Here is a 57671-nt window from a genome sequence, read left to right on the forward strand (position 1 = left end):
ATACACCGCCGACCGCCGCACCATCACCGGCCCCGTCCCGTACAGCCACGCCTCACCAGCGGCCGGCGCCACACCACCCGGGCCGACGCCGGTCGTCTGCGCGAACACGATCGGATCGCCCAGCGGGGCCACCAGCCGCGGACCCTCGATCCGTGACTGGCCCTTCTCCGAGAACCACCCGGCCGTCCACCGGGGAGCCCACAGCACACCCAGCACGCCGGCCCGGTCGCTGATGTGCGCCTCCAGCAGGCCCACGCCCGTCTCCAGCGGCACCGGTGCCGCGTCCGAGCCCGCCAGCACCTCGGTGTCGACCTCCGCCAGGTACGTCGCGTTCCCGGCCTCGCCGGTCCACACGTAGTGCTCCAGCGACTGCTGCTCGACCAGGCCCAGCGCCCGCCGCCCACGGTCCAGCAGATCCGGCCGGGCCGTCGACCGGCCGGTCAGCCCGCCGTACAGCCGGATGACGGCGGCCTGCACGCTCGGTACGCCGTCCGGCAGGACCATCGCCGCCCGGTTCGCGTCGGAGGCCGCCGCCAGGTTCGTCGGCGCCGGGGAGTCGACGCACTGCGGCTCCCACTCCACGCCGGCCTGAAACTCGCGCTGGTCGGCCGGGTCGACCACGGCCGCCGCCGAGAACAGCCCGTACCGGATCGGCGTCGTCGCCGGGGCTTCCACGTACACCAGGGGCTGCGTCACCCGTCACCTCCTCCGGGGAGGGGGCCGCGCCGCGCGGGCGCGGCCCCGTCGAACGGGTAGCTCAGACCGCGGAGCAGTCGAAGGCGACGGTCGACCCGGTGACGCCGGTCGGGCACAGCGGCACCGACACCTTGTACGACACAAAGCACCGCTTCACCAGAAGCGTCGCCTGCTCGGTGAACAGCGCGATGTACTCGTTGTCCTTGAGCTTCGTCGAGTCGTACACCGCCGACAGGTCGATGATCGGCTTGGAACCCGTCACCCACGTGCCCGGCGCGTAGATCAGCAGGTCCACGTTCGCCGGCCACTGGCCCGGGGCCCCCGTGCCACCGAAGCCGCTGCCGCCCACGTCGGCGTACCCGTCCTGCCAGTCGTAGACGAACTGCGGCCGCAAGTGCCGCCGGGTGAACCACGCCGTGACCTGCTCGTCGGTCACGTCGAGGTAGTTCACCCCGGCCCGGCGGCTCATGTCCGCCCGAATCCAGTCGATCAGCCACAGCGGCGCGACGCACTCGAGGAGCTGCCGGCGGCCCAGCCGGTACCGGTACCGGTAGTCCGTCGCCGCCAGGGACACCGCGCCGAGCAGCGCGGTGGTCGTCTCGTCGCCGTCGACGTCGCCGCCGAGGGTCAGCGCGAACTGCGTCGACTGGCCCGGGGCAGCGGCCATGCGCTGGATCAGCCGCGCGTTGATCTTGTGCTCGTGGGCGGTCAGCGCCCGCCGCACCACATCCCGGGTCAGCTCCGGCCACACCGCGTTCTGCACGATGTCCTGCTCGATCTGCACCCCGTCCACCTCGAGGCGCGTCTCGGCCCAGTTCACCGTCGGCACCCTGTAGGCGGGCTTGTCCGTGCCTGCGGTGCTGTCCGCCTCGGTCTGCACGAAGCCGACCGCCGAGTACAGGTCGCGGAAGTCCAGGTTCGACGGGACCTTGATACCGCCGCCGCGCGGGATCGTGATGCCCGGGAGGTCCAGCAGACCGTCGTTCGTCTCCAGGCCCTCGCACAGCTCCCACAGCGTTTCGGATGGGGCGCCCCAGCCGCCGGCCGCGACGAGGTTGCCTCCGGGCAGCCGCGACTCGGTGGCGGCCAGGTCGACCAGCTCCATGTCGGTCAGGCCCCTGCCCCCGGCAACGAGCGCCTGGTCGACGGGCAGCTCTACCCGCGCCACGTTCTGCTTGATGCGGGTCGCGACCCCCACCCCGCGCGGAAAGCCGGCGAACTTGTCGTCGAACGCCGACGCGACCTCCGACACAGAGGAAAACACGTGCCCGTGCGGCACGTTCGGCACGTCCGCAGCCGCCTTGATGACCGCCGACTTGCCGGCGCTGGTCACCTTCGGCTTCGGCTGCCGGCGGGCCGCCCGGCGGGCCAACGAAGCGACGACCGGCGTCGGCTGCGGTGCTGGCACGTCCGCGACCTGGTGCTCCTCCGCCGAAGGATCGTCGCCATCGTCGCCATCAACGTCGCTGTCGCTGTCAGCGTCGCTGTCGCTGTCAGCGTCGTCACCCTCGCTATCGGGGGCATCGGCGGCGCCGTGCACGGCCGCGTCCAGGTCGTCCAACTCGGAGGCCACCTGCAGCGCCGCCTGCTCAATCTGCTGCTGCTGGGTGCGCACCGACTGGACAAACGTGGCCAGCTCACGCAGCCGGGTCAGGCCGTTAGCGTCCAGGGCCGGGTTGTCGCGCAGGGTGTCGAACGCCGCCACGGCCTGCGTCTCCAGCTGGCTCAGCGCGTCGAGGTCGAGCCCGTCCAGGCTCCCAGGGATCTCGAATTCCACCGTCGGCTCCTCAGCACGGTAGGGATCTCAGTCCCGACCGGCCCGCAGCCAGCATCGGTGGTTCAGCGCACAGCGTATCTCAAGCAGGAAGCTTGCCGTCCCTTGACATTGCATCGCATCATTGGATGCATCGGGCTGAATGTACGGCCCGACCGCTATCGAGGTAGCCCTTCATCAGGAAGCCCTACCCCAGCGTGAAGCGCGAGGCGAGACGCGGATTTTGCCGTATTGGCCTGAGACGAAAGGCGGGGATCACATGAAACCCGATTCCATCAGGTAGGAGCGTCACGTGGGAGGAGCCGCAGCGTGGATCGCCGCGGTTGCTCCCCTAACGACCTTCGTGATCCTCCTGCTCGTGACCCTGCATTTGGTAGGGCGGGTCGAGAGAGCGGGCGGATACATCGAAGTGAGTTGGAAAACCGTCGCGTTCCACATCAAGTGTTCGTTTTCGCCGGAAGGGTCCGCTGATCCATCCGCTGGGCCGCAAGGTCCAGTACCAGGTTATGCGAACCCTGCGGGAAGTCCCGGCGACGTTGTTACAGGCACCGTCACCCCCACGACGGGGGGTGGCCCATGACGTAGATGCTGCGGGTGCGACGCCAACCGGCGTCGCACCCGGCCTACTTTTGCACCTGGCGGATCGTGCCGCCGCCGCCCCGCCGCACGTCGGCGATCTCCGCATCCGTCTTCGACCCGTACTCACCGCCCTGGCGGCCGTCCTCGTAGGACAACACGAACACAGTGCCGCCCCGACGCTTGCTGCCGCAGTTGCAGCCCATCGGCTCCTCCCCTCTACTTGCCGTGCACCGTGGCGGCCAGAGCCGCCACGAGGGTCGTTCGGTCCCGGCCAATCGACGCCGCGATCCGCTCGACGTTCGCCGCGGTGGCCAGCCGCTGCCGTTCGGCCTCGAAGCCTGCGGCCACCGCACGGCGGACCGCCGCGTCCAGCGTCTGCGGGGACAGCGGGTCGCGCTGCCGGCGCTGCGCCGACTCCGACGCCTTCCAGCCGGTCCAGCCGGAGGCGACCATCGCGTACGCCCGGCCACCCGACGAGCGGCCCCGCACCACGGGAAGCCGCCCACGTTGACGCACAGCGCCGCGACGAGCTGACGCGCACCGCCGATCCACCGCCAATCCCCCGACAACGGCGACCGACGCAGCAGCTGCACCTGCTCCGGCTTCGCCTCGGGCACCAGCGACCCGGCGACCCACGTGCCGTGGGCGTCCCGGCCGGCACGGACCACCGCCACCTGCGTGCCCGTGTCGTCGTAGTGCGCCACCGCGCTCGCCGCGCTGGCCGCCAGGTCGGCGTGCCCGGTCGACGCCGTGATGTGCCCGACCGCGATCAGCTCCCCCTCGGCCGTCTGGATCTCCGGCCGGTGGAACCAGTCGAAGCCGCCTTCCTCCGGCGGCATCACGCACTGCCCGCCGGTCAGGAACGACAAGTGGCAGTCCCGATCGGCCAGGTGCCCGAACACCCTCCCGTCGGCCGTCACCGTGATCGGCGTCAGCTCGCCCAGGCCCGGGTCGTCGAACCACACCTTCGGCGGGTACAGCGGCGCGACCTGCGACTTCTTCGCCGCCGCGCCGGCTGCGGTGACCGGCTCTTCCTCTTTCTCCACCTCTTCTGAGGGCTCGTCCTCGCCGTCGGCGGGCTCGTCGTCGACCAGCTCCAGCTTCGCCTCCATGAACGCCTGCGTGCCGACGAGGGTCACCGCCATGACCCGGCCCTTCGTCACCGTGATGTACGGCTCGTCGCCGGAGTCGATGAACGCCTCCCACTCCTCGTCGCTCATCTCCTCGATGGGCGTGCCCTTCGCGTCCGTGTAGACGAACTCGAAGTCGTCAAGGTCCACCGACGGGAACAGCACGCCGCTGCGCAGCAGCTCCAGCGCCTCCCCCAGCTCCGGCACGGCGTCCAGGAAGTCACCCGAGCCGGTCAGCTTCGACTTCTGCACCTCGCCGGCCGTGATCCGGCCGATCGTCACCGCGCCCTCGTGCCCGGGGGCGTCCGACCGCGCCCACCGCAGCGGGATCGGCAGGTCGCGGAACGACCACTCGCCGTCCGCCGCGAAGATCCGCCGGTCACCCGACCTGGCACCCAACGGCGCCAGCGTCCCCTTCCACGTCGCCATCTGCTTGCCACCCTTCGCGGCTCCCGCCGCTGTCACCGTGATGTCCAACCCGCTGGCCCGATCCAGGCGTGGCCAGGGATGCTCAGGGACCGCAGGCAGGGCCTCGCCGGCCTCCACCTCGATCATCGTGCAGCGGCAGTTCACGACCTGCCCGGCGGGCGCGGCCGGGTCGCCGGGGAAGCGCAGCGGCACCCCGCCGACCATGAACACGCCGTCCAGGGCGACCCGCTGCCCGTCCGCGTCGCGGTGGTCGTCGCGGGTCCGCTCGTCGTGCGTGGCCACCCACACCTTGTCCAGCTTCTCGTCGAGCGCCTGCTCGGCGGTCAGCCAGGCGGTCAGCGTGCCCGCGTTGTACGCGCCGATCGTCTCCGTCCGGGCGATCGTGACCGCCCGGTCCTCCCACGACAGCTCACCGAGGATCGCCTCGATCGCGTCGCGAATACGCGGGATGCTCGCGCCTTCGGCGGTGAGCTCCGCGACGACGGCGGTCACCTGCGTCCACGCGCTGTCTGGCACCCCGGAGAGCCGGTTCGGCAGCGTCGCCAGGTACTCGTCCTTCATCTGCGCCACGCGCAGCAGCTCCAGGTCGCCGCCCCCGTCGGCCACGCCGGCGAGGAACGTCGCGTCGACCTCGGGCAGCAGGTGCACCGTCATCGCCTCGAACCACGCCTGCCCGGCGCCGGCGAGCGCCGACGGGTCCGGCGGGAGCGCCGCCGCGGTGACCGGGAGGGTCACCGCCCGCGCCGAGCGCAGCCACGTGCTCAGCGCCGTCCGGGCAGCCCGCTCAACGCGCTTCTCGGCGGCGAGGACCCGCGCCTCGTGGTCGAGGCGCAGCGGCAGCCACAGGTCCGGCTCGGCCACGCTCACCCCTCCGGGGCGGGCGGCAGCACGGCGACCACGTTGATCGTCGAGCCCGTGACCTGCACACCGCCGTCGGGCAGGCACGCAGGCATCCCCGAGGAGGTGCGCGCCACCCGGTGGATCGTCAGCGCGCTCTCGCGCAGCTCCAGCTTCACGAAGTCGTCGTTGAGGTCGATGCTCAGCAGCGCGAACGCGTCGCGCAGCTGGGTCAGGGTCACGTTCGCCGGGTCAGCCACGGATCCTCCTGGTGTGCTCGTGCCGTGCCACGTCGGCCGGGTCGCAGACGTGAGCGCCGTCGGTCAGGGGCGGCTGGTCGCCGTCCCACAGGTCGCCCCACCACCCGCAGGTGCGGCACATCGTCCAGCGGAGGACCTCGCAGCCCTTGCCGCGCCCGGACCGGCGGCACGCGTGGCCGTGGCCCTGCACCAGGTCCGGGGTGGGCGCGGTCGGGGCCGTCATGCCGGCACCAGCTCCCCGCGCACCGTGCGGGTCAGGTGCTCGCGCAGATCCGCCGGGTCGTGCCGGGCGCCGGTGACCAGCAGCCCTCCGACGTACGTCGTCAGGGCGGCCGTCAGCTGCTCCGGGTCGACGTCGAGCCGGGTGGCGATCGCCGGCACCGCCGTGAACGCGCCCTCCAGCAGCCGGGGCACCGACGTCGGCGTGGACTGCCGCACCGTGTGGTACTCCCACGCCTTCAACCCGGCGTGCCGGTACCGCTCGCGGCCGACGACCCGCTTCCCGGCGATCTCCAACGCCCGCAGCGCCAGCACCTCGCAGGCGGCAACGAACGGCCCGCTCAGCGGCTGGGCGGCCGACGCCGCGATCGCGTTCTGCTCGGGCGGGCCGCGGTCCTCGGTGTCGCCGGGCGGCGGCTCCTCGGTCGTCGGCTCCTCCTCCTCGGGGGTCGGCTCGCCGGCCGGCAGCTCGGCCGGCTGCGGGGCCGGCTTCAACGCTTCCGGGTCGATCGGCACGCTAACCCCGGCGACCTCCAGTAGCCGCGTCACGAGCAGCGGCCCGGCCGCCGGCACCGCGCGGATGATCTCCAGCAGACGGCGCAGCTCCCGCTCTTCGTCGGTCGGCTTGTCGCCGTCGCCGAAGCCGGTCTCCCGGCGCAGCGCGTCGCCGGACAGCTCGCCAAGGCCGTACAGGTCCTTCGCGTCCGCGCCCTTGTCCGGGGTCTGCGTCAGCTCCGACGTGTCGTACCAGACGATCCACCGCTTCGCGTCGGCGACGCCGGGCGCACCCTCCAACGCCGGCCACAGCATCTGCTGGGTCAGCGCCGCGCAGAACAGCTCCAGCTTCGACTCGACGTGGTACTTGATCGTCGCCTCGTCGGTCATCCAGGCGCCCCAGTGGTTCGCCTGGGTCATGCCGAGCAGCATCTCCGGCGGGGCGTCCAGGCCGAGGGCCAGCCGCCGGATCGCGCCGTCCAGCATCGACGGCACGGTCGCCGACAGCTCGGTGGCGAAGCTGAGCAGCCGCGCCTTCTCCAGGTGCTCGGCTGGGCCCTGCACGACGATCGGGACGAGGGCGGCCACCGAGTCGCGGTCCTTCACCGCGGTGGTCATCGCCTCGGTCAGCGTCGCCAGGAACGACGCCACCCCGTCCTCGGCGTCCTCCTCCTGCTCGGCGGCGGCGAACGACAGCTCGTTCGGCAGCAGCAGGATGCCCGCCCCGGCCAACCGGGAGTCGATCTGCGACTGGACGTACTGCGTTAGCCGCTCGATGAGCCGCAGCACCCGCCGGTTGGCCTGCACCTGCGACTTCGGCAGGGCGTGTTTGCGCGGCGACGGTGCCCAGATCCGGACGATGACCGTCTCGTCGGCTTCCAGCTCGCGCGGCCCGTCGCCCTGGTCGAGCACGTACTTCCCGGCGCGCTCCTGCAGCTCCTCGTTGGAGGCGACGAACCACCGCTCCCGGTCGGTCGCGTTGCCGGCGTCGTCCTTCTCCGACTCGCCGATCAGGTAGCACTCGCCGGGCACGCCGAGCTGGATCCCGGCGTCGTGCAGCAGCTCGCCCTGCTGGCCAGGCCCGCCGAGGAACGTCTCGTTGACGCCGGCCGGCGCCTGGTCGGGTGTTTCGACCGGCCGGCCATGCTCGTCGATCTGCGTGATGTACAGCCGGGCGCGGCCCATCGCCTTGGCGATGAGGTCGACCAGGTACGCCAGCTCGCCGCACTGCTCGTAGTGCCGCCACGCCTCTTCCTGCCACTCCTGCTTGGTGACCTTCCGCAGGCTGCCGCTGGACTCGTAGCGCATCTTCGCCGCGGAGGCGACGACCGCGGTCGCCTTGCCGACCTCGCTGTCGACGTTGGGCTTCGTGCCCCACCACGCCATGCGCTACTCCTCGGGCTCGGCGCGCGCCAGCAGCCCTGTCGCGTAGGAGATGGCGAGGGCGATGCTCGGCACGTCGACCGACCAGTGCCCGGACCAGCGCGGCACGGCCGACATCGCCCACCAGCCGGCGGCTGCCGGGACGGCGATCCACACCGAAAGGCACCAGCGGCAGAACAGCAGGTACGCGATCGGGTTGCCGTCAGGGAGCCGCCGCACCGCTGCCTCACGGGCCTTGCGGGTGATCTCGTCGGCGGCGACCAGCCTCGTCACGCGAGCGACGACGAACAGCGCCACCAAGATCTCGATCAGCTCCGACATAGATATGAGCATAAGCCGTGGCATTGCGCCCCGATAGGCAGAGGGTGAAGCGCCGGCGCGACTTGGTGGAGAACCATGGCGAGGTAACGCAGCGCATCCGGCCACGCGCGCGCCTTGCGCGAAGAGGTCGGGATCAACTTGACCGGCCTTCATGAGCAGGCCAAAGAGGCACTGCCCTATGGCCCAGCCTTGGACGTCAACGCAGGGGTCCCCACAGCATCCGGGCCCCTGTTTGGATCCTGGGGCTAGCCTGTCGTCGTGTTCGAGGCGAAGATTGGCCATCTGCGACGGTCGGCCGTACTCGTTTGTGCGGTGGTCCTGACCGGCTGCAGCTCTTCGACTGCGGAACACCCTGCCGCACCCGTCATGTCCTCGGCTGTGGCCAGTGCAACACCCGCCTCGCCTCAGCCTTCGGCCATCGCTCCCGTCCCTCAGCCTTCGGCTATCACTCCCACCACTGCATGGGACCGGCTGTGGGCCGGGGGAGAACCGCACGACAAGCTCAGCGCCAAGGATGCAGGCCTACCTGACGCGTACCTTCCTGACCGAGGTGAGGACGCCTACGACAGGCCGCGGCAGCGCCGGGTCCGCCGCGATATGGCTGCCTTCTTGCTCCGGGTCCGCGCCGAGGACCCACAGCTCGCGGACCAGCTGGGCTGGCAGTTGCAAGCGGTGCCACCCGCCTGGTGCTCGATCGTGCTGCCGTCACGTACCCCGCAGCAGTTAGCCGCACAGGTCGCGGACGCCAACGCGAGGGGGCAGGAGCTCGCCCGCAGGCTCGGTGTCAAATGGGCGCCGCCGGTCGACCGGCGGAAGCAGCGGTTGTTGACCTTCGCCCGTGACGAAGCCGGCCGTCGGTTCTGCCTGCGGCAGGCCGCGTCGCCCGGCCGGCGCATACCTGACGGCGTTTCGACGGCGGCGCGTTTACCCGGTGGTGGCGACGGAGTCAATGTGCTCGACACGGCCCTGCCGATCTACTATTCGGCCGGGTTCGGGATCGGCGTCGGCACGCACTCCGTAGGTGGAGACGACCTGCGGTTGGCCTACGTGGGGATCCTCGTCGGATCGGCACAACTGAAGCAACGCAACTGGCCCACCGCCCTGGATTGCGACGTGGTCGAGGACCTGTTGCGGCCGGCGGAGGTGATCGAGTACGCCTCCCGGCTGCGAGAGGGGATGCAAGCAGGCTGGACGACGAAGCCCGAGGCAGTTGAGGCCGCGACGAGATTCGCCAGTGGCGGTTTCGACCTGATGGAGACACGCCTCCGCTGCCGAGAGTAAGGCCGACGTTCCAGGCGTGCGGGGCAGACCTGTCCGCCCACGATGTACCGCCGCTAGCCGCCTGAGAGGCCCGGCAGCCTCCCCCTTCGGCCAGTGCTCTGCCTGCCCGTGGCCTTGGCCTCGTCCCCGGGCCAAAGCGGGGTGCCATAGACGTAGCTGCGGGGGACACCGTCCGGATGGCGGTACCGCGTGGGTGCCGCAATCGCTAGGTTGCAGCGGTGCGAAGGTGCCCCTGGCATGCCCGGCGACTGATTGCGGGCTTGTTACTCACGGCGGGACTCGCTGTGACGTCGTGCTCGAGACTCGGCAGCCAGGCCGAGGAGTTCCCCCACATCTGGGTGGGAGCCGACGCAACAAGCGCCGTCATGGTCCAGATCACCCGGGAGGCGAACGCGCTGTCGGGAGCCCTGGACGAGATTCGCATGGCCCACGAGAGCGAGACCACGACGACGACGACGTCGCACGCCGCCTTCACAGGCACGTTGGACGGTAATGCCCTGACTCTCAGCTTCCCCCAGGGGTTCGGGCTCGTCCACAACGTCTCCGGCATCCTGTCGGGCTCCAGCATGAGCCTTCAGGTACCTCAGAACGACGGCGCAATCGCATCTGTCACCCTGATGCCGGGGTCGCTCAAGACGTACAACGATGCCGTGGATGCCGTAAAAGCGTCCGCTCAAGCCAAAGCCTCAGCGAATGAGGCGGCTGCGGCGAGTGCCGCAGCGGCGGCCTCAGTGCAAGAGAGCCAGCAGCGGATCGCCTCCGCGGCCGACGCCGTCATGAAGAAGATGCAGGCGGTTCAAGCCGGGCTCGCCACGCCGCCCTCCTTCTCGGACTTTGACAGTCACTTGTCCGCTGCTCGCGACCACCTCGCCGACGCGGAGGCCAGCGCTGCGGGTGCCGACAGGGAATCTGACCAGTCGGTTGCCTGCAGCGACGCCTACACCGCAGACAGCGACGCCTACACCGTGGAGAGCGACGCCTACAGCATCGACAGCGACATGGTCAGCCTGACGAGCGAGATCGGTTCCCTCAAGGACGACGGTGCCGACCTCGACCGAGCATTGACTGAGTATCAGCAGGCCGCCCCCGCACTGCCGGACTACACCCCGCCCCAGGCGCCAGACGCAAACCGAGTCAAGGACCTTCTCAATCAGGTATCGCTGAAGACGGAGGCCCGGCGCAAGAAGGGACGCGGCTACCAGAGCAAGGTTGCAGAGCTGCTGAAGCAGGCAAGGTCCGTCGCCGAACAGGCGAAGAAGGAGCACTGCTAACGAGCCGCACATTGCGCGGAAAGCTCGGCGACACACCAGGCGGTGCGGCGACGCCAGGTCGCTGCCCGTCATCAAAGAGGTTCGTCCCCGCCACCCAACCCTGACGGCCCGTCGGCCCGCCAGCACTCGTGTATACGAGCAGCGGGCATAGGCTGCTCGCAGACGCCGTCCGTACGGACTGGCTCCACGGGCTCGTAGGGAGAGCGATGGGCTACGACCAGCAGTCAGCAGTTGATCCGACGCCCCAGTCGCTAACCGAGGTACGGGAAATCTTCGGTGAGCGGTTCGTGGCGGCACGTGTCGAGGCGGAGTCGGATGCACGCGACCTACTCGACAAACTCGCCGGCTCCATGAGCGTCGACGAGGCATTGCAACTGGGGCGGCTGTTCAACCGGCATGAGAAGACCGGCCAGGTGCGCCTGGACCGGTTTTCGCCCGGCTTCGCCGGGGCCGTGATGAACAAGCTGACCGAGGACATCGACCGGTTCAACCGCGTCGTCGCGGAGCTGTGGACCTCTCCGGCCGACGAGGCGTTGGCGTTGCTCGGCCGCATGTTCGCCGACCGTTCGGTGCTGCCCGGTGCGGGCTCGTCGCTGCCAAGCATGCTGCTGTATCTACGCGATCCGGAGCGGTTCGCGGTGTGTATCAATGCCACGATGAAGGGCCTCGCTCACGTAACCGGGAGGACCTTCCGCGCGGACGGTCAGGTCGGCTATGAGCGCTTCTGTGAGGTCCTGCGGACGTGGCGTGAACAGTATGGTGTTGCGCCGCAAGAAGCGGACGCGCTGCTCACGAACATCATGCGGGCCGCCACCGCGCCAAGCGTCGCCGGACCCGTCGCCGAACCACCCACGGTTATCGACGTACAGTCTAGCGGGCGACTCACCGTCGAACAGGTGGCAGACCAGTGCTACCTGCCGGTGGAGCAGATCGACAAATGGGTTGCAGCGCTACACGGACCGATGCGTCAAGGGGTGTTCTTCGGGCCGCCCGGGACAGGGAAGACGTGGGTCGCCTTGAAGCTCGCCCACCGCCTCGCGACTTCCCCGGATCATGTCGAACTCGTCCAGTTCCACCCCGCATACTCCTACGAGGACTTTGTCGAAGGCCTGCGGCCCGACTTGGCGGACGGCGGCGCCCTGCGCTACACCCCGCGCGATGGGGTGTTCTTCAAGCTGTGCGAGCGGGCGCGCAAGGCCCCATCCGATGACGTGTTCGTCCTCGTCATCGACGAGATGAACCGAGCGGACCTTGCTGCCGTCTTCGGTGAGCTGCTCTTTCTGCTCGAGTACCGGGGTGTCAAACCAGCAGTCCTGCCATACTCACAGCGGCAGTTCTCGGTGCCGCCCAACATCATCATCCTCGGGACGATGAATACGGCAGACCGCAGCCTCGCACTCGTTGACTTCGCCCTGCGCCGCCGGTTCAACGCCTTCCACCTGCACCCCAGCGACGACGTGCTGGCCAAGTGGTCCAGCACCCGCTCCGACGTGGACGCTGATCTGCTGCTCGGCATGTTCCGGCTGATTCGCGACCGGGTCGGTCACCAATCACCCGTCAGCCCCGGCCACTCCTACTGGATGGTCGAGCAGATTGACGCCGCGACAGCCGAGGCCATCTGGTCCTACCAGCTGTACCCATATCTGGCAGAGCACTGGTTCGAGCGGCCAGAAGAGCTAGAACGCCTGGACGTGGATATCCGTGCGCTTATCGCCGAGCGAAGCTGAATGCTGCACCTACGCGAGTACGAGATCAGCCGTGTCGCGCTCACCGATCGGGAAGCAGGTGAGCTGGCACAGCTGACCCGCGGCTCGGCAGGCCGACGCGACAAACCCCGGGTCATCCAGCAGGTCCTGCCGTCTGGGAAGCCAGGGCTCTTCGACGTTCAACCCGGGCCCTACGTTGGACGATTCACGCTCGGATCGGGACGCACGGTCGACATCGCCAGTCGCTTTCCGTTCGCGGACTTCCGCGAGCTGCTGCGGCTGGCCGCACGCCAGCCCGTGCTGTTACGCGACACCGCAGCCGCGGGCAGCGGCAGCCGTGGCCTGGTCGATCTGATCGCTACAGCATTCGCTCGGGAAACTGAACGCCTCGTCGGATTCGGCTTGGCCAAGGAGTACCAGTCTCGAACCTTCACCCGGCCGCCCTACCCCGGCGCTCCCGATGTGACGGCGCACCTCGCCAAGTATCTCGGGCGCCCAGACCGCCTGGTAACCAAGGCAAAGCGCCTCACTCAGGACATCCTTCTCAATCAGACCATCGCCGCCGCGCACCGGGTGCTCATACAGCAGCATTACCCAGACCCGGCGCTGTCGGCACGGCTGCGAGCACTCGGCCCATGCTTCACGTCGATCTCGCGAGTCGCAGACCCTCAACGACTGATGCAGCGCCGCCCAACCTCCGTACCGCCGCGATACCGTGAGGCCTACGCGCTGGCATTGCTCGTCCTCGCCGGCCAAACCGTGCTTCCCTACGCCTCCGGGGCCTCCGGCGTCACGGTGCTGTTCAACATGACGAAGGTCTGGGAAACCTACGTGGGCCACTGGCTCGCGAAGCAACTACCAGCCGGACAGCGAATATCAGCACAGCATCCGGTCGTGCTCACCGACGACTCCCAGCCGATGGTGGCGAACGCGGACTTCGTCATCCTCGACGAACAGCACAAGCCCGTGGCGGTGTACGACGCCAAGTACCGCCACTGGCAGGCCAAGCCGAAGGCCGACGAGCTCTACCAGCTGAGCACCTACGCACATCGACTCCGTGTGCAGCGAGCAGCATTGCTCTACCCAGGCCACGACGGCCAGGACAGCCACGTCACCGTCGGCGACCTCCGGCTCGCCACGATAGGCGTGCCGGTTCTCAGCTCAACGCTGCCGGCGGCCCGGATTCACGCCGCAACTCCTGCGGAGACAAGTGTTCCTAGCCGACAGATCGGACCTTCCGAATCCGCGCATCATACCTAGGGAGGTTCGTGTGGCGGTTACTACAAGCACCAAGCCTGTGATCAGCGGTTGGTGCCGTCCTCCGTCGCGTCAATCATCACAACGCCCGCTAGATCCGACCATGGCTCAATGGTGCGATGTTCGCCAAGGAAGTACGCCTCCACCTCGCTTGGCGGCTGGGTGGCGGGTGGCGGACTGGGGTACTGCCGGTCGAAGGGGTTGTCGACCCGATCCCTAACCACCATTTCGGCTGCTCTCAGCCTTGAGAAGAGATGGTGTATGCCGGTGGTTAGGCCGGTGACAGGGTGATGGCAGACGAGGTGGTACCAGGGCATTCCGGCTGCCAGAACGGTCTCGCGATGGAGATCCTTCTCCAACGCTAACCGTAGGGCCGTATCAGCCAGCACGACCGTACATCCCCACTGGCCGATATCGACCGGCCCGTGCGGGCACGGGCCGGCTTCGGGTAGGTCGGATCGCCACGTTGGTCGGCCATCGCTGTAGATGCAGTAGAGGCCAGCGATGCGGTCAGCGAGACACCGCTCGACGAAGACCTCGATCTGATAGCCGGAGGATACGGACGGCGCCGCACGCTGGTCGAGTCCAATGCGGCCGGTCCTTGGATCGGCACGCTTCGCCTGGGTGCGGAATCCCACGTAGCCATGCAGGTCGCGGATCCACCACTCCCAGTCCGCGCCGGTCTCGGCTTCCCGTTTGGAAGCGAATCGCTGGATCGAAATGTGCGCGGGATGGCTGATCGCCAGATGAAGCAGGGCGTTATCCGTGAAAGTCGTCTCGCCGGGCACCAGCCCCACCGAGCGTCCCACCTGGGTGCGCCATATCACGTCAGTGGCAATCGACCGAAAGGTCGGGCACAGCGGCGGAATCCGAAGCGACCGCAGCAAGGCGGATTCCCGTGCTCCGCTGGGCGTCAAGGACCAGCTACCGTGGCCGGAAACCTCTGTCGGATGGAGCAAACCCTGCTCGACCAGGCGGTTCCGAGCGAAAGAGGCATTGTTCTTCCAGACGAGGTCCCGACCGCTCGGACGTGGAGCAAGGTCGTCGGCCCTCAGCCGGCTTCCGAGTAGCCGTTCCATGACACGGAGAATGTCGGCTCGTTGGGCGGTGCCGCCAAACTCACCCAGCGCAACCAAAATCCACCGAGCGAGTTCGTCAACGTCGATCACGTTGCATCCCGTGTTCTCGGCGCGCCTCGCGGTCACGCAATTGGCCGACGGGCGAGCCGCGACGCATGCAGCGAACGTCGGCTGAAGTCATTTCTTGGCGATGAAGGGCGGCCGCTCCGGGGATCAGGGCGTCAGGAGCCGCTATGAGTAGGTGATGCCGAAGATAGTCTCGGCCAGCCACTTTTTGAACTCCGGGTTATCCATGAACTGCCTGAAGAGCTCGGTGTCGTCTGCAATGAGGTTGAGGATGACCTTCTCGAGCGCCTTGTCGTGCTCAATGCGGGCGTTCTGCTTGTCGGAGTTGTTCTTGGCAGCCTGATACGCAGGGTCCGAGTTGACCTTTTCGGGGATGTCTTTGGTGATCAACTTCTGGATTCGGTCCTCGTCGGTCCAGGCGATGTTGCCGAACAGGTCGTTGAAGGTCTTGAGTATGTTCGACAGCTTGTCGAGTTCGGGCTCGGGCTTGTGCCCCGCACCACCGGCCGGAACAGGGTCGATCTCGGCATCAGCGTCCGGGAGCAGAAGGCGCACCGCGGCCTGCTTCTCGACACGGTAGCTGTCCATGTCGATCGCCTCGAGGATCCCCTTGGAGAGGTCGTCCTCCTTCGGCGCGGGGAGCTTCGGGACGAGGAAGTTGAGGAAGATCGACAGCTTCTCCCAGGCGGCGTTGGAGTACGGCAGGATCGACGCGAGGAAGTCGTAGGTGCGGGCGAAGCTCTTGGCGTCGCCCTTGAACTCGACCTGCGCGTCCTCGTCTAGGTCCGTGTTATACCGGGCGGCACAGACATCGAGGATCGGGTCGAGCTCGTCACGAGGCGCTCCGGTGAGATACTTCGTGACGAGGAAATCGATCTCGTCCTGGTCGTAGACCTGATGTCCGTCGAGGGTGGCCTTGAGGTCGTGGAGCTTGTTGGCGTCGGTCTCGTCCGAAAGGACGGTGGTCCGATAGAAGGACTCGAACGACTTGCGTATCCCCTCGACATCGTTCTGGAAGTCGAGTACGAATACGTCGTGCTTCTTCGGGTGCGCCCGGTTCAGACGCGACAACGTCTGGACTGCCTTGACGCCCGACAGCTTCTTGTCGACGTACATGCTGTGTAGTAGCGGCTCGTCGTAGCCCGTCTGGAACTTGTCGGCACAGACGAGGAAGCGGTACGGCTCCCTACGGATTCGCTCGGCGATCTCCCCAGACGGAAACCGGTTGAGCTTCGCCTCGTTCACCATCTCGCCGGCGTACTCGTGTTCCCCGGAGAACGCCACGATCGCCTTGTACTGGCTGCCAAGCTTCTCCAGGTACTCCCCGATCGCATTGAAGTACTCGATCGCCCGCATGATGTTGCCGGTGACGATCATTGCTCGGGCCTCGCCGCCGACCTTCTGCAGCGCGACGACCTGCTCGAGGAAGTGGTCGACCATGATCTGGGCCTTCTTCGCGACGGCCGTCTGGTTACCCTCGACGTAGGCCCGCAGCTTCTTCGTGGCACGCTTCGTGTCGAACTCCGGGTCGCCCGCCGCTGTCTTGACGAGCCGGTAATAGCTCTGGACGGGCGTGTAGCACTTGAGAACGTCGAGGATGAACCGCTCCTCGATCGCCTGCTTCATGGTGTAGGTGTGGAACGGCTTGTGCTTCGTCTTGCCGTCCTCGACGTAGGCATCGCCGAACATCTCGAGTGTTTTGTTCTTGGGCGTAGCGGTGAAGGCGAAGTAGGAGGCGTTCGGCAACATCTTTCGTGCCTCCATCGCCTCGTTGATGAGGTCTTGGACGGGGTCGTCGTCGCCTTCGCCGGACCCGTCGTCGTCCACCTTGGTCGCCAGCGCCTTCTTGGCCGCCAGAGCCTTCGACACCGCCGACGCGGTTCTGCCACCCTGGCTGGAGTGGGCCTCGTCGATGATGATGGCGAAGTTGCGCTCCCGGTGCTTGTCGCCGATCTCGGCGAGAATAAACGGGAACTTCTGGACCGTCGTGATAATGATCTTCTTGCCAGCCTCGATCATGTCCCGCAGGTCCGAGGAGTGCTCGGCGTGGCCGACAGTGGCGCCGACCTGAGCGAACTGCTTGATCGTGTCACGAATCTGCCGGTCGAGCACCCGCCGGTCGGTGACCACGATGATTGAGTCGAACACCGGCTTGATCTCAACCTTCGGGTCCTCGACGCGGATCAGCTGATGGGCGAGCCAGGCAATGGAGTTCGACTTGCCGCTGCCTGTTGAGTGCTGAATCAGGTAGCGGCGTCCAGCACCATTCTTCCCAGCGTCAGCGAGCAGCTTGCGGACGACGTCGAGCTGGTGGAAGCGAGGGAAGAGCTGCTTGATCGACTTCTTCCCGGTCGTCTCGTCAACCTCCTCGATCACCTGCGCGTACGCCTCAATGACCTTGGTGAGGCTCGCCGGGGCGAGGATCTCCTCCCACAGGTAGGCGGTCTTCAGACCGTTTGGATTCGGCGGGTTGCCGGCGCCGTCGTTGAACCCGCGGTTGAACGGCAGAAACCAGGGCGGCTTAGCGGCGAGATTCGTGCAGAACTCGACCTCGGCGTCATCGACGGCGAAGTGAGCGAGGGTTCGCTTGAACCCGAAGATGAGCTCCTTCGGATCGCGGTCGCGCTTGTACTGCTCGACGGCGTCGGCGACGGTCTGCTTGGTCAGGCTGTTCTTCAGCTCGAACGTGCTGAGGGGCAAGCCGTTGATGAACAGGCCGACGTCGAGGGCGAGCTTGGTCTCGTCCTCCGAGTAGTGCAGCTGTCGGGTGACGGTGAACCGGTTCTTTGCGAACAGCCCGGCACTCTTGACGTTCCCCTTCGACGGAGTGCCGTAGAAGAGGGTTATGTCGTGCGGGCCGTGCTGGATGCCGTTGCGCAGGACATCGATGACGCCGCGCTTGGTGATAGCGCCCTGGATACGCGATAGCGTCTTGAGCCCGGCGGGGCTGGACGGATCGAGGTCCAGCACAGCCGCCAGCGCAGGCTGGGTGTCCTTGAGGAAGCTACGGAGTTGGACCAGATCTAGGCCGAACGCCGGCGAGTAGTCGGCAGACTTTCCGTGCATCCATCCGTGGGCGCATAGGCCCTCGACGAGGATGGTCTCTAGCCCCTTCTCGGACGTGTCTGCCGGCATCCCCACTACTCCTCGTCGTCGTCTATATCATCGTCGTCAGTGGATGCTGCCGCGAGGACAGCGTCCAACTCCTCGGGGTCGACATCAGGTAACGACGCCGCCTGGGCCCACACGTCCCGACGGCCGGTGACGACGTCAGCAATGAGGCGCGCTCGATACTCTTGGAGAAGCTCGATCTCGCGCATGGTTGCGGCAATGGCAGCGTTGAGATCGCGCGTAGCGTCAGCGACGCGCACGACAATCTCCTGCTGCTCCTCTCCGGGCGGGCACACGATCGGGACGGTGAGGAAGCGGTCTGGGTAGAGCCGCAGGCGTGACGAGCGGATGCCGGTAGAGCGGCACGTGTACTCGTCGATATAGGGGCGCGTGCGAAGCAGGAGGTCGGCGTAGGCCGGGTGGAGAGAGCTGCCAGGTAGGGGCCGGTAAACGCCGTACGCCGGACTGATGATTCCAGTGTCGGCCGCCACACCGAGGGCGCCCATCCAGGCCCACATGGTGTTGATCACGAGATCGCCTGGCCGACAGAGCTTGTGGCCGGCGTATGACGCGGCCATAAACATGGTGACGTTCTTGGAGGCGCGCGGTGTCACGCCGGTGAGGTGGGAGACGGAAATGAGCTGCTCCTCGCCCCGCTGCGAGCGCTCATTCACCTCGCGGTAGAACCACTTCGCTGGCCGCACGTCCCAGTGCGCTGGAACCTCGCCCAGCCAGTCGACTCCGGAAGCGCGCCTTTCGCCGGGATTTCGAAGCCCCCGAGTGACCAGTTCCTGGCTTACGACCCGCCGTCGCTCGTCCAGAAGCTGAACTAGCTGGTGCTTCTTGTTGACCGCTCGTCCGACCCGAAGGTCGAGGTGGTCCAGGTACCGAGTCATCGCCTGCTGGGCGTCCAGCGGCGGGACCGGCACAAGCGCGGACTTGATGCCTTGCTGGGTCAGGCCGAACCTCGTAACGCCCTTCGCTGCCAGGTGCAGCTGCACTGCCACCTCTGGAACACGCAGTGCACGGGCAAGATATCCGGGCCACATTAGGTGCTGTCGGGCTCGCAGCATCGTCAGGTGGTAGCCGCAGACAAGATCATCCGCTTCGACCTTGACGATTGCCGGGACCCCGATGTCAGTCCACAGCTCGCTGTCCTTCGTGATCAGCACGTCGCCTCGGCGCAGCTTGAACTTTGCAACTTCCTCGGCCGTCGCAGTCGCGCGCATGAACTCGATACGACCGGTGATGAGGTCGTTGCGATAGACGTCGACGTAGTTGCACAGTCTGACTGGAACCTCGCCGGGGTGTGAGAGCTTGTCTACGTTGCTGTTGCGGACCTCTGCGACCCGACGCAGGGGCATGGTCGGCCACCGGATCTCGTGACTGCCTTTGATCGCCGCCATCTCAGGCATCCAGCGCTCGCTCGACGAGCCCGTCGCTCTCGACAAGGAGCTTGCGAATGTCGGCCTCGATCTCATTGAGAAGCCGCAGCGTGGCGGGCTTGTAGAAGTGGCGGGTGAAGGAGATCTCGTAGCCAATCTTGCTCTCGGACTTCTCGTCGACCCACGCGTCCGGCGCGTATGGCGTGACCTCCCTAGCGATGAAGGCAGCGACACCGCCTGGTTCGAGCAAGGGCACCTGTTCGAAGTCCAACAGCTCCGGGTCGGCCTCGTACTCCATCACTGTCGGCTTCCCCTCGACCTCCACCTCGAACTTGCCGTGAAGCGGGTCCGGGATCGCCTTGACTCCCTTCGACACCTTCTTGACGACCGGCGGCGCCTGCTCGTCTCGCCAAGAAAGGCCGCGGAGGAGGGTCTTCCTGTCTGCCGTGCCAAGCTTCTCGCCCCAGCCGGTCAGGGCGGCATTCACGCCCGAGGCAAACTCGTTATGGTCGTCGAACACCTCGGCCCCGAGCTCCTCGGCGAGTCGCTCGCCCAAGGCGTGGAGGCGCTTGTCGCGGGCCCAGCGCTTCTCGTCGAGCAGTCGCTTGCGCACCGCTGGCTTTACTCGCGGCTCGGCGTCCTCGTCCTCGTCGTCGCTGCCGCCATCCAGGTACTCCTCGACCAGCGTCTTGACCTTTGCGAAGTCGTCGAAGAGCTGGTCGCCGAACTGGTCGTACAGCTCGGCGCGCAGCGCCTGGTCACCTGAGGCGAACCGCAGCTGCTCGACGAGTTCCGGGGAGCATTGGCTGCGCAGCCGCAGGGGGCGCTCGACCCTCACCTTGCGGTAGCCGAAGTAGGCGTTGTCGAAGATCTTCGACTGCTCTGTCTCCTCGAACACGAGGAATGTCTCAACGATGCGCTCGATGTCGACGTCCGAGAGTTCGCAGTTCTTCTGGCCGAGGTTCCGTCGCAGCGGGGAGAACCATCCGCTGGCATCGATCAGCTGCACCTTGCCCCTGCGGTGCTCGGGCTTCCGATTGGACAGCACCCAGATGTAGGTGGCGATGCCGGTGTTATAGAACATGTTCAGCGGCAGCTGGATGATCGCCTCGAGCCAGTCATTCTCGAGGATCCAGCGCCGAACGTTTGACTCACCTTGGCCTGCGTCTCCGGTGAACAGCGACGACCCGGAATGGACCTCGGCGATACGGCTCCCGAGCGTGGAGTCGTGCTTCATCTTCGAGATCATGTTGGCGAGGAAGAGCATCTGACCGTCGTTGGAGCGGGTGACCAGCGAGAACTCCGCGTCGCCCGCGTGGTCGACGTTGAACCGCCGGTCCGTGATCCCGCCCTTGCCGCCCATGCGCTCAAGGTCCGTCTTCCATGACTTGCCGTAGGGCGGATTTGAAAGCATGAAGTCGAACTTCCGGCCCTTGAACGCGTCGTTCGAGAGCGTGGAGTGCTCAGGCCCGCCGATGATGTTGTCGGCGTTTTCGCCTTCGCCGGACAGGAGTAGGTCCGCCTTGCAGATGGCGTATGTCTCGGCGTTGATCTCTTGGCCGTACAGGTGGGTCGACACTCGCTTGCCGCGCTTCTCGGCCAACTCGGTGAAGGTGGCCTCGGCGACGGTGAGCATCCCACCGGTCCCTGCCGCTGCGTCGTAAAGCAGGTACGTGCCGTCGGTGATCTGGTCGGCGATCGGACGGAAGATGAGATTGGCCATGAGCTTCACAGCGTCTCGTGGGGTCCAGTGCTCGCCCGCCTCCTCGTTGTTCTCCTCGTTGAACTTGCGCACCAGCTCCTCGAATACCGACCCCATGGCGTGGTTGTCGAGGGAGCTCAGCTTCAGGTTCGGGTCGAGGAACTTCTCAATCAGCGTGCCGAGGGCGTCCGACTTGGACAGGCGGGGCACCTGATTGCGGAACTCGAAGCTCGTGAGGATGTCCTGGACGTTGCTGGAGAACCCGTCGAGGTAGTCCTCGAAATCGGCCTTCAGCTGCCGCTGGTCCGCCCGGTTGCGGAGGTCTCGCAGGGAAAACCTGGAGGTGTTGTAGAAGGGCTGCTTGGCTGCTACCTTCAGCGCCGCCTCCTGGTTCACGATCCTCTTCGTGTCCAGGTTCTCCTTCATCGCCAGCACTTCAGCCTTGTTCGGCTCAAGGACCGCATCGAGGCGGCGAAGCACGATCATCGGAAGGATGACGTCGCGGTACTTCCCCCGAACGTACAGGTCCCGCAGGACGTCGTCGGCGATGCCCCAGATGAAGTGTGCGATCCAGGCAACCTCGGCGTTCGTCATGGGGCGGCAATCTCCGTCGGGTGAAGGGGGGTAAGTCTTACGATGCTAGACGATGGTTGGCTGCCTAAAAGGTCGGTCCTCGTCGTCCATCGGGGGACCCCTACTCGTCACATATGTCGCGATCCCCGCCATCTCGTATGCCGACGACCCGCCCTCCGCGGGAGCGGCCGCCCCCGGCCCGCCACGACGGTCTTACCGTGAGGGCCCGCGCGGACGCTGGCGGGTCGGGCGGTGGTCTGCCTGTCTTGCCCGGGGGGGCAGGCGGGATGGCTCTCTCCGCAACCACCCACGGACTCGGCGGCTGCCGACGATCTTCGCGGCATCCTGGAGCCGGAGGCCCCCGCTGGCGACCACCACACCGCTGGATGCGTGGGCGCATACTCAGCGCCGTGATTCTAGGCATGCTTCGGGGCGCACGGTGGCGGCGGACGGGAGCTGCTGCGTGGGCTTGGGCGGCAACCGCGGCCTGGGTCTTCGGCAGCACCGTTTGGCCGCGGATTCCCCTCGCCGCAGGTGACGCCGGCCGGGGATTCCAAGCCGCCGCGGGCCTGGCTATGTCCGCCATTGTCGCCGCGTTGCTGGTCCTGCTGCCGACAGTTGGGCTGGTCGCTACGCAGATACTCTCGCCGTTTTCCTGGCGGGCAGCGCGGGTCGTCTTCAACTGGTCCAGCGCCATCAGCGTCGCTGCCGTCACTGCCCTGGGCGTCGTGTTACCAATGTTCGCGGCGGTCAATCCCTCCCCGTCCGCCACCCGCTTGGCGTTCGCCGGCTTCGGAACGGCGCTGCTCCTCATTGCCGATGCGACCTGGCGTGGATCGCGTCGGGCCAACCCAGGTTGGCTTGTGAGCCATACAGCGCGGAGGGTTGTCGCCCTCGCCGGCCGTACGTCCCGATCGCCCCGGGCTTTGGCAGCCCAGACGGCGCTGCTCACCGAGCTTGTCGGCGCCACCCGGCTGCCCATCGGGCAGTGCCGGACAGCGGCAGCAACCTGGGCGCTTGTGCTGGTGCTGCGCTGGCACGCCGGTGAACCGCCGGAGGACATCGCCCGAGCCATCCGGTTGGTGGCCGCAGACCTGAGACGCGAACCCGGCACCGGTCGAGAGGACGTGATCACCGCGCTCGCGGCCTTGGGTGTTCACCTCAGCCGTGATCTCGTGGTGGCGGAAGCGGTGATCGAGACCATCGGCGACCTAGCGCAGCGGGCCCGCGCGGCCGGCCCGTCCATGCTCAGTGAGGTGCTGCTCGACGCCCTCGTGGATGTCGCCGGAGCTCGACTGGCGACACTCCTACCATCGCGGATTCTTCCCGCACTGAGACCGCCAGCGCCGAACACGGGCGACCGTATCCGAAGACGGCGCCGCGGCTCAGTTGAAGGGAACGGCGGGCCAATCCAGGCTGCCGAGGCCAGACCGCAGCGCCTTGCCGAGAGCAGCAGCGTAGCGACCATGGACGCGGTCAGTCTGCGGCGAGGACATGACCCGTCGGGCGCACCCAGCCCAGAGCAACGGCGCCAGCGACTGGTTTCACGCTCGGTGCGCGAGGCGATGGACGATGCGACCCGCCATGCCTTGGACGCTCCAGAACTGCTGATGATCTTCGAGTTGGTCGCACATCACACACAGCCCTCGACACCGGTGACGGCGCGCACAACAGACAACATGCGGACAAGGAGCCTTGACGCCTACGACCTTCTACGTGCCCTGGTAGATCGTCTCGCCTCCATGCTCGCCGCGCCCACACCGGAGAGTGCGGGCTGGCCAGCCGGGTGGCAGGGCAGTGCCGCGTTTCAAGCCGACGTAGGACGCCTCGGACGCGTCGTAGGCCAGCTCTACTCGACCCATCGGATGCCGCCCACCGATGCCGTCGAAGAACAACTGGAACTGATTGCGTCCCGGCTTAACGAGGAGGTCAGCCCGGCCAGTCCACTGCCCCCGGATCGCACCGGTTGGCGCACCACCCACACACCCGACCCGACCGGCCCAGCCGTGGCCGCCGCCGAGACCATGGCTGAACTCGCGGCGGCCGCGTTCCACGCCGGCTTTGATCGACGAGCACTGCTGGCCGGCCGGAGACTCCTCAGCGCAGCAACGATGGCAGCCACCGCAGGCGACGGACGAGCAGTTCAGGTCTACACGCAGGCACTCGACCGCGTGGCCCGACAGCTCAGTCGGGGGCACCGTAACGATACGGACGCCAACCGGCACCGCTCATCGCTGGTACTCGCCGGCCTTATCGCCGAATTCGACCCGCTCCTATCAGCTACTCCGTCCGGGCAGCAGGCAGACGAAGCGATCAACGAACTGGTCGACTGGCTGCCGTGGCGGACCAACGGAAATCCCTACCCGCTTGTCGCCGCAGCCTGGCAGGCCCGATTGATCGCCGCTGGCTGGCTGGTCCACAACCCGGAAAGGCGCCGCCGCCAACCCGCCCCCGCCGGTCAGCCGCAGATACTCCCGCACGCCCTGGTCACGAAGGCTGAGGAGGAACTCCAGCTCCACTTGCACGTGGATGATCCGATCTACCCGGCCGTCTACCTGTTCACACTGTGGGCCCACGCGATCGCCGCCGTTCGCGAAGGCGACCGTGGCACCGCCCAACACCTACACGAGTACCTCACGCGGGTCCTAGACGAGCACGACACGGACGAGCAGCAGGACGACGGTGCCCGCTGGCCGGCCACCGAGCAGGGAAACCAGGAAGCCAAAGACGAACACGACGAGGTTCCCCGCGCCCGACGAATGCATCCCCAGCTTCGTCGCCTCATCACGGAGGCCATCAACTGGTCGGCAAGCGCCAGAACCGGTAGACGCGAGGTCGTCCTAGCAAGGCGGCGTGCGCGTGGTCTACACGACAGCCTTCGCGAACTTTTGGCAGGGCCAGGATTCATCGACTGGCGCTACCACGGCCTACCCGAACGTGATGGCTCATACATCGTGGTGGTCGAGGAACCAGACGGCAGCCGGAGGTTACTGCGCGACAGCGAAGCAGGCGCCCGAGGCCTGTTCGCCTGGGGCTACGGCGGCACCGGCCCCCACACATTGGCCGACGTCCTCACCGACGACATCCTTGCCGACCTCAACCGCTGCCCCGACTGCTTCGGCGCCATCAAATGCGCCGCCGGCCTCGTACGCTGCCGAACCTGCCACAACACAGGACTCCGGGTGGAACGCGGGCACATCGCCAGCGCACTCGTCAGCAGAGTGATCTCCTTGTTGCCCGAGCATCCGGCAGCCGCACCAACCATTCCCGAGGCCGAATGGTCCCTGACGCGCTCAGTACTGCTCGCCGAGGCGTGCCGGACCCAGACGGGCGGCCACAGCGACCGGGAGCCGACAGGACGATGATCATGTCCGCCGGTCCCGAGGGTCAACCAGAGGCTGGCGGGTGGCGGCATATGGCCGGATGGCGGCAGTAGAAGCGTGGTTTCTGGGTGGGCCGGTCGACGGACGACTGATGCCGGTGGAGGTCACAGCGGACGGAAGCCCGCCGACGGTGGTCAAGCTGCCTCAGACTGGCTTCTACGTCGGGACGAGCAATGTCCCGGCGCCCGCCGTTGAGCACGTCTACGTCCTGACCGGCAGCTTTGATGACGTCGAGGTCTACCAGTACCGGCAGCCCGCTTCCGAGGTGACGGACTGACATCCACGGCCGGCGGAACTGTATCGCCGTCGTTTGTCCCGCTGCGCACGAGTGGAGTGGGCCGACGGGTCCGACCGCCCATGCACGTGCTCTCTCTGCTCTATGGACTGACCACTTGACCGCCAGCCGACCGGCCCGCACTATTGAAGGATATCTCGCCCTGAGACAGGAGAGGCTGATGACGGGAGTGCAAGCGAACTTCGAGTGGCGGCGGCTGGGCACCGTTACCGTGATCGCCGACAAGGTTTCATTCCCTAGCGGCCCGGCCGTGCCCGGCGTCTGGCGGGTAAGCGTAGGTCCACACGCACACCATGGATCCGCCAAAGATCTGCGGGCGGCAATGTATGCGTTGACCACTCCTGGCCCAACCCAGAGCACCAACCAACGGGTGCACGACGCGGCTCGAACTGGCCTCGTCCAAGGGCAGCTCGTGGTCGTAGACGTGATCACAAGCGCCCGGGCGAACATCCACGGGAAGCAGGTGCCGCTCAACCTGGAGCCGGACGACAACCGAGCGTTCATCAAGGCCGCCGCGATCCTGGCCGCTGATAACCCGGATCCCGACCCCGAGTCCGCAAACTACCGGCGAGCACTCGTCGCCGCACAGCGAACCGTCACCGCCCTTGCCGACACCGACATGATGGGGGCGGACACAAATGGCAAGCCGACCGAGCCCGACAAGCGTGACGTCAAGCTGATGCGCGAGGCAGTGGTCACGCTCACCGCTCTCGTCACCGCACACGATCAATACTGGCCGAACAGGTGGGGGCACGAGGGCAACCCCAGCTCCCGGTAGCAGAAACCTCGGAGCAGTGCACACGTTCAGTGCGGTGAGCATGAGCAGATCGGTTGCGGCGCCCTTCTGTAGTGGCAATCAAGGTGCGGCCATTCAGGCGCTGCGCGCGTAGTCGGAGAAGGGGTCTTCGCCTTCGCCGAGGATCAGCGGCACGTCGTACACCGACAGGTCCGGGCGGGGGCGCGCGTACCGGACGCGGTGACGCCACCGGTGGTGCTCGTAGGCCGTGTCCACCTCGATCTCGGCCACGACGGTCGGCTCGACCTGGGCGTAGCGCAGCGGCTCGGGTCGCTCGAACTGGCCGGACCATGCGGCCGGTAGCGGATCGGGCCAGGGATGGATGACAACAGGGCGGTCGGTCGGGCGTGGCGGCGACAGCAGTCTCGCCAGCTCCGGGCGCTGGGGCGTGGCCAGCGGGTGCGTGCGGCCGGTGTACCGGAGCCGACCGCGCCGGTCGAATCGGCCGAGCAGAGCCGTGTCGGGGTTGCGGATGCTGCCGGTGACGCCGCCGATGATCGCCTCCGTGGTGGCACGGGCCTGCTGGTGAAGAGCTGGTATTCCGAACCTGCGGTATTCGGCCGCCCGATGGGATTCATCGGCTTTGGGCCGGCGTCTACCGGTGGGCCTATGCAGCGATGACCTGGGGAACACGACGTCGTGTTCCCCAGGTCATCGCTGCACGCGGATGGGCTTCAGGTCAGTTCCAGGTGGGCACCTGACCGTCTGCGTAGCGGGCACCGAAGCCGCCGCCGGGCAGGATCTGGGCGATGGCGGCCAGGTCGTCGGCGCTCAAGGTGAGGTCGGCGGCACCGGTGTTCTCCTGCACGCGCTCGGGGCTGCGGGTGCCGGGGATGGGCACGATGTCCTGGCCCTGGGCCAGCAGCCAGGCCAGGGCCAGCTGGGTGACAGTGGCGTCCTTGGCGGTGGCCAGCTGCCGGAGCTGGTCGACGGCGGTGACGTTCTTCTCGAAGTTGCCCGGCTGCCAGCGGGGGTCGGTGTTGCGCATGTCGGTGGCGTCGTAGCTGCCGGCCGGCTTCGCTGTCCCGGTCAGGAAGCCGCGCCCCAGCGGGGAGTAGGGCACCAGGCCGATGCCGAGTTCGCGCAGCACTGGCAGCAGGGCCTCGACGTCACGCTCGAACAGGGAGTACTCGCTCTGCAGGACCGAGACGGGCTGGACCGCGTGGGCCGCCCGGATGGTCTGCGGGCCGGCTTCGGACAGACCGAAGTACTTCACCTTCCCCGCGGTGATGAGCTCCTTGACCGCGCCGGCGACGTCCTCGATCGGCACCTGGGGGTCCACCCGGTGCTGGTAGAGCACGTCGATGCGGTCGGTGCCCAGGTAGCGCAAGCTGTTCTCGACGACCTCGCGGATGTGCTCGGGGCGGGAGTCGAACCCGTACTCCTGGGTGAAGCCGAACTTCGTGGCGATGACGACCTCATCACGCACCGGGGCCAGGGCCTTGCCGACGACCTTCTCGTTCGCCCCCCAGCCGTAGACCTCGGCGGTGTCGAAGAACGTCACACCCAGCTCGTGGGCGCGCTTGATGGTGGCGATGCCGGTGGCTTCGTCGCTGGGCCCGTAGGCCACGGAGATACCCATCGAGCCGAAGCCGATGGCGGAGGTGGTCAGACCCTGGTTCCCGAGACTGCGTTGCTGCACGATGCTTCCTTCCTCAGCAAACCGAACTGTTCGGTTCTGACGTTAACGGTAGGTCAGGCAGGGCGCACCGTCAAACCAAACGGTTCGGTTGGGCTATGATCGATCTCATGCCTGACGCCAAGCCCGCCCGCCCCCAGACCCGCGAAGGCACCCAGGAGCGAATCCTCAGCGCGGCCCAGAGCGAGTTCGCCCGCCACGGCATCGCAGGAGCACGGGTGGACCGCATCGCCAAGGCCGCACGCACCAGCAAGGAACGGGTCTACGCCTACTTCCACAGCAAGGAAGAGCTCTACTCCGTCGTCGCCCGGCACCAGCTCACCCTGGCTGCCGAAGCCGCACCCCTGGACCCCCGCGACCTGCCCACCTACGCCGGCGCCCTGTTCGACTACTTCACCACCCACTCCGACCGCCTCCGCTTCCTCAGCTGGGGACGGCTGGAGCTGACCCCCGAGGCCGACACCGCGGACCTGACCTTCGACCCCACCGGTGACGGCGCCGAGGATGCTGCCGGTGGGCCCGGCACTGCTGCGGCAGGGCCGTCGGACCCCTACGGCAAGTCCATGATCGCCAAGGTGGAGAAGCTGCGTCAGGCCCAGCAGGCCGGTCACCTGGACCCCAGTTGGGACCCGGTCGACGTACTCGCCCTGGTGAGCCAGATCGCCTTCACCAACGCCGGTCAGCCCGAACTGGCCGACCTGGCTCGGCGAGTCGCGGCGGACACGAGCACGGGCGCACGCCGAGCCGCCGTCGTCCGTGCGGTCAGCGCCCTCTTCCCACCTGCAAAGCAAGACGAAGCAAGCTAAGACGCCGCCGGTAGGCCCATCCGGATCGCGGCCGCGGCAGGCCATCGCTGACGGGGTAGAGATCAGCTTGGCCGGGCGGTGGATGCAGTGTCGCTCAGGGCGGCGAGGTAGTCAGCCCAGCTACTGCTGGCGAACTGTGCCCACCGGTGAGCGGTGCCGGGATTGATCCCGAACAGGTCGGCGATCACGATCGGTGGCAGATCGGTCAGTGACTGCATCATGGCGGTGTTGCGGGCGGCGCGGACGGGGAGGCCGTGCTGGCGCATGGTGTCGGCCAGCCCTGCGGGATTGCGTGCCCGGCCGGGGCTTCGGCCAGGAAGCAGATAGCCGTTTGCGTCGGCCAGCAGATGCTGTGGCGTGGCCGCGGCGATCTGCTCTTCGATGAGCCGGGCCAGGGGCGGTGGCAGGATCACCGGTCGGCGGCTGATCGTTAGGTAGGCGTTGTTCGCGTCGCGGTGCAGGTGGCCGGCGGTGAGCTCGACGATGCGGGTGAGCGCGAGGGCGTAGAGCCGGGTCAGAGCACCTGCGATGCGCACGTCTCTTGGCAAGGAGGTGTCGGTGAGGCACTGCCGCAGTTCTTCGTGCTGGATGTCGTCGACCTGGAAGTGGCGTGGGGGCCGGTTTGGTGGGTGAGCGATGCTCAGAGCGGTGGTCAGGCCGCGTGCGACGGCCCACCGGATAAAGGGGATGCTGCAGGCCCGCAGGGTCAGGTTTCCTGACGCCCAGGTGTCGAGGTGTGCCTGTCGCAGGGTCATCAGCGTCAGGTGCCGTTCGTCGAGCCAGGCCAGGACTCGAGTAGCGGCCCGAATGTTGCCGGAGTCTCCCTTGTAGGCGGCGTAGGTGTAGCGGCCGCGTGCGGACCGGCGACGCGCGTCGCGCAGCACGTGCCACTCGGCGAACGCCCGGATCAGGGTCGCGTGACCCGGCGGGAGTTTAGCGAGCGTTCGTGCCAGCCACCGGGTGAGCAGGGCGAGGTTCTCGTCGCGTGCGGCAAGGATGCCGGCGCTGACGAGCAGGCCACGGACATAGGCGGTTGACTCGCCTTGGGGCAGCACGTCGAGGGCTTGGTGGGTGAGGTCGCCCGGCTGAGCGGCGAGTCGTCCGAGCAGTCGCGCCGCCGGGCTGCGCCGCAACCAGATGAGCATCTGGTAGGGGTTGTCGGCCTCGCGGAGCACGGCCACCAGCGGGCCGAGCGGGCTCGGGCCCAGCGCGCGACCGGTGTGCAGCAGATCGGCCACGCGGGCCTCAAGAGTGCAACGCGGGCAGACCCCGCCCGCCAGCAGATCACCCGGCTGGTGACATCTGCTGCAGATCTGGGCTGGCTCGTCGGGTGCGGAGCAGGTGGCGCAGAGGGCATCCCCGTCGGCGGTGCGGCCCACAATCAGGCGTCGGCGCTTGCACGAGATGCATGTTCCCGGTGTGGTGAGACTGCGTCGGTAACAGGTGTTGCAGACCGGGCCGAGCGGCAAGAACGTCTTCACCGGCTTGTGCAGACCACAGACTCCGCAGTCCTGGACCGGCTGGGGAACGCAACTGTCGCAATGGAACTGCCCTGCCCCGCCCAGAATGTGGCGGCCGCGACGGTGCTCCCCGCCGACGCTGCACTGCTTCACCCGGCGACCCAGGCATCGGCGGCACGTGTCCGGCCGACTTTCCGTTGCCCGTGCCTGGATGGGCGCGACCGTCCCACAAATTCCGCAAAGACATCCCAGGAGCTTGAATGTCAAGCGTCAGCCTCGGTGAGGTGATGCGACCAGGCGGTCGCCTCGTCGTAGGGTGTGCCGGTTTTGAGGCATCCGTGCAGGATGCCGACGAGCCGGTTGGCGAGCTGGCGAAGGGCGGCGTTGTAGCTGGCGCCGCGGGCGCGTTGCCGGTCGTAGTAGGCGCGGGCGCCCGGGGAGTTCCGCAGCGACGCGAACGCCTGAGTCATCAGCGCGTCGATGAGCCGGTCGTTGTGCACGAACCGGGCGGCGACGACTCTCTTCTTCCCGGACGCGCGGGTGATCGGGCTGGTCCCGGCGTAGTTCTTGCGGGCCTTCGCCGAGGCGTACCGGTCGTGCTCATCACCGAACTCGGCCAGCACCCGGGCGCCGAGGATCGGTCCCAGCCCGGGTTGGGACAAGACGACCTCAACATCCGGGTGCCGGCCAAAATGGGCCTCGACCTGCCCTTGCAGGATGCTGACCTGCTCGTTGAGGGTGCCCAGGACGGCGACGAGCGCGCGGACCGACACGGCATACGCCGCAGTGATCACGGCGGGCTGCCCGAGGTGCTCTGCCCGCAGTATCGACTGGATCGTCGCGGTCTTCTCCGCGATATGGCGGCGGCGGGCACGTTTGAGGGCCGCGCTGATCTGCGCGGTACTCAGCCTCGCCGCGCTCGCGGGGTCGGGGGCCTTGGCCAGCAGTTCCAGGGTTTCGGCGGCGTCGAGGTCCTCGAACGCCTCCAGCGCGGCGGGGAAGTACTCCCGCAGCGCGTGCCGCAGCCGCTGTCCGGCCCGGGTCCGTTCCCAGATCAGCGTCTTGTGCATCCGGGTGACGACCTTGACGGCCTCGGCCTCGGCGGTGTCACCCGCAACCGACCGCAGCTGGTGGGAGTCGATGCGCACCATGTCAGCCAACATGTGCGCGTCGGCGGCGTCGCTCTTGGCCCCCGACACGGCGAGGCGTTCCCGATAGCGGGCCGCCTGCAACGGATTGACCGCGAACACCGTGTACCCGGCGGCGATCAACGCCTGCACCCACGGACCCCGATCGGTCTCAATGCCGATCTTCACCAGCCCGGCGGCGTCCTCGACGTCCTCGCCGAGCTGCGCACCGATCATCGCGTGCAGCCGGGCGATCCCCGCGACACCCTCGGACAGGCGGGCCTTGGCCAGCCGGCGCCCGGCGGCGTCCATCAACTCGACGTCGTGGTGATCCTCGGCCCAGTCATCTCCTACGAACAGCAACGCATCTCCCGTCTCCGACACCGAACACGGCCAGTAGCCAGCGGGAGAACCATCAGCGACCTAATGAAGCAGTGCTCACGCCACTACCGGACGGGCACGACATCCCATCAGCGATCAACTCTCCCCACCAACCAGCCGGGGCACGATCTTTGCTCAGGACTCGATGTCCAGGCGCGACGAGTGCTCACCAGCCAGCGGCTACCTACCCACCAGGAGTCTGCCGGAGCTCACTCCCAAAACTCATTAGGCGCGGGGCGCTGGAGTAGCACGCGCTGCAGACCGGCCCGTGCGGTGTTCGCGCGTTGACCCGCTTGTCCCGGCCGCAGCGGCAGCACGGCTCCAGCTTCTTCGGCGCGCACCGCTGACACAGCGCCGTCCCGTCCGGTAGGCGCCGACCAGGCAACATACTCCGGCCGCAGTCCGCGCATGGCTCGCGCGCGTCAGGCTCCTGCTCGCGGCACCGCCCACAGATACCACCCTCCGGGCGGCGGGCCCGGATGACACGGACCTCTGCGCAGCGCGCACACGGCCGGCGACGGTGCCGGGTCGTGCAGCGGTCGCATAACCTCCCGGCCGGGACTTTCGTGAACGGCGGCGGATCAGTTCGGCCGCACTCGACGCACCCCAGCGGCCTGATCTTGTCGGCGAATCCGGCCGCGACGAGCAACGGCAACAGCCTCACTAGCGACCTCGGAGCATCAGCGCCGGGCGTGACCAGCGCCTGCGGGCTGCGACCGAGGTGGCGGGCAAGCGCGTGCGCCTGCGCACCCTTCCACGCACTTACCTGCTCCAGCAGCGACTGCGCCTGGGCACCGGTCAGCTCGCAACCCAGCGTCCTGCGCAGATGCTCGAGGATCGTGTCCTGCGCCTCGGCGAGCTCGGCGCGTAGCCGCAACTGATCCGGCGTCGGCTTCCTCACTGGCCGGGTCGGCGGATCACAGTCCGTCGCCCGGCAAGAGGCACCACCGGGCCGGTAGCCCCGTCTGCGGTCTTCTTCGTCTGCGCGTTGACCACGGCCGGCTTGATCAGGTCGTTGGGCGTGCACTCGAAGATGTCACACAAGGCGATCAGCGTGTCCATGCTCATCCGCTGCGGCGGCTGGGTCACCAGCCGATAGGCGACGGAGAGCACCGCCACCGCGAGCTCGATCAGCCCATCACGGCTATGAGCATGGGCAATGCCATTGCGGCCGGACAGAACGAAGCCGCGAAGGTCGCTGGCCGGGCCCCAGCGAGCCCGGCTCAGCTCGCTACCACAAACCACCTGCCGCCGTCGTCGCCCTCGAAGTAGCAGTCGAAGCCCAGCTCCTGAAAGATCCGCCGCAGCCTCTTGGCGACCTCCGCCGCGGTGGCGAGCACCGTCTCTCGGGGCACCGGCACGTGGGCACCGGGCAGGTCCTCCAGGACGTCGAGGACCCGTCCCATCGCCGGCGACTGCGCCCAGGTCACCGGCGCGGTCACGCCGGTGACCAGAGCAGCCGCCCCGTACCCGAGGACCGTCGACAGGCGGTCGAGCGCGCCAAACGCCCCCTCGTACGCACGCTCCCGGTCCCCCGTGCGGTGGAACTCAGCCTGAACCGCCCGGAAGGTGCCGAGCACACCGTCGAGGTCGCGAGGCCCATGGGTGTTGGTCGGGTCGGTCCACCCCCGCTCGTGCACGGTCCGCTCACACCGGAACTCGTCGATCGCGTTCTCGGCTCGCCACAGGAACTCCCAGATGAACTCGTCCTCCGGCAGCGTGAACGGCAGCCGGCGGTGCACGGCGTGGGCGACGTCGCCCCGCTGGTGCAGGCGCACATGCTGGGCCTCGTGGAGCAAGCAGTGCCGCACGGACCGCAGCCCGCGAGCGAATTGGGCGCTGCCGACGATCACCACCACTTTGCCGCCCGGCTGCGGCGACGTCCTGGCGGCGGCGCGGGCGCCGTCGGCCCGGTCCGCCCGGTACTGGTTGGCCAGGGCCGGGTCGAACGCCAGGTCAACCTCGGTCGCCAGATACTCCGCGACCACCTTGTCGAACTCGTCGGTGACGATGACGTCGGCGTTCTCCGGCTCCGGCACCTCGCCGGCCATCTCGTCCACCACCAAGCGGCAGGTGGCCTGCTGAGCGGCCGGCAAGGCCCGGGTCACCCGGTACGTCACATTGATCTCACTGGACATCCCGCCAGTATGGCCCGCGGGTCCGACATCATCGAACACCTGTGCGAGTAGCCTGCGGGCGTGGAGTGGCGCAACCGGTGGTACCTCACGATCCGCTGGGACCGGGCCGGCAACAGCCCGGCCGGCGTGACCGTCATCGGGCGCGTCGTGGACTCCCCCGCCGAGCTGCGCTACCTGGTCGACCGGGCACGCGCTGACCCGCACGTGGTCGCCCTCCCCTACCGCCAGGTCCGCGAGCTAGTCGGCCACGAGCCGAACGAGTGCCACAACGGGCACGGCTACGCCGGCGGCTCGGCGACCACGCCGATGCGCGACTGGTGGCCGTGCCGCTGCGGCGGGCACCTGGTCATCCGCTGCCGCATGTGCCCCGACGTCCAGGTGGAGCCGCCGGTCGGCGCGGACTGCGACGCCCACGACCACCGCGCCGGCGGCGGCTAGTCCGCCTGGCGGACCAGCGCCCGCTCTGAATGGCCCCACTGGCGACGCACGTGGTGACCGCCCGACACGGGACCTACGACCGCCGCGCGGGGTTCAGCATGCGGTCGTAGACCAACCCAGTGGCTTGGGCCTGGACGTACTTGTCGATGAGGTCGACGAGCCAGTCCCGCGCAGACCATTGCGTCGGCTTGTACAGCCGTAGGGCGGTGTTGAGGATGACGTCGCGGGCGGCGAGGTCCGCGTCCCGCTGCAGGCGAGAGCGGGTGTACGCAGAGCCTGCTGGCTAACCTCATCCAGAAGGAAGGCAGCGCGGGCAAGCTCGAACGGATCGGCCACGAAATAGGCGAACGAGTTCTCGCTACCGCATAGCGGCCTCGGAGGTCGGAGCCGCGAACGGGTAGCAGTCACCGTCGTCCCTTGGTTCGGTCTGGGGCGCCTCGCATGCGGCCGGTGGAGTCGACTTCCAGGCCCGTTCACGTGAACTTTGGTGAGCGTCGGTACGGGACGGGCCGCGGTCGGAATGATCAGCGGCAGGAATCGTCTTCGCGCGAGTCGTCCGAGGTGGTGCCATGTCCGACACAGTGACTCATCCAGCGGGTCTCTCGCGCACCTGGTACCGGCCGATGGTCGCCCGCCCCACCGACGAGCCGTACCGGACGGTGACTCCGCTGGAGTTGCTCTTCGATCTGTGCTTCGTGGCCGCGGTGAGGCAGGCCGCCGACCGGCTGCACCACAACCTGGGCGAGGCCGACATCGGCCACGGGATCGGCCTCTATCCGGCGGTGTTCTTCGCGATCTGGTGGGCGTGGATGAACTTCACCACGTTCGCTTCCGCGTACGACCCCGAGGACGACGTCTACCGCCTCACCACCCTGGTCCAGATCGCCGGGGCGCTGGTGATCGCCGGTGGCGTACCTCGCGCCTTCGATCACGGCGACTTCTCCGTCATCACCTACGGGTACGTGATCATGCGGCTGGCGATGGTCGGGCAATGGTTGCGCGTCGCCCGCAGCGACCCGGAGCGGCGGGCCACCGCACTGCGCTACGCCGTGGGGATCACCGTGCTGCAGGCGGCCTGGATCGCCCGGCTGGCACTGCCCGACCGGTGGCTCCTACGCGGCTTCCTCGTGATCGTCCTCGCCGAACTGCTCCTGCCGTTCTGGGCCAGGCGCCCCGCTCCGATCATCTGGCACCCACGCCACATAACCGAGCGGTACGGGCTATTCACCATCATCGTGCTCGGCGAGTCGATACTCGCGGCTAGCCTCGCCGTCCAGACCGCGTTCGACAGAGGGATCAAGACAAGCACTCTGCTGTCGATCGCAGGCGCCGCCGTCGTGATCGTCTTCGCGATGTGGTGGCTGTACTTCGACCGCCCCGTTTACCAACTGGCTAGCACGCCGCGCGTGGCGCTGCTCTGGGGATACGGCCAATACCTGATCTTCGCTTCCGCCGCCGCGCTCGGTGCGGGCATCGCCGTCGACGTGGACTACCAGACCGGCGCGGCGCACCTTGGGCGCATGGCTGCCGGATACGCGGTGGCCACGCCGGTCGCAATCTACCTACTCGCAGTCTGGACGCTGCACATCCGCCCCTATCAACAGCTCAAGACGACCGTGCCGTACTTGGCCACGACGGCGCTCGTACTGCTGACACCGTTCACGCCGGCACCGGCGCGCCTGACCGCTCTGCTCCTCGCCACCCTCGTCGCCACCACCGTGATCGCTACCCGGCGCAGGCAGGGCGCCGGCGGGACCGCGACGGATCACTAGCCTCGGCCTGTCGCTAAGTGTTACCAAGGGTGGCCGACCGCTGGTTGATCTTTCCGTGTGGTTCGTCCGGCATATGGGCATGGCGGTTACCCGGCGAGTGGCGGGTTCCTCGGGGAACGGGTCGTCGGGCGGAACGGGTGAGGCGGGCGGGGACGTGTAGCAACCGGTGACGCGGTGTTGTTGAGGCGGGCGATGGCGGGACGAGGTATCGGTCAATCTGCGGGACGGCGCCGTCGTCGTCGCGCAGGATCTCCCAGCACAGTGTCCGGCCACTATCGTCCAACGGTGATCTCGACCGAATGGTGCGTTCTTCACTGAAGCTCCCGGGCGCCCGGTATCGGCTTCAACCGATCTAGGTCATGTGCAGCGGTGCCCGCGAGGGCCTCGACCCGCGTGCCGCGGAAGCGCACTCCGTGCAGTGCCAGGCGGCGGAGATCCTCAGGTAGGTGTGGGCGCACGGCCAGAGTATCGGGCTCCGGATCGATGCCGAGCATCATGCGGAGCAGCATCATCGGCGCACCAGCGGCCCATGCCTGCGGGGAGCAGGCGGTGGGGTAGAGCACGGGCACCAAAGTGTTCTTTCGTGGGTAGCCTGCGAGTGCCTCGGGCAGTCGATGGCCCAGATGATGGCCGGCCTGCAACAGCCCCATCGCGAGTTGGTTGGCCTCATCGCGGTGTCCGTACCGGGCAAGCCCGGCTGCGGCGATCGCGGTGTCGTGCGGCCAAACGGTGCCGTTGTGGTACTCAAGCGGGTTGTAGGCTGGCTGCCCGTCGGCGAGGGTGCGCACGCCCCATCCCGTAAACATCCGGGGTCCGCAGAGCAGCGCGGCGAGCGCGTCAACGCGTTCGGGCGGCACGATCCCGCTCCACAGCAGGTGTCCGATGTTGGAGGTCAACGTGGTCACCGGCTTCTTGTCCCCGTCCAACGCGAGGGCGTAATAGCCGAGGTCGGGTAGCCAAAAGTCGGTGTTGAACCGGCGATAGAGTTCCTCGGCGTCGCGTTCCAGACGCTCGGCGAGGCCGGGGTCGTTCCAAATCTCCCGCGCAAGCCGCGCCGTTCGGCGGCGCGCGTCGTAGGCATAGCCCTGAATTTCGCAGGTAGCCCGGGGAAGCTTGGCGAGGCTGCCGTCGGGGTGGACCACCGAGTTCCAGGAGTCCTTCCAGCATTGGTTGACCAGACCGCTGCCCGGGTTGCGAGTCTGGTATTCGATGTAGCCGTCGCCGTCGGGATCGCCGTACGTCTCCAGCCACCGCAACGCCGCGCGGGCCGCGGGCTCGAGGTCCTGGACAGTCTGCGTGTCACCGGTCCACCGTTCGTACTCGTCTAGGACGATCAGGAACAGCGGCGTCGTGTCAGCGGCGCCGAAGTACGGGGACTGCGGACGTTCGCCGAAATGGGCACGCTCCCCGTTGCGCAGTTCGTGCAGGATCTTGCCTGGTTCGGCATCGCGGTGGTCGTCCTCATGGATCGCCTGCCGCTCGGCGAGGGCCCGCAAAGTCGTATAGGCAAGTTCGGGGTGGAACGGCAGCATCTGATAGCTGACTAGGAGGCTATCGCGGCCGAACACCGCCATGAACCAGGGCAGCCCGGCGGCGGGCAGAGAGGCTTTGTCTCCAGGGAATGGGTAGAACCTCAGCGCGGCGAGGTCGAGAAGACTGCGGTGGTAAATGTGCAGCAAGTCGTCCCAATCCGTGTCCAAGATGGGTGACGCGTCCAGCCATTCCCGAATGGTGCAAGGCATGTCCGGGCAGCGGTGGTGGCGCTCTAACGCCACGTCCACTTCCACCCCGACCCGGATGTTGATGTCGACGTCCCACTCTTGCGCAGGTGGTAGCTCATGTCGGAAGGTGAGCGATTCTTCGGTAACGAACGCGCCGGGGGCGTCGATGTGCGTTTCCCGGCAGAAGTCGGCGCGGCTGTAGCCCAACGTGATCCCGCCGTCGCGCCGATGGCGGTACAGATGGCCGGTTTTTGACATCTGGTCCTTGACGTCGAAGATGTCGGCGAAGTCGGCGTCGAATATCATCGTGAGTTCGAACGCGACCGGCGTGTTGCCGAAGTTGTGGACCGTGATGCGCTCCTGCATGCCAGTCGCCACGGCACGGCGGCGGGTGACAGACAGCGACGGGTTCCGGTAGATCGTTCCGGTCGGCTCGATCAGAAAGAAAACAACTTCGTCGTACTCGAGGTTGTCCGCGCTCAGCGCCTCCAGTTGGTGGCCGTTGAGGCGCAGCTGCCACCGCGATAAGTGCCGCATGTCGCGATAGAACAGCCCGTCGGGGAAATTAGCGGCCGGGTTGATGTCACCCTGCCGGTCGCTTACAACGAAGGCGTCTCCCTGCAGGATATTGATCTGGTCGAGCCGCACGCTGCCCCTCCGCTCTGGCCACACGAGCCGCCGCCGCTGGCCAGTCCGGTGCCTGTGGGGTGGTGGTTACCCTTCTAGGTGTGGTTACACCACGGCTTCCGCATCGGAGTGTTAGCCGGACACGGGACAATCTGCCCACCGCCAGCGTCGGCCCTTCCGAAGGGGCGGCAAGTGAGGGTGGCGAGGTCGTCGGCCACCACGGTCGCTTCGACCTGCGCGCACAGCACACCGACCTTGACCTGTGCATACGCCGGGCTTGACGCGGCGGTCGGCGCCGGGGCGCTATCGCCGGAGCATCACCGCCGGGGTCGCGACCCGGCCCGGATCGTGGCCGGCCTGCCCGCGGCGCAGCGGAGCCAGCGCCTCCGCGTAGCCGGCGGACAGCGCAGTCACTTCGACCCTGGCGTGCTCCAGCGCGGTGCCTCCCGGTCACCGGCCACCCGGTCAACGACCGGGCGGCCAAGGAGACTCTCCGGGCCCGGCTCGGCCACGCCGTGCACCCGGATCTCCGTCGTCCCCACTCCGTACCACCAATCTTCTCGTCGCTGGACGGGCGCGGATACCCGCCGACCGGGCCGGTACGCCCCCACCGCGGACCTTACCGCTGCGGAGGAAGCTGGGGCACGACGCGGACCAGCGCTGGTCCGCTCAGCGGACTAGCCCGGCAGCCGCGGCCTCCCGTGGCCGCCGAGGTGCCCGACGATGCCACCGCCGCGCTTCTTCTGCTCGATCACCGAGCACGCCATGCACAGCAGCAGGCACGCCCCCGGCGCCCGGGTCGCCGCCGCCTGCTGGTTCGGGCCGATCCACATGTCCGTGCCGCAGTCCACGCACTGCGTCACCGTATGGTCGATCGTCGGCACGTACGGCGGGACGCCCATGCCCTCCAGCAGCTCGTTTATGTTCGTCGGCGGACACGCCAGCATCAGCCGCTTCTCTCGCTCCATCGTGAATCTTCCTCACATCTCAACGGTCGCCGTCGCGACGACCCGGCCGTCCGCGTCGACGCGCACGCCGGGGCCGCGCACGTCGCCGCCAGCCCGGCGCACGGCCGCGATCCTCTCGAACACCTGCTTGCCGAACCCCAGCCGCTCCACCGACGGCACCACCACGGTGTCGGCCAGGCCGTCGCCGACGTCGGCGACCGTCTCCCGCCAGCCCTTCGCGCTGACGTGCTCGCCGACCACCTCGTAGCCCTGCTCGGTGCACCAGCGCTGCGCCGTCTTCGTCAGCTCCTCGATGGTGGCCCGGCCGCCGCGTACGGCCCGCAAGAACACCACGGCCCGGCGCCGCACCCAGCGGCGGGCCTCGGCGTCCCACCGCGCGTGCTCGTACAGCCGGTTGAGGTCGGGCCCCGAGCCGGGCACCTCCGGGGCGCACCGCGCCCACGTCCGGGCCTCGGCGTCCCAGCGGACGTGCCAGCCGAACTCGCGGGCCTCGCGGTGGCCCGGCCAGTCGCCGGTCCACGTCGACGCGCCGCAGTCGTGGCCCGCGGTGTCGGCCAGGGCCCGGCAGTACATGCGCTTCAAGCCGCGCACCAGGCACTCGGCCACGTCGCAGTCGTCCGCGTGCGTCTCGCCGATGGTCACCTGGCAGGCGGGGCAGGTGCCGCGCAGCAGGTCGTGGTCCACGGGTTCCTCCGTGCTGGTCGGTCGGGCCGTCGCGCCGGGGGGGGGCCCCCGGGGGGGGGGGGGGGCCCCCCCCCCCCCCCCCGGGGGGGGCCCCCCCCCCCCCGCCGCGGGGGGGGGCGGGCGGGCGGGCGGGCGGGCGGCGCGCACCGTGTGGGTGCGCGCCGCCGGCTGCCGACCCGTGGGGTCAGACTCACTCGTCGCCTTCGGCTGCGGGCTCGCCCGCGTCCAGGTCGGCCTCGGCGCACGGGTCCGGCTCGACGTCCTCGGCATCGGGCTCGGGCTCGGGCTCGACGTCGTGCTCCGGCAGGTCCACGTAGACGACCTCCTGGTCCTCGCCGTCCTCCTCGGCGTCCTCCTCGGCGTCCTCCTCGGCCTCGTACGCCAGGCGCTCGGCTTCCTCCTCGGCCTCGGCGCGCTTCCGCTCCTCCTCCTCGGCGATGAGGGCGGCGCGCATGTCCGCCTCGCCCTCGGACAGCTCGTAGCCGTCCTCCTCCAACCTGTTCAGCCACAGCACGATCAGGTCCTTGTGCGCGACCCACCGACCCTCGGCGACCTGCTCGACGTTGTGCTCCTGCGCGCCGACCAGCCGGGCGACGAGCAGCCGGTTCAGCCGGTCCTGCCCGGCGGTCGCGCCCTCGACCAGCTCGCCGCCGGCCAGCGCCTTGATGAACTCCCGATCGACGCGGTACTGGAGGAAGTCGGGCCACACCACGGCGAACCGCATCGCCTCGACCAGCAGCGCCTTCGCGCCCTTCGCGCTGCCGTACTTCTCGACGAGGAACCGGCGCCGCACGGCCCCGGACTCCTTGAGCCGAGCCGCCCGCTCCTCGCGGGCCTTGTCGGCGGCCTCCTTCGCGGCGACCTCGGCCGGGCTCTTGTAGTAGCTGTGCCCGGTCCGCTTGTAGTCGTGCGCCTCGGGGTCGAGGCAGACGATGAGCGCGCTGGCCGAGTCCCACCGCTCCTCGATGACGGCGGCGTACCCGTCGAGCGTCTTCACGGCCTCGGGGTCGATCTCCTCGCCGTCGGCCGTCTGGAGCTGGTCGACGCGCGCCATCGCGCAGTTGTACGGCCACTCCTTCGGCTTCTTCACGATCTTCACGCCGGCCGCTTCCAGCTCGGCGGTGACCGCCGCGATGGCGTCCTTGACCTGCCGCTTGCGGCGCTCCTCCTGGACCTTGTGCTTGATCCCCCAGCTGCTTTCGACGTCCTTGAGGATCTTCTCCATCGTCTTCGGGTCGTCCTCGAACTCCTCCAGCTCGGCGACGTCCTCCAGGGACAGTTTCCCGGCGTCGGCCGCCGCGGTGGCGGCCTCGCCGAGCTTCGTCAGCTTGAGCGCGGACTGGACGTGCTTCTGCGCCCGGCCGGTCCGGCGGGCGATCTCGGCGACGTCCAGGCCGAAGAGCTCCAGCTGGGCGTACCCGGCTGCGCGCTCGCTCTCGGTCAGGTCGACGCGCTGGTCGTTCTCGACGAGCATCGCCACGATCTGCGCCGGGGCCATGCCCACCAGGTCGGGCCGCACGAGGCACGGCACCGTCTGGGTCAGGCCGTCGGGCCATTCGCCGGCTTCGAGCGCCTCGGCGGCGGCTGCGGCCCGGCGGTGGCCGGCGACGATCCGGTGGCCGTCGTCCTCGGGGACGACGGTCAGCGCCTGCAGAACGCCGCTGGCGGCGATCGAGTCGCGCAGCTCGGTCAGGTCGCCGAGCTGGTTGCGCAGGTTGCTCGGGTGCGCGAGCAGGTCGCGCGGGTCGATCTGGGCGAGGTACGGGGCCTTCTTGGCCCGGGTTCGCGCCTTGGTCGGTGCGGTCACTCTTGGGTCCTTCCTACTCCACGTGAACAGGCGTACAGCTCGGGCTGTACATATTCATTGTATCATTCAAGATCATCACCGTCTAATCGTTACCGGCCCTGACCTGCGGTTTTGGCTCGCAGCGGCGACGCCACCACAGCACGACGGGACTCCTTCGACCGGAGGTACGTCACGCCGTGCACCAGGGCGTCCAGCCGGTCCGGAGAGTCGCCGGACTCCGGCGTCCAGGTCGTCAGCTGGTCCTCCATCACCGGGAACGCGCCGACGTGGTGCACCCGCGGTGGGTCGACCTCGTAGCGGGCGGCCACCGGCTCGGCGCGCACCCGCTTGCTCACGCGGGCCTGCACGACGTCCAGCGGCGGGTCGCCGCCAGGCAGCAGGCCCTCCTTCTGCATGGCAACCCACGCGTCGACGAGGATGTCCCGCATCCACGCCGACGAGCCCTCGTAGATCACTACGTCGGCGTCGACGTCCAGGTAGCACTGCCAGATCCGCCGGGCGGCGGCCATGCCGGCGATCTTCATGCTCCGGTCGGCCAGCACGTAGTGCTCGCCGTCCTCGCCCCGGCCGACGGCCACGATGCCCGTCTCGTCGCTCGTCTCCGACACGGTGTCCGCCGGGTCGACGCTGACGACGGTCCGGACCAGCTTCGGCAGGTCGTCCTTGTCGACGCGGCCGGCCTCGATCCACGCGCTCTTCCACAGTGCGCCGTCGACGTCGGTCAGCAGCTCGGCGTCCAGCTCCTGCCGACCGAGCCGGGTGCCGCCGTACTGCTCCAGCAGCTCCTCCAGCGCCTCGGCGCTGAGGTTCGCCGCGTTGTCCAGCGTCTTGCCTCGGGTGATGACCACCCGGGGCCGGCGGCTGCGCGCCTTCTGCTTCGCCGCCCGGGTCAGCAGCTTCTTCACGTGCGGCAGGGGCTTCGGGGTCGTGCTGATGACCATGTGCGGGCTCTCGGCCTCGCGCATGCAGAACCAGAGCATGTCGAACACGCCCTGCGCCGTCTGCACCGGCCAGGCGGCGTACTCGTCGCACCACACGCCGTCGAAGTCGTAGCCGCGGAGGATGTCGGGGTCCTGCGCGCCGAAGCCGCGGATGATCGCGCCGTTGCGCAGCTCCAGGTACGGCTCGCTCTTGTTGAACGTCTTCACGTCCTTCGGCGGCACCACGGCCAGCAGGCCGGCACGTCGGGCCGTGAAGCAGACGTTGTACACCTCGCGGTGCGTCTTCGCGATCACCGCGTAGTGCCCGCCGGGCTTCGCCGTAGCCCACTTCCGGACCGTCTCGGCGCCGGTGCGGGTCTTGCCGAAGCCACGGCCGGCGAGCAGCATCCAGATCCGGTACGCCCTGTTGGGCTCCAGCTGCTCGGACCGGGCGTGCCGGGGCCAGTCGTACCGGACGAGGCCCTGGACCTCGGACACCTCGCGCAGGTAGGCGGCCAGCTCGGCGTCGGTCATCATCGCCGGGTCCGGGTAGGCCAGTAGCATCGGTCAGCGCCCGTTCCGCATCTCGGCCTCGCGGTCGCGCAGGTCGACAACGGCGCACCAGGCGAGCAGCAGCAACGGGCACAGCATCAGCGCCGGGCAGCCGAGGCCGGCGAGGCCGGCGAGGCCGGCCCAGCGGACCGCCGCCCACAGCGTCAGGGCGGTCAGCCCGAACCAGCCGGACAGCAGCAGCCGCCACGCCCACACCCGGCGGGTCAGCGTCCGCCGCTGCGCCCGGGTCGGGCCGACACGGGCGCGGCCGACAGCCCGCTGGCGCGGCTGCACGTTCAGCGCCGCCCACGTCTGCGGGCCGACAACGGGCCCGCCGGGTCGGTACGCCGGCTGCGCGGCGGCCGGCGCGCGGTGCCCGGCCAGCAGCCGCGTCGACCGCAGGCCCCGCCTCACAGCGCCACCGCGACCACCACCACGGTGGCCACGCTGGACGAGGCGAGCAGCAGCCCGCCGACGGCGATGCACCACACCGTCCAGCGCGGTGCCCGCACCTCCAGCGCGAACCACACCTCGCCGTCAACCCTGCGCCGCTGGCTCACCGGCCGTCTCCTCCTCGTCCTCGTCCTCGTCGCCGTCGGGGTCGTCGGCATCGCCTGCGGGTCCGGCCTGGCCGGCACGGGCCGCCGCCTCCGCCATCAGCGCTCGGAAGAAGTCGGCGCGCTGCTGCTCGCTCATCTGGTCGACCTCGGCGCGGATCGGGCCGCCGTCCGGGCCGGTGTGCGCGGTCGTCGAGTCCGGCAGGCCCAGGGCCAGGCGCTCGACGCGGGTCGCCACCTCCAGCCAGCGGGCGATGTCCCCGGGGCCGAGCTTCGACGCGTCGAGGTTCTGCAACCGAGTCACGAGCTTCCCTTGCAGCGCCGAGGCGATCCGGGCGTGCCGCCTGGCCATGTCGCGCCGCTGCTCGGCCAGGCCCTCGACGTACAGCCGGTCCTCTTCGCGATCCCACGTCTGCGCCCGCTGCACCCACTTCCAGGTGCTCGCCAGCTTGTGGAGGTAATCCCGGCTCTTGTGGACCTCGGTGGCGACCTTCGCGACGGTGCGGGTGCGGCCCAGGTCGCGGTACAGCACGAAGTACCCGTACGCCTTCTCGGGCTCTCGGCGCTGCCTGTCCCAGGGCAGGATCTCCGGCTCGCTCATGGTCACCTCCTCGTGCTGTGGTGCGTGGTGCGGGCGGCCCGGTCTGCGGGGAAGTCAGGCCGGGCCGCCCTGTCTCAGCGGTGTCCGGGGGCTCGTCCGCCGGGCATGGGGGGTCGGGCGATCGCCGCGTTGCCGTACATCAGGGCGTCGTCGAGGCTGGTCAGCACGAGGGACGTCTCCCGGCCGGCGGGCAGGGTTCGCATCGCCTCGGCCATCAGCACCTTCACGGCGGTACGCCACGCCAGGTGACGCTCGGCCTGCTCCAGGTTCTTCGGCGGGTGGTGGTCGCAGCGGCGGTCCAGCTCGTAGCGCTGGCGCTCGTCCAGGCCGGCGTATGGGTCGTCGGGGCGGTCGGGCATCTTGCTCCTCCTCATGGGTTCGGCCGCGGTGCGTACCGGGCCGGGTCGGGGGTCAGGCGGGCCACAGGTGGATGCAGCCGGCGAGCAGGCCGCCGACGATGACCACCACCACGAAGGCGGTCAGGGCGTACGGCATCCGCACCGGGGCTCACCCGGCGAGGTAGTCGGCGGCCAGCAGCTCCAGGGCTCTCCACCGCTGGTGGGCTGGCACCTCGCCCTTGCGCACGAGCTGGTCGACGGCGCGGGCCACCACGGCGGCTGCGTCGGCGGGCATGGAGCGCGTCTCCAGCACCGTCTCGATCGGCACCAGGCGGTTGACGTTGCCGATGGGCTCCCCGGACTCGGGGTCGAACCACACGCCGTCGCGCAGCTCGCCGAGGTGCCGCTCGAACACCTGGAGGATCAGGCCGAGTGCGGTGGCCACGTTGCCGACGTTGTGGGCGCCGTGGGTCGTCGCGAGCGCGTCCAGGGTGGCTTCGTAGTCGCCGTACCCGGCGAGCCAGCGGGCGTCGGCCTGGACGAGCTTGCGGGCCTCGTCGAAGGAGGCGCGGGCGGCGTCCAGCTCCATCGGCAGGAACACCAGCTGCACCGTGGCGAAGTCGAGGTTCGCTTCGGACAGGCCCTCCAGGTCGACCTGCGCGAGCAGGTCGAGCTGCTTGTCGTCCAGGCCCGAGTAGGCCCGCCAGTCCACATCGTCCAGCTCCTCGTAGAGGTGCTTCAACGTGGCCGGGTCGTCCTCGCCCTCGATGGCGTTGTGCGACAGCTGGAGCGCGACCTGTCGGGCGCGCGAAAGTTCCTGGTCGACCACGATGACGTCGACGGCGGTCAGGCCGACCTCGCGGGCGGCCATGATGCGGTGGTTGCCGGAGAGCACCACCATCCGCTCGGTGGCCGCGTCGTGCCAGACGAGCGGCGTGCTGGTCAGTGCGCCGTCTCGGCGCACGTTGGCCACCAGGCGGTCGAACGTCTCCTTGCGCATGTACCGCGCGTTGACCTCCAGCAGCGTCAGGCTGGCCGGGTCGACCGTCTCCCGGCGCAGGTTCAGCGGCTCGTCGGCGTCGCTCACCGGCCGTCTCCCCGGTACTGGATGGCGAAACCGGGGATGCCGAGACCGAAGTCCGGGTCGGCAGTCGCCGGCCGGATGGGCGCGTGCAGCACGAACTCGTCCGGGGTGCAGGCGGGCCGGTTCGGCATCATGCCGGCCGGCACGCCCGTCCAGCGGAACCGCTCACCACAGCCCGGAGCGGCGCAGCGGATCGAGAGCTCCGCGATGTACGCCACCACCGTGGGGTCGTCGCCGGAGACGGTCAGCCGCTGCACGTCGGCGTCCAGGTGCATATCGGTGTGCGGGCACGGCTTGTCCGGGTCGGCCGGCTCGTGCCGGAACTGGCCGTGCTTCGCGCAGACGCCGACGTCGGCGCCGAGGCCGCACCGGTAGCTGAACGGGCCGTCCCACTCCTGCTTCGGGCACCCGGCCGGCTCGGCGGCCGGCTGCTCGCCGCTGCGGTGGTCGTCGCTCATCGCTTGTCCTTCCCGTGGCGGCGCTTCCACTCCGCCAGCGCCTCAGCCAGCGTCCAGTCGCCCAGGGGGCCGCCGTACTGGAGCTGGTACCGGTGGATGCCGTCGGCGGCCGGCTCGCTGCGCTTTTGCAGCTTCACGCCGGGGATCCCCCGGCCGTACTTGGCGCTGTTCGGCCGGTCGGTGAAGGCGGTCGTCGACCAGGCGGTCAGCCGCTTCGACAGGGACCGCTGGAGCAGCAGCTGCGCCTCGCGGCTGGCGGCCGCCATGACGATCAGCTTCGCCAGCCGCCGGTACCGGGTCCACGACACCGGGAAGTCGCTCATCAGGTAGGCGCAGGCCGGGTCGAACTTCGGCGGCAGGTACGCGAACGCGCCGACGAGCTTGCCGTCGACGCTGACGCCGCAGGCGAGCAGCGGCGACCCGGGCAGGATCGTCTTGCTCATGAACTGCGAGCGGACGGCGGCGAACTGGCCGCCGTTGAGCACGTGGATGGCCATGCGGTCGCCGAGGTCCTCGGCGGGCCCGATCTTCGGCATGAGGATCGGGGCGACCTGCTGGGCGGGCGCGACGACGCGCCGCGCTCCGGACGACGCGTAGACGTAGATCGGCATACCGCGGTTGGAGGTCTGGACGACGCCGCGCAGCCACGGGCGCAGCTCCTCGCGGGCGATGTGGAGGCCGAGGATCCAGTGGGGCCGGTCGAGGACCGCCCCGATGATCTCTTCCTTGCCGTCCTCGTCGAGCGTGTCGTACGTCGGCGCCGGCCAGTCGAAGAACTCGTCGATGCCGGCGAACTGTGCCTCGTAGTCCCCGGCGTAGAACGGCGGGAACATCGCCACCGGGGCGTCGTCGGGCACGACGTCGCGCAGGTAGTCCCGCACGTCGCCGCAGTAGTACGAGGCCAGGCGTAGCGTCAGCGCGTTCAGCTTGGCGACGGTCTTGGCGTGCATCGTCGGGAACTGGCCGACGGTCGCCCGGACCATCCGCTCGTAGTAGACGCCGGGCCGCCCGACGTACTGGAGGAACCGCGTGCCGAGCATCAGCGAGGCGAGGGTGTCCGTGGAGGTCGTCAGGTACGGCTCCAGCCAGGCCAGCTCCTCGCGGTGCTCGTCCTTGAGCTGGTAGTCCAGCTCCCGGCCGGCGAGCCACCAGCCGAGCGCGCTCGAGTAGGACTGGACGTCGTTGCCGTGGATCGCGCGCTGCTCGCCGGGCCGGCTGTGCAGCGTCCGCTCGATCGTGAAGTTGCCCGAGCAGCCGACGTACAGGTCGGTGTCGGGCCAGGACTCGGCGTGCTCGTAGATGATCGAGCGCAGGTCGGCCGGGATGCTGCCGTGGAACACGCGCCTCTCACCACCTTCCCCTGTGGCCGGGCGTCGAGCGCCGACCAGGATTTGAACCTGGGCCTCCGCCCCGGTAGGGCGGTGTGCCACCAAGCAGCACTTCCAGCGCATCGCGTGACAAGCACGCAGTGCCAGATGGTAGCCGTACACTCGGCCGGTGGCGAGAGGGCCCGGGGGCATCCGATCGCTGCGTGGCCTGGCGTAGCCCGCCGTAGACCTGTCCGGCCGCAATGATCTATCGTGACCGGACACCAAGCGCCGATGAACGGGAGGTAGGCCGGTGGGCCAGGAATACACCTACGCCGAAGCCGCGGTGAAGCTGCGCGTCGCGGAGACCACCCTGCGGCGGTGGGTGTCCAAGGGCCGCGTGCCGTGCCACCGGCTCGGCCGGCTCGTCCGCTTCACCGACGAGGACCTGGCCGCCGCCTACAAGGCGTGCCCGGCGTTGGCGCGGCGCTGATGACCTGGGGGCCGCGGGTCCATCCGGAAGTCGTTCACCGCCGGCCAGTGCCGGCACCCGGTGGCCCCCAGCACCACCCCTAAACCGTCCTAGGAGGACTGGCCGCAGGGCCTCGCTCAGTGCGGTCAGGGTTGAATCCCAGCTTGGCGAGCACCTCGACGAGCACAGCCTGTCGGTCGGTCTGCGGCCCGCCGATGGTCATGCCTCTGCCCTCGCGAACCTGGCGGTCCTCCAGCTCCCCCACGATCGCGAAGCACCGGTCGTACAACCGCTCGTAGCGGACGAGATGCGGCGCCAGGTCAGCGTACTGAAGGCTGGTCAGGAAGAACCGGTGCACGATCGCGTTGCGGTACCCGTACAGCTCCACGACCTCGGCCTTGAACGCCTCGTCGATGATGTTCCGCTGCCGGGCCTCCTCGTAGATCGCCCGCTCGGTGAGCTTCGGCCCGCCCGGCACCTGCTGCATGTATTCGCCGACGGTGACCGGATCGCTAGCAAGCTGCTTGTCCAGGATGATCGCCAGACGCAGCAGCCCGTCGATCAGCGACACGTACAACACCAAGCCCTCGATCAGACTGCCGTTGTCGTGCGCCTTCTGGAGCAGCAGCCGGACGGTGGCGAAGGAGTACACGAAGTTGCTCAATGGGCTCGTCGGCTCAGCACTCATCGCGCCAGGGTAGGCGCGTTCGGCGAGGCAGAGCCGGCCACAAATCCCCGCTCGCCGTCGCTGTGCACTATGTGACCGAGCCCCGGCTACTAGCTCCTCCGGCGGTAGAAGTCTTCCAGCGCCTGTTCGACGTCCCAGCCCATCGCCACCCTGTTACGCACATGCATCAGCCGCTTCGCGAAGACCTTGTGGGCGTTCTGCGGAGAGGTGGCAAGGGCGTCAGCGACAGCGGTCCAGGTGACTCCCAACTCCTCTGCCTGCCCTACCAGCAGGAGCAGTTCCTGGTCGAGCCGAAGCCGTGCTGCGCCCATATGCTCGATTATGCGGAGGACTAACAGTCGGTCCCGGTCGAGCTGCGTCGCGCCGTCCGGGCGCGCTTCTTCCGCCCTTGTCCACTCCGGAGATTCGGTGACGAGCGACTTGAACCACTCGCGGAGGGCATCGTCCATCCAGTGCGAACCGCTCTTGCTCCAGTCATCGTCGCCCGGCAGCACCAACTCACGGAACATTCATCAACCGTAGTTGAAGGCGAGAGCCACGAACAGACCGGAGCATGAGTTCCGAACGGCGCGGTCGTCGCAAACGCGAACGGCCCCGGTTGCACCCGGAGCCGTTCAACCGTTCTGCCCACAGCTAGCGAGGAGAACGACGCCGTGAGCGTACGTCCTGAAACCATCCCGCCGCCAGAAAACGGCACACCACCGCCGGAGAGCAACGCCGGGTCGCAGTGGAGTCTGACCGCCACGGTCAACGTGTGGGTCGTCGTCCTAGTGGTCGCGATACTGGTCCTGCTGGCGGCAGTCCTGTTCGCGCCGTCCAACGAACCGGTGGAACGTCTGGTCGACCTCGTCGGGGAGTTCTGACGGGAAGGGGCGGCGCAGCCCACGAGCGGGCGGCGTGCTGTCCGGCACACCGCCCGCTCGCCCGGAGCACTTACCGGCCTGGCCTGGTGCTGGCGGCGTACCGCGCCGTCGTCTCCCTCGAGGAACGGTGGATCCGGCCGCGGATCTCGTGCGCGCGGCTGGTGCCGGCGGCGCGCTGCTGCTCGCCGGCACGGATGCTCTCGGCCAGGAAGCCGCCGACGATCCGCCGGACCGGCTCGTGGTGTGCGGTGGTGCTGTGCACATAGACGTCCATCGTGGTGGACACCTGGGCGTGCCCGGCGAGGTGCGTGAGGCCGGCCAGCTCCAGGCCCTGGTTCGCCAGCAGCGTCAGCAGCGAGTGGCGCAGCCCGTGCATCGTCATGTGCCCGCGCAGGCCCCGCGACTCGGCCAGCGTGCGGATCTTCACCCACCGCCAGTCGTAGAAGTCCTCGTACCGCCAGTGGTTGCCGCGCGGCGCGACGAACAGGAACTCGTTGCCGGCGGCCGCGCGCCGTCGCACGATCTCCATGACCAGCGGGTGCACCGGCACCTGGCGGTAGCCCTGCTTCGTCTTCGGCTTGGGCTCGACGACCCACCGCCGGTTGACCTTCCGCAGGACCTGCTGGACCTCGACAGTGCCGAGGTGCGCCCTGACGGCCCGGGGTGGCAGGGCTGCGACCTCGCCCCATCGCAGGCCAGTGGCGAGCTTCGTCAGGAGCAGGTCGGCGGCCTCCGGGTCGACCTCGTACGCCGCGGTGAGCAGGATCGAGGCGTCCTCGGGCGTCTCCAGGATGTCCGGCACGTACTTGTGCCCCTCGGGTAGGGCCAGGCCGTCCAGCGGGTTGTACGACCGCAGGGGCGGCTCTTCGTCCTCGCCGGGCAGGCAGGAGGCGCGGAAGATCGGGTAGACGCTCTCGCCCCGGATGTTGGCGATCGTCTTGCGGGACAGGCCGGAGGCCAGCAGGGCGGTCTGCCACTCGCGCATCACCCGCCGAGTGATCCCGTCAACGGGCAGGTCGCCGAGGGTCGGGAAGACGTGCTTCTCCAGCCGCTCCCGGTACTTCCGCTTCGTCTCGGCGCTCGGCTTGACCAGCGTGTCCAGCCAGGCCAGCGCGTACTCGCGGAACGTCGTCTTCGTTGGCGGCTCGGCCGGCGCCGGGGCGGGGCCCGGCACCAGGTAGCCGAAGCCGTGGTCGACCAGCTGGTCCGGCGACGGCCGGCGGTTGCCGCAGGCGTCGACGAGCGCCTTGAAGCGTTTCGCGTCGGCTTGGTAGTCGAACGTCTCGCCGTCCCACTCGCCGTCACGGCGGCCGCCGTCGCGCCACTTCACCCGCCACCGGGTGCTCTTGCCGTCCTTCGTCTGTCTCTTCTCGACCTGCGCCACTGTTCCTCCACGTGAACAGGCAGCCTCGACCCAGCTACGCGGGCTCTGCCGCCAGCCGCGCCTATATGCGCAGCAGTGGGACCGTAGCCGCCTCGCTCGGCGGTGGCAAGATCACGCCGTCGACAGCCCTCATCCAGGGCGGTGATCCCACGGTGATCCCACGGCGGCAACAGCCCGGGAAACGATCAAGGCCGCTGACCTGAGTAAAGCCAGGTCAACGGCCTTTTGCCTTCGTACTCTGTTTGGTGTCCGAGGGGGGACTTGAACCCCCACGCCCTATACGGGCACTAGCACCTCAAGCTAGCGCGTCTGCCATTCCGCCACCCGGACCTGCTCGTTCAGCCTACCTCGCCGACCTGGATGATCTTGACACCCGAAGGTCGGCCCGGCGGGCCGCACGGGGAGTTACTGTACACGCCACTCGTGGATCATGCACATCGCCATCCGAGCCCCCCGTCGAGGCGTTTCCACCGCTGCTCAGACCGCCTCACGAGGGCTCACCGACGCACGGCCGAAGACGTGTCCGGATAGCGTCCGGCGGCCCTCTGACGGCAGCATTGCCACGTGCCCCATCCCTCTCCTCTGGCTGCCGCCCAGCACCGGGCCCTCGCCCTGCGCGCCGCGGGCGACCTCAGCGCCGCCCAGCAACTGCTCGCGGAGGCCGTCGGATCCGCCCGCCCGCCGTACGGGGAAGACCACTCCGAGGTGCTGCACACCGCGCACCTCCTGGCCCGGCTGCACCGGGAGGCGGACAACCCGCTCGCCGCCCGCCGGGTGCTGGAGGAGGCGTTCGCCGCGGGCGAGCGGCGCTGGGAGCACTCGGACCCGGTGATGCTCGCGCTCGCCTTCGAACTCGCGGAGGTCGCCGAGGAACTGGGCAACCGGCACGAGGCCCGCCGCAACTACACCCGCGTCGCCACCGCCGGGCCCGCCGTGCTCGGGGTGCACCACCCGGCGGTACGCGCCGCCCGCCACTACCTCGGCGATGCCGCTCCCGGCCCGGCCGCGCCGGCCGAGCGGGACGTGTCGACGCCGGCACCCCGGCGAGCCCCGGACAACCGGTCCGCCGATCCCGCCCCGGCGGACGATGCAGGGGCGCGCTCGGCGCTGTCCGGTCCGACGCTGTCCCTGGCGACCCTGGCCGCGATGCGACCGTCGGCGGGCGAACCGCCGGCCGCCGCGTCGCCCTGGGCTCCGCCGCCACCGCCGGCCGCGCCACGGTCCACCCCTTCGGCGGTACGCGCACCCGCCGCACCACCCCCGCCCACCGATACCGGTCCACCGCCGGGACCGGCTCCCGCCCCCCGGGTGATGCCGGCCCCGCCGGCAGCTCGATCGGCACCGACCTCCGTCATGCCGGGGTCACCGCAGCCCGGACCGCCGCCACCAGCACCTCCCGCGCCGCCGTCAGCAACTCTCGCGCCGCCGCCAGCACCTCCCGCCTCACCGCCCGTGCCGCCGCGCCAGCGCACCGAGCAGCAGCCGGGACCAGCCCGACCGCCGGTCGACCTGTCGCCTCGTCCACGGCCGGCGAGCCAGCCGGCGCAGCCGCAGCTGCTGGTCGGACCGCAGCAGCCACCCCGGCCCCTGTCCGAATCACCCGTACCGCCACGCCAGCGCGTGGGCGACCAACCGCAGCACCCAGCGGTCGACGCGCCGCCCCCGCCGACGCCATCCACCCCGGTGCCAGCCGTCGCGCCGACAGCCCCGGCGGTCCCGCCGTCTCCGGCGCCCCGGTGGGACAACCCGACGATCCGGGTTCAGCAGATCGAGCCGCTCCTGGCCGAGGAGACGGCCCGGGCTGCGGCCACGCCAGCCGAGGCGAGCGGTTCACCCAACGTGGCCGGCGGTGCGGCGGGCGGGCCCTCCGCCGCCAGCGCACCTCCCGAGCAGGCGCACCCGGTGAGCGCACCACCCAGCCACCATCACCCCGTGTCCGCACCACCCGGGCACCATCACCCCGTGTCCGCACCACCCGGGCACCTCCACCCCGTGTCGGGGCCGCCCGGCCACCCCTATCCCGTCTCCGGACCGCCCGGCTACCCCCAGCCGGTGTCCGGAGTGCCCGGCCACCCGTACCCGGTGTCCGGACCACCGAGCCAGCCCTACCCCGTGTCCGGACCACCGAGCCAGCCCTACCCGGTGTCGGGGCCACCCGGCTACGGCCAACCTGTCTCGGCGCCACCGGGCCAGCCCTACCCGGTATCCGGGCCGCCGGGTTACGACCAGCCCGTCTCCGCACCACCGGGCCACGACTACCCGGTGTCCGGCCCACCCACCTCCGCGCCGCCGGTGAGCGCGCCGCCCGTACCTCCGTGGGGGTTGACCGCGCCGCCGTGGAGCCGCACCTCGCCGCCGCCGTCACCGACGGCGGGCAACGACCCGGCGGGTGGGTCTCAGGTGGACGGGCGCGGGGGTGAAGCACACGCCGAGGTCGAGTTGGGTGAGCTCGGTGCCACGGCGATGCCGCCGGACGCGCCAGCGCATTCGACAGGCGTGACGCCGCCCGCTTCGACGGAGGTGTTCCCGCCCGTCGGGCCGGCCAGCGGAGCTCCGGCAAGGCCTGACTCGGGCCTCACCCAGCCGGACCTGACCGCCCGACCGTCGAGCCCCGTCGCGGCGCCGCTTGAGACAGCACCGTCCGCCTGGTCACCAGGTGTTGACCCGGCTCCGACCACGCAGATCTCCAGCGGGTACCCCGAGTCGACCCTGCCGGACGCGGCTGCTCCGGGTCCCTTCGCGTCACCTGCCACCGCAGCGCCGACCTACCCGCCGGGCGCTCCCGAGCAGTATCCGGTCCAGGAGCGGTACCCGGCCCAGCAGTACCAACCGGGTCAGCAGGTGTACCCGGGCCAGCAGTACCACCCGGGCCAGGACGGGTACCGGCCGGCGTACACCGATGAGAGGTCGACGGGCCGCGGCCGGGCGACGCTGATCGGCGCGGTGGTGGCCGCCGGGGTGGCCGTGGTGGCGGTGGCCGGCCTGGGCGCGGTGCTGCTGAACCGCGACGACGCGCCACCGGCGACCGGGACCGCGCCGACCGCGGCGGCACCGACGGCGGCCGGCCCCCCGCCGGGTGATCTGAAGCTGCGGGACGACTCGGTCACGATCACGCTGACCTGGACCGACCCGTCCGAGGGCGCGGTGCCGTTCATGGTCGCCGGTGGCCGGGCCGGGCAGGCGCTGGGAGTGATGGCCACCGTGGACCCGGGCCGGACCAGCTACACGGTCAACGGCCTGAACTCCCGAGTGGACTACTGCTTCACCGTGCTGGCGGTCTACTCGACGGACAGCTTCGCCACCTCGGGGCAGGTCTGCACCGAGCGGGAGCGCAGCACCCCACCGAGCTGAGCTGCTCGTCCACACCGCACACGCTCGGTATCCACAGGGGTGACCGTGCGGGTTCCCCCGCCACCTGCCGAGCCATATGATGGCACCCGGCTCAGGGGAGGGGTCGCCGCGAGGCGCGCCACCTGCCACGACTCAGGGGAGGCAGCCGGCTGTGGCCAGCATCGAGGACGCCGCACGCACCGAAGCCCCCCGTTCGCGGTCCCGGCTGCGCGGCGGGCTGGTGACCGTCGGCACGGTGACCGCGCTGCTGGCGGCCATGGGGCTGACCGTCCTCGGGTTGGGCGCGGCGGACAACGCGGTGGCCAACTACGACGCGAGTTCCTGGCTGTGGAGCGCGGCGCGCAGCGAGCTGGCCCGGGTCAACGGGGTCACCGCCCGCGTCGACACCCGCACCGAGGTCCCCAACGCCCGCCGCCACCTGATGCAGGTCACCCAGACCGACCGGCTGCTGATCCTGCGCGACCTGCAGACCGGGCAGGTCAGCTCACTTGACCTGGCCACCCTGCAGCTCACCGCGACCACGCGGACCACCCCCGGGCTCGGCGTGAGCGTCGCCCTGCACGAGGACGCGGCGTTCGTCGTCGACGCCGTGCAGGGCATCGTGCGCCAGCTCGACCCGCGGTCGCTGACCCCGGTCGGCGAGCCGGTCCGCTACCCGCCGGGCATCACCGGCGGCACCTTCGACGGCGAGGGCCGGCTCTGGGTCGCGGTGCCCAGCGAGGGCACGGTGTCGGCGGTCACCGCCGCGAAGCTGCCGTCCGCGCCGGCCTCGGCCGCGCCCGCCGGTGGCGGGCTCAGCCCCGAGCGGGTCGAGACGTACGACGTCGCCGAGGCCAGCCACGAGCTGGTGGTCTCCACGCTGGACGACGGGGTCGCGGTGCTCGACCGCACCGCCGGGAAGCTGGTGCGGGTGCAGCGCGGCGAGGTGCACCCGACGCCCCTGAAGTTGACCGGCCCGGCGGCGCTGCCGGCCCGCACCAGCGGTCCGCGCGTCCCGGTGACCGTGTCGGCCGAGCGGCGGGTGCTGGTGGTGGGTGACGCCGGCGAGGAGCGGGCGTTCACCGTGCCGGGCAACGGCGACCGGCTCAGCCCTGCGGTGGCCTGGGCGGACAGGTTCTACTGCGCCGACGAGGCCACCGGCGCCATCTACTCCTTCGACTCCGGCGGCCAGTTGGTCGACACCATCCGCGGCCGGGCGAACGGGCCGCTGGAGCTGGAGGTGCGGGAAAACCACCTCTTCATCAACTCCCCCGACTCGGCGACCGCCCGGGTGGTGGACGACAAGCACCAGGTGCGCGAGGTCAACAAGTACGCCAACGACGTGCTCGGCGGCGACCCGCCGCCGACTCCCCCGCCGCCGCCCCCGCCGAAGAAGCCCCGGGTGGGCAAGCCGAGCGCGCCGCGCAGCGTCACCGCCGCCGCCGGCAACGCCCAGGCCCGGGTGAGCTGGCGGCCGGCCGCCGCGAACGGCGCCGAGATCATGAAGTACGTGGTGCAGGGCGCCGGCCAGCGCCTGGAGGTCGGTGCCAACCAGCGTGCGGTGGAGGTCAAGGGGCTGACCAACGGCGAGACGTACCGGTTCGCGGTGCACGCCGTGAACGCCAAGGGCGACGGCCCGTCGCGCAGCAGCAACCCGGTCACCCCGACCGCCGCCGTGCCCGATCCGCCCGCGAGCGTCACCGCTCAGGAGCGGCCGGACGGCACGGTGCTGGTGAAGTGGCCGGCGGCGAACGGGCAGGGCAACAAGATCGCGAAGTACGCGGTGACGGCCAGCTCGGCGGGGACGAACGCGCCGGCCGGCGAGTCGACGAAGACGGAGCTGGTGGTGCCCGCCGGGGAGCTGGAGTTCGGCACCCAGTACGCGTTCACCGTGGTCGCGGTCAACGACAAGGGCGCCGGCTCGGCGGCCTCGCCGGTCAGCAACACGGTGGTGCCGTTCGCGGCGCCCGGCCGACCGGTCGACCTGCGGGCCGGCACGGTCGCCGCCCAGCCCGGCGCGATCACCGTGCAGTGGGCGCCGGCCGAGGCGAACGGCCGGCCGGTGACGAAGTACCTGGTGGACGTCGGCGGGCGCAGCAGCGAGGTGACCGACACCCGCACGACCGTCACCGGGTTGGGCAACGGCCAGAACGTCACCGTGAAGGTGAAGGCGGTCAACGAGGCCGGGCCCGGCCCGGAGGCCACCACCACCGCCCGCACCGTCGCCGAGCCACGGGTCACGGTCACCGGCTCGTCGGCGACCGCCACCTCGGCGACCGTCACGTTCACCGTGGACGCCGGCGGCGGCAAGGCCACCTGCTCGGTGAACACGCCGGGCGAGCCGGCGAAGGCCGGGCCGTGCTCCAGCATCACGGTGCCGGGTCTGACGCCGGGCACGAAGTACACGTTCACGGTGACCGCCACCAACGCCGCCGGCAAGGGCACCGCGACGCGGGCCCAGACCACCGAGGTGCTCTACGGCATCGCGACGTGCAACAACGGGCCGGACGGCGACCAGCGGACCTACTGCAACAAAGAGGTCGACGGCCGCAACGGCAACGAGATCTTTTCCGTCGCCCGACAGGACAACGACCAGCAGGTGGGCTGGGCGAAGCCCGGCACCCGGCTGAAGGCGTACTGCAAGAAGTCCGGCGGGAACGTCGACTCGTGGATCTACAACAACAACAAGCAGAGCACCTGGTGGGTGCAGGTCGAGTACAGCGGGAAGAACTACATCCCCTGGGCCTGGCTCAACCTGGAGGGCGGCGACAACATCAACGTCCTGCCCACCTGCTGAAGCACCCAGGCAAGGAGCACCACCGACCGTGAACACCCACGAGCCGCTCACCCAGCCGGAGGTGCAGGGCTTCGCCGCCCTGGCCGCCCGGCTGGCCGAGAACGTCAACGCGGTCGTGCTCGGCAAACCGCAGGTGGTCCGGCTGGCGCTGACCGCGCTCTTCGCGCAGGGTCACGTGCTCTTGGAGGACGTGCCCGGGGTCGGCAAGACGACCCTGGCCCGCGCCATCGCCGCCACCGTGAAGGGTGAGTGGCGGCGTATCCAGTTCACCCCCGACCTGCTCCCCTCCGACGTGTCCGGTGTGACGATCTTCAACCAGGCGACCCGGGACTTCGAGTTCCATCCCGGGCCGGTCTTCGCCAACATCGTCATCGCCGACGAGATCAACCGGGCGTCGCCGAAGACCCAGTCGGCGCTGTTGGAGGTGATGGAGGAACGCACCGTCACCGTGGACGGGGTCCGGCATCCCGTGCCCGCGCCGTTCCTGGTGGTCGCCACGCAGAACCCGGTGGAGATGGACGGCACCTACCGGCTCCCCGAGGCGCAGCTGGACCGCTTCCTGGTCAAGCTCTCCGTCGGCTACCCGGACGAGGCGGTCGAGGTGGAGGTGCTGCGTGGTGCCACCGTCCGCTCCCCCGAGGCGCTCACCCCGGTCACCGACACCGCCACCGTGGGCGAGATGGTCCGGATGGCCCGTCGGGTGCACATCGCCGAGCCGCTCTAC

47 protein-coding genes and 2 tRNA genes (2 of these 49 only partly in view) are annotated in these 57671 nt (G+C 69.1%); 15 read left to right on the forward strand and 34 right to left on the reverse strand.

Annotated features, from left to right (window positions below; genetic code table 11):
• The 7 genes from ABZU69_RS22505 to ABZU69_RS22535 all read right to left on the reverse strand — a co-directional run.
• A protein-coding gene (locus tag ABZU69_RS22505; RefSeq protein WP_354966302.1) for a hypothetical protein crosses the window boundary here: on the reverse strand, nt 1-696 show its 5' portion. The gene continues 132 nt to the left of window position 1, outside the view; 696 of the gene's 828 nt are visible here — the first part of the coding sequence; it begins with the start codon at nt 694-696; its stop codon lies beyond the left edge, outside the window.
• Between the two features lie 61 nt (nt 697-757).
• On the reverse strand, nt 758-2473 hold the full coding sequence (locus ABZU69_RS22510) for a major capsid protein (protein WP_354966303.1): 1716 nt from the start codon (nt 2471-2473) through the stop codon (nt 758-760).
• 620 nt (nt 2474-3093) lie between these two features.
• Nucleotides 3094-5469, reverse strand: a complete 2376-nt coding sequence (locus ABZU69_RS22515; RefSeq protein ID WP_354966304.1) for a phage minor head protein — start codon at nt 5467-5469, stop codon at nt 3094-3096.
• A gap of 2 nt (nt 5470-5471) precedes the next feature.
• Nucleotides 5472-5705 carry a hypothetical protein gene (locus ABZU69_RS22520; protein WP_354966305.1) on the reverse strand — a complete coding sequence of 78 codons (234 nt, stop codon included), beginning with the start codon at nt 5703-5705 and terminating at the stop codon, nt 5472-5474.
• Complete coding sequence (locus ABZU69_RS22525; RefSeq protein ID WP_354966306.1) at nt 5698-5928, reverse strand: hypothetical protein; 231 nt, start codon at nt 5926-5928, stop codon at nt 5698-5700. Before ABZU69_RS22525 ends, ABZU69_RS22520 begins: the two co-directional genes overlap by 8 nt.
• Nucleotides 5925-7805: a hypothetical protein gene (locus ABZU69_RS22530; protein ID WP_354966307.1), complete on the reverse strand. Its 1881-nt coding sequence runs from the start codon at nt 7803-7805 to the stop codon at nt 5925-5927. The genes ABZU69_RS22525 and ABZU69_RS22530 overlap by 4 nt, the downstream gene beginning before the upstream one ends.
• Nucleotides 7806-7808: 3 nt before the next feature.
• A complete protein-coding gene (locus ABZU69_RS22535; protein WP_354966308.1) occupies nt 7809-8123 on the reverse strand; it encodes a hypothetical protein in 315 nt (104 codons plus the stop codon).
• A gap of 258 nt (nt 8124-8381) precedes the next feature.
• Between ABZU69_RS22535 and ABZU69_RS22540 the strand changes: the two genes are divergently transcribed.
• The 4 genes from ABZU69_RS22540 to ABZU69_RS22555 all read left to right on the forward strand — a co-directional run bounded on the left by ABZU69_RS22540 (nt 8382) and on the right by ABZU69_RS22555 (nt 13641).
• Complete coding sequence (locus ABZU69_RS22540) at nt 8382-9404, forward strand: hypothetical protein (RefSeq protein ID WP_354966309.1); 1023 nt, start codon at nt 8382-8384, stop codon at nt 9402-9404.
• A 365-nt stretch (nt 9405-9769) separates the two neighbouring features.
• Entirely contained in the window at nt 9770-10675 is a 906-nt protein-coding gene (locus ABZU69_RS22545; protein ID WP_354966310.1) for a hypothetical protein, read from the forward strand.
• A gap of 206 nt (nt 10676-10881) precedes the next feature.
• Nucleotides 10882-12402 carry an AAA family ATPase gene (locus ABZU69_RS22550; RefSeq protein WP_354966311.1) on the forward strand — a complete coding sequence of 507 codons (1521 nt, stop codon included), beginning with the start codon at nt 10882-10884 and terminating at the stop codon, nt 12400-12402.
• Complete coding sequence (locus ABZU69_RS22555) at nt 12403-13641, forward strand: hypothetical protein (RefSeq protein WP_354966312.1); 1239 nt, start codon at nt 12403-12405, stop codon at nt 13639-13641.
• Between the two features lie 41 nt (nt 13642-13682).
• Here the strand turns inward: ABZU69_RS22555 and ABZU69_RS22560 are convergent, their stop codons facing one another.
• From ABZU69_RS22560 to ABZU69_RS22575, 4 genes are all read right to left on the reverse strand, one after another.
• Nucleotides 13683-14807, reverse strand: coding sequence for a hypothetical protein (locus ABZU69_RS22560; protein ID WP_354966313.1), 1125 nt, complete (start codon nt 14805-14807; stop codon nt 13683-13685).
• 141 nt (nt 14808-14948) lie between these two features.
• Nucleotides 14949-17918 carry a type I restriction endonuclease gene (locus ABZU69_RS22565; RefSeq protein ID WP_354966314.1) on the reverse strand — a complete coding sequence of 990 codons (2970 nt, stop codon included), beginning with the start codon at nt 17916-17918 and terminating at the stop codon, nt 14949-14951.
• Nucleotides 17919-17923: 5 nt separating this feature from the next.
• Complete coding sequence (locus tag ABZU69_RS22570) at nt 17924-19309, reverse strand: restriction endonuclease subunit S (RefSeq protein ID WP_354966315.1); 1386 nt, start codon at nt 19307-19309, stop codon at nt 17924-17926.
• Complete coding sequence (locus tag ABZU69_RS22575; RefSeq protein ID WP_354966316.1) at nt 19302-21575, reverse strand: class I SAM-dependent DNA methyltransferase; 2274 nt, start codon at nt 21573-21575, stop codon at nt 19302-19304. Before ABZU69_RS22575 ends, ABZU69_RS22570 begins: the two co-directional genes overlap by 8 nt.
• Nucleotides 21576-22129: 554 nt before the next feature.
• On the opposite strand from ABZU69_RS22575, the gene ABZU69_RS22580 reads away from it, so the two are divergent.
• From ABZU69_RS22580 to ABZU69_RS22590, 3 genes are all read left to right on the forward strand, one after another.
• Nucleotides 22130-24919: a hypothetical protein gene (locus tag ABZU69_RS22580; protein ID WP_354966317.1), complete on the forward strand. Its 2790-nt coding sequence runs from the start codon at nt 22130-22132 to the stop codon at nt 24917-24919.
• Nucleotides 24920-25028: 109 nt separating this feature from the next.
• Nucleotides 25029-25214, forward strand: a complete 186-nt coding sequence (locus tag ABZU69_RS22585) for a hypothetical protein (RefSeq protein ID WP_354966318.1) — start codon at nt 25029-25031, stop codon at nt 25212-25214.
• Between the two features lie 178 nt (nt 25215-25392).
• Nucleotides 25393-26010, forward strand: coding sequence for a hypothetical protein (locus tag ABZU69_RS22590; protein ID WP_354966319.1), 618 nt, complete (start codon nt 25393-25395; stop codon nt 26008-26010).
• A gap of 93 nt (nt 26011-26103) precedes the next feature.
• On the opposite strand, the gene ABZU69_RS22595 is transcribed toward ABZU69_RS22590, so the two are convergent.
• Together ABZU69_RS22595 and ABZU69_RS22600 are read right to left on the reverse strand one after the other, a co-directional pair.
• Nucleotides 26104-26661 (reverse strand): hypothetical protein, encoded by a 558-nt coding sequence (locus ABZU69_RS22595; protein WP_354966320.1) that lies wholly within the window; start codon nt 26659-26661, stop codon nt 26104-26106.
• A gap of 46 nt (nt 26662-26707) precedes the next feature.
• Complete coding sequence (locus ABZU69_RS22600; protein ID WP_354966321.1) at nt 26708-27670, reverse strand: aldo/keto reductase; 963 nt, start codon at nt 27668-27670, stop codon at nt 26708-26710.
• Nucleotides 27671-27777: 107 nt separating this feature from the next.
• Between ABZU69_RS22600 and ABZU69_RS22605 the strand changes: the two genes are divergently transcribed.
• Complete coding sequence (locus ABZU69_RS22605; protein ID WP_354966322.1) at nt 27778-28473, forward strand: TetR family transcriptional regulator; 696 nt, start codon at nt 27778-27780, stop codon at nt 28471-28473.
• A gap of 62 nt (nt 28474-28535) precedes the next feature.
• Here the strand turns inward: ABZU69_RS22605 and ABZU69_RS22610 are convergent, their stop codons facing one another.
• The 4 genes from ABZU69_RS22610 to ABZU69_RS22625 form a co-directional block, all read right to left on the reverse strand.
• Nucleotides 28536-30200, reverse strand: a complete 1665-nt coding sequence (locus ABZU69_RS22610) for a hypothetical protein (RefSeq protein ID WP_354966323.1) — start codon at nt 30198-30200, stop codon at nt 28536-28538.
• Nucleotides 30197-31423, reverse strand: coding sequence for an IS110 family transposase (locus tag ABZU69_RS22615; protein WP_354966324.1), 1227 nt, complete (start codon nt 31421-31423; stop codon nt 30197-30199). The genes ABZU69_RS22610 and ABZU69_RS22615 overlap by 4 nt, the downstream gene beginning before the upstream one ends.
• Before the next feature lie 915 nt (nt 31424-32338).
• Nucleotides 32339-32560, reverse strand: coding sequence for a helix-turn-helix transcriptional regulator (locus ABZU69_RS22620; RefSeq protein WP_354966325.1), 222 nt, complete (start codon nt 32558-32560; stop codon nt 32339-32341).
• Nucleotides 32561-32664: 104 nt separating this feature from the next.
• A complete protein-coding gene (locus ABZU69_RS22625) occupies nt 32665-33579 on the reverse strand; it encodes a hypothetical protein (protein WP_354966326.1) in 915 nt (304 codons plus the stop codon).
• 60 nt (nt 33580-33639) lie between these two features.
• Here ABZU69_RS22625 and ABZU69_RS22630 point away from each other — a divergent pair, with 60 nt between their 5' ends.
• Both ABZU69_RS22630 and ABZU69_RS22635 read left to right on the forward strand, forming a co-directional pair.
• Complete coding sequence (locus ABZU69_RS22630; RefSeq protein WP_354966327.1) at nt 33640-34017, forward strand: hypothetical protein; 378 nt, start codon at nt 33640-33642, stop codon at nt 34015-34017.
• A gap of 569 nt (nt 34018-34586) precedes the next feature.
• Entirely contained in the window at nt 34587-35789 is a 1203-nt protein-coding gene (locus ABZU69_RS22635; RefSeq protein WP_354966328.1) for a low temperature requirement protein A, read from the forward strand.
• A gap of 311 nt (nt 35790-36100) precedes the next feature.
• Here the strand turns inward: ABZU69_RS22635 and ABZU69_RS22640 are convergent, their stop codons facing one another.
• From ABZU69_RS22640 to ABZU69_RS22700, 13 genes are all read right to left on the reverse strand, one after another.
• Nucleotides 36101-38158, reverse strand: a complete 2058-nt coding sequence (locus ABZU69_RS22640; RefSeq protein ID WP_354966329.1) for a glycogen debranching N-terminal domain-containing protein — start codon at nt 38156-38158, stop codon at nt 36101-36103.
• 656 nt (nt 38159-38814) lie between these two features.
• Nucleotides 38815-39105: a hypothetical protein gene (locus tag ABZU69_RS22645; protein WP_354966330.1), complete on the reverse strand. Its 291-nt coding sequence runs from the start codon at nt 39103-39105 to the stop codon at nt 38815-38817.
• 12 nt (nt 39106-39117) lie between these two features.
• A complete protein-coding gene (locus ABZU69_RS22650) occupies nt 39118-39789 on the reverse strand; it encodes a recombinase family protein (protein WP_354966331.1) in 672 nt (223 codons plus the stop codon).
• Between the two features lie 190 nt (nt 39790-39979).
• A complete protein-coding gene (locus ABZU69_RS22655; RefSeq protein WP_354966332.1) occupies nt 39980-41596 on the reverse strand; it encodes a ParB N-terminal domain-containing protein in 1617 nt (538 codons plus the stop codon).
• An 89-nt stretch (nt 41597-41685) separates the two neighbouring features.
• Nucleotides 41686-43080 carry a terminase family protein gene (locus ABZU69_RS22660; RefSeq protein WP_354966333.1) on the reverse strand — a complete coding sequence of 465 codons (1395 nt, stop codon included), beginning with the start codon at nt 43078-43080 and terminating at the stop codon, nt 41686-41688.
• 3 nt (nt 43081-43083) lie between these two features.
• On the reverse strand, nt 43084-43482 hold the full coding sequence (locus ABZU69_RS22665; RefSeq protein WP_354966334.1) for a hypothetical protein: 399 nt from the start codon (nt 43480-43482) through the stop codon (nt 43084-43086).
• Complete coding sequence (locus ABZU69_RS22670) at nt 43479-43628, reverse strand: hypothetical protein (protein WP_354966335.1); 150 nt, start codon at nt 43626-43628, stop codon at nt 43479-43481. The genes ABZU69_RS22665 and ABZU69_RS22670 overlap by 4 nt, the downstream gene beginning before the upstream one ends.
• Nucleotides 43606-44226, reverse strand: coding sequence for a hypothetical protein (locus ABZU69_RS22675; protein ID WP_354966336.1), 621 nt, complete (start codon nt 44224-44226; stop codon nt 43606-43608). Before ABZU69_RS22675 ends, ABZU69_RS22670 begins: the two co-directional genes overlap by 23 nt.
• Nucleotides 44227-44300: 74 nt before the next feature.
• Nucleotides 44301-44585, reverse strand: a complete 285-nt coding sequence (locus ABZU69_RS22680; RefSeq protein WP_354966337.1) for a hypothetical protein — start codon at nt 44583-44585, stop codon at nt 44301-44303.
• 148 nt (nt 44586-44733) lie between these two features.
• Nucleotides 44734-45651 (reverse strand): ParB N-terminal domain-containing protein, encoded by a 918-nt coding sequence (locus ABZU69_RS22685; protein ID WP_354966338.1) that lies wholly within the window; start codon nt 45649-45651, stop codon nt 44734-44736.
• On the reverse strand, nt 45648-46106 hold the full coding sequence (locus tag ABZU69_RS22690) for a hypothetical protein (RefSeq protein WP_354966339.1): 459 nt from the start codon (nt 46104-46106) through the stop codon (nt 45648-45650). Before ABZU69_RS22690 ends, ABZU69_RS22685 begins: the two co-directional genes overlap by 4 nt.
• Complete coding sequence (locus ABZU69_RS22695; RefSeq protein WP_354966340.1) at nt 46103-47446, reverse strand: hypothetical protein; 1344 nt, start codon at nt 47444-47446, stop codon at nt 46103-46105. Before ABZU69_RS22695 ends, ABZU69_RS22690 begins: the two co-directional genes overlap by 4 nt.
• Before the next feature lie 36 nt (nt 47447-47482).
• Nucleotides 47483-47555 (reverse strand) — tRNA-Gly (locus ABZU69_RS22700).
• A 171-nt stretch (nt 47556-47726) separates the two neighbouring features.
• Here ABZU69_RS22700 and ABZU69_RS22705 point away from each other — a divergent pair.
• On the forward strand, nt 47727-47906 hold the full coding sequence (locus ABZU69_RS22705) for a helix-turn-helix domain-containing protein (protein ID WP_354966341.1): 180 nt from the start codon (nt 47727-47729) through the stop codon (nt 47904-47906).
• 79 nt (nt 47907-47985) lie between these two features.
• Here the strand turns inward: ABZU69_RS22705 and ABZU69_RS22710 are convergent, their stop codons facing one another.
• Together ABZU69_RS22710 and ABZU69_RS22715 are read right to left on the reverse strand one after the other, a co-directional pair.
• The gene (locus tag ABZU69_RS22710) at nt 47986-48573 is read right to left on the reverse strand and encodes a hypothetical protein (protein ID WP_354966342.1); all 588 of its coding nucleotides are present in this window, start codon (nt 48571-48573) and stop codon (nt 47986-47988) included.
• 89 nt (nt 48574-48662) lie between these two features.
• Entirely contained in the window at nt 48663-49082 is a 420-nt protein-coding gene (locus ABZU69_RS22715; protein ID WP_354966343.1) for a hypothetical protein, read from the reverse strand.
• 144 nt (nt 49083-49226) lie between these two features.
• Here ABZU69_RS22715 and ABZU69_RS22720 point away from each other — a divergent pair, with 144 nt between their 5' ends.
• Nucleotides 49227-49436, forward strand: a complete 210-nt coding sequence (locus ABZU69_RS22720) for a hypothetical protein (protein ID WP_354966344.1) — start codon at nt 49227-49229, stop codon at nt 49434-49436.
• A 70-nt stretch (nt 49437-49506) separates the two neighbouring features.
• On the opposite strand, the gene ABZU69_RS22725 is transcribed toward ABZU69_RS22720, so the two are convergent.
• Complete coding sequence (locus ABZU69_RS22725) at nt 49507-50820, reverse strand: tyrosine-type recombinase/integrase (RefSeq protein WP_354966345.1); 1314 nt, start codon at nt 50818-50820, stop codon at nt 49507-49509.
• 243 nt (nt 50821-51063) lie between these two features.
• Nucleotides 51064-51150: transfer RNA gene (locus ABZU69_RS22730), tRNA-Leu, on the reverse strand.
• Nucleotides 51151-51384: 234 nt separating this feature from the next.
• Between ABZU69_RS22730 and ABZU69_RS22735 the strand changes: the two genes are divergently transcribed.
• The 3 genes from ABZU69_RS22735 to ABZU69_RS22745 form a co-directional block, all read left to right on the forward strand.
• Nucleotides 51385-54171, forward strand: coding sequence for a hypothetical protein (locus tag ABZU69_RS22735; protein ID WP_354966346.1), 2787 nt, complete (start codon nt 51385-51387; stop codon nt 54169-54171).
• Nucleotides 54172-54322: 151 nt separating this feature from the next.
• Nucleotides 54323-56947 (forward strand): fibronectin type III domain-containing protein, encoded by a 2625-nt coding sequence (locus ABZU69_RS22740; RefSeq protein WP_354966347.1) that lies wholly within the window; start codon nt 54323-54325, stop codon nt 56945-56947.
• A gap of 28 nt (nt 56948-56975) precedes the next feature.
• On the forward strand, nt 56976-57671 hold the 5' portion of the coding sequence (locus ABZU69_RS22745) for a MoxR family ATPase (RefSeq protein ID WP_354966348.1). Its footprint extends 300 nt past the window's final position; the window shows 696 of its 996 coding nt (coding positions 1-696); the start codon lies at nt 56976-56978; its stop codon lies beyond the right edge, outside the window.

Origin of the sequence: Micromonospora sp. NPDC005206, from assembly GCF_040608175.1 — a bacterium.
GTDB lineage: Bacteria > Actinomycetota > Actinomycetes > Mycobacteriales > Micromonosporaceae > Micromonospora.

What these genes read in the sequence shown, in the direction of transcription:
- ABZU69_RS22525 (WP_354966306.1), bottom strand. Translation starts at nt 5,928, where the DNA reads ATGACGGCCCCGACCGCGCCCACCCCGGACCTGGTGCAGGGCCACGGC.
- ABZU69_RS22530 (WP_354966307.1), bottom strand. Translation starts at nt 7,805, where the DNA reads ATGGCGTGGTGGGGCACGAAGCCCAACGTCGACAGCGAGGTCGGCAAG.
- ABZU69_RS22535 (WP_354966308.1), bottom strand. Translation starts at nt 8,123, where the DNA reads ATGTCGGAGCTGATCGAGATCTTGGTGGCGCTGTTCGTCGTCGCTCGC.
- ABZU69_RS22545 (WP_354966310.1), top strand. Translation starts at nt 9,770, where the DNA reads ATGGTCCAGATCACCCGGGAGGCGAACGCGCTGTCGGGAGCCCTGGAC.
- ABZU69_RS22550 (WP_354966311.1), top strand. Translation starts at nt 10,882, where the DNA reads ATGGGCTACGACCAGCAGTCAGCAGTTGATCCGACGCCCCAGTCGCTA.
- ABZU69_RS22555 (WP_354966312.1), top strand. Translation starts at nt 12,403, where the DNA reads ATGCTGCACCTACGCGAGTACGAGATCAGCCGTGTCGCGCTCACCGAT.
- ABZU69_RS22565 (WP_354966314.1), bottom strand. Translation starts at nt 17,918, where the DNA reads ATGCCGGCAGACACGTCCGAGAAGGGGCTAGAGACCATCCTCGTCGAG.
- ABZU69_RS22570 (WP_354966315.1), bottom strand. Translation starts at nt 19,309, where the DNA reads ATGCCTGAGATGGCGGCGATCAAAGGCAGTCACGAGATCCGGTGGCCG.
- ABZU69_RS22575 (WP_354966316.1), bottom strand. Translation starts at nt 21,575, where the DNA reads ATGACGAACGCCGAGGTTGCCTGGATCGCACACTTCATCTGGGGCATC.
- ABZU69_RS22580 (WP_354966317.1), top strand. Translation starts at nt 22,130, where the DNA reads ATGTCCGCCATTGTCGCCGCGTTGCTGGTCCTGCTGCCGACAGTTGGG.
- ABZU69_RS22585 (WP_354966318.1), top strand. Translation starts at nt 25,029, where the DNA reads ATGCCGGTGGAGGTCACAGCGGACGGAAGCCCGCCGACGGTGGTCAAG.
- ABZU69_RS22590 (WP_354966319.1), top strand. Translation starts at nt 25,393, where the DNA reads ATGACGGGAGTGCAAGCGAACTTCGAGTGGCGGCGGCTGGGCACCGTT.
- ABZU69_RS22605 (WP_354966322.1), top strand. Translation starts at nt 27,778, where the DNA reads ATGCCTGACGCCAAGCCCGCCCGCCCCCAGACCCGCGAAGGCACCCAG.
- ABZU69_RS22625 (WP_354966326.1), bottom strand. Translation starts at nt 33,579, where the DNA reads ATGTCCAGTGAGATCAATGTGACGTACCGGGTGACCCGGGCCTTGCCG.
- ABZU69_RS22635 (WP_354966328.1), top strand. Translation starts at nt 34,587, where the DNA reads ATGTCCGACACAGTGACTCATCCAGCGGGTCTCTCGCGCACCTGGTAC.
- ABZU69_RS22645 (WP_354966330.1), bottom strand. Translation starts at nt 39,105, where the DNA reads ATGGAGCGAGAGAAGCGGCTGATGCTGGCGTGTCCGCCGACGAACATA.
- ABZU69_RS22660 (WP_354966333.1), bottom strand. Translation starts at nt 43,080, where the DNA reads ATGCTACTGGCCTACCCGGACCCGGCGATGATGACCGACGCCGAGCTG.
- ABZU69_RS22675 (WP_354966336.1), bottom strand. Translation starts at nt 44,226, where the DNA reads ATGAGCGAGCCGGAGATCCTGCCCTGGGACAGGCAGCGCCGAGAGCCC.
- ABZU69_RS22680 (WP_354966337.1), bottom strand. Translation starts at nt 44,585, where the DNA reads ATGCCCGACCGCCCCGACGACCCATACGCCGGCCTGGACGAGCGCCAG.
- ABZU69_RS22690 (WP_354966339.1), bottom strand. Translation starts at nt 46,106, where the DNA reads ATGAGCGACGACCACCGCAGCGGCGAGCAGCCGGCCGCCGAGCCGGCC.
- ABZU69_RS22710 (WP_354966342.1), bottom strand. Translation starts at nt 48,573, where the DNA reads ATGAGTGCTGAGCCGACGAGCCCATTGAGCAACTTCGTGTACTCCTTC.
- ABZU69_RS22715 (WP_354966343.1), bottom strand. Translation starts at nt 49,082, where the DNA reads ATGTTCCGTGAGTTGGTGCTGCCGGGCGACGATGACTGGAGCAAGAGC.